The sequence below is a fragment of the Ignatzschineria sp. PL_is040 genome, from assembly GCF_055813795.1.
On record NZ_JBVPGU010000001.1, the window covers coordinates 749,461 to 807,131 of the forward strand.

A 57,671-nucleotide genomic window follows, 5' to 3' on the forward strand; every position below is an offset into this window, starting at 1 on the left:
ATTCAGTGGGTGCATTAAGGCATCAATGACTGCAACTTCAACCTTACTCTAACGACGATTAACGATTCAATTATGGCAAATCACAAAAATCATCTATTTCGGTTTACCGCTCAGCAAAATGGGAAAGAGACTCTTCATGGAGAGACGCGCCTCGATCGTTTCTATCCCTTCTCAAAAGATAATCGCCTTACGGTAATGGTTTGGAATATCTATAAACAACAAAAACTCAACTGGCTTCCTCTCTTAACAGAGTATGGCAAAGATCGAGATCTTATCTTACTGCAAGAAGCAAAAGCCTCTGAAGAGTTGATTCAATTCTCTAAAAAACACTTCTTAGTCGGTGATCAAGTGCCGGCAATTGAGATTACGAAAGATGCTTACGGCGTTATGACGCTCGCCTCAAGCTACCCACTCTATACCCGACCTTTTCGAACAACTGAACCCTTTTTACGATTGGCAAAATCAGCGCTAGTAACAGTCTACCCACTCTATGATAAGCGGCTTTTGATGGTGGTGAATGTCCACTCAGTCAACTTCAGTTTAGGAGTCAAGATCTACCGGGAGCAGATCCAATCGATTGCAGAACATGTGATGAACCATAATGGTCCTGTTATTTTTGCCGGCGATTTCAACACTTGGAGCCGAAAAAGACGCCATCTTCTCTATCTTTTTACCCGGAGAATGGGTTTAAAACCAGTGATCTTTAACGATGATTATCGCAAAGCATTCTTCAACTCTCCGCTCGACTTTGTCTTCTACCGCGGATTACGACTTGAGAAGAGCGAGGTGATTAAGACCGATGCCTCAGATCACAATCCCCTTTTAGTCGATTTTAGACTCCATTAGTGATTAATACCCCTTTCTTTACTGAAGAGAAAGACCCCAAACGCTATCAATCTAAGAATGTAAGAATCTAAGCGTATAAAGGACTCAAAATCTGAGTCGACCATAAACCCTTCCTCTTCAGCAATATCGTTCCTTAGGTTAGATCACACTTATGAGAGATGACCAATGTATCAACCTTCTCTAAACGCGCTAAAAGCGCGGGGTAATCATTAGCACGCACGCTTAAAGTCATCTCACAATTGATACCGTAATTCTCGGCCACTTTCGCTGCATTTAGATCATTGATAACGTGATTAACCTCATTTGTTGCCGGATAATCGAAGGTAAAGGTAACATCGAGCCCTATCGTTTTCGTGACAATATTGGCTCTCTGTAGCGCATTGCGCGCCCCCTCTTGATAAGCAGAGACTAATCCTCCGGTGCCTAACTTAATCCCCCCAAAATAACGAACTACGATCACTAAAACATTGGTTAACTCAAAGGAGCGAATTTGTCCAAGAATCGGTCTGCCGGCAGATCCCGAAGGTTCGCCATCATCATTTGCACGATAATGCTCATAACGCTCCCCTAAAACATAAGCGTAGCAGACATGGCGAGAGTCGTTATAACGTTTGCGATATTCATCGAGTAGTGCATCAATCTCTTCTTCAGAGGTCACCGGTAAGGCAAAAGTGATAAAACGGCTTCGCGAGATGACAAATTCATCCTCACTCATTGCGGTTATCGTCTTATATTGATCACTATTCATCTTACATTCTCCAAAAATCTCACCCTCTATTGCACCCTTATCTTTACGCTCGCAAGCTTAAGACAATCCCGAAAAATAGGGGGCAATTATAACATATCTATCATAGATCAAAGCGGACCAACATCTACCCCCATTGCGATAAGATAACCATGTTCAAAGAGAAAAGTAGAATTAGAGTCATAAAAAAGGCGAAAAAAAGGGCGAGATTAATCTCTCGCCCTCTCTTATCATTCGCTTCATCTATGCTTTTGCGATAGCCTCTTCATAATTTTTAAGCGCAATAGCAAGACGTTTACCCGCCTCTTCTGCGCTCTCTTCAGTCACCGTTGCAAATGAGAGACGCAATGTATTATCCTCCGGCGTTCCCACATAGAAAGCAGCTCCCGGCACAAAGACAACCTCTGCATCAATCGCATGCTTTAGAAGTTCAGTAGCACTCATTCCCTCCGGCAATTTAGCCCAAAGGAACATCCCACCGGTAGGGGCATCAAAAGAGATCTTGCCCTCTATATGCTTTTTTAAAGAGTCGATCAGATGCTGACAACGCTTCTGATATGCTTTAGAGATCTCTTTAATTCGCGGCTGAAGGCGACCACTTTTAAGATAGTTAGCCACAATAAGTTGCGATAAAACGGGCGTATGGAGATCCACCGATTGCTTACAGATCACAATTTTCTCTCTAATTTTGCGGCTCGTTACAATAAAGCCTAGACGGAGACCCGGTACTAAAACTTTAGAAAATGAAGAGAGATAGACAATATGCTCTTTCTCCTTCTCACTCTTTGCTAATGAGTAGATCGGCTTAGCCAGTTGATCAGTAAAACGGATCTCACCATAAGGATCATCTTCAAAGATGACAAAGTTATGCTCTACCGCTAACTTTAAGAGACGCTCTCGCTTCTCATCTGAGAGGGTTGAGCCGGTAGGATTAGCAAATGTAGGGACAATATAGAGTGCTTTAATCGGCCCCTTTTTAAGGCGTGCTTCTAACGCATCCACATTGAGTCCTTCAGGCCCCCCTTCAACATCTTCCACCGTTGCACCGGTTAACTTAAACCCTTGAATAGCTGCAAGATAGGTAGGACGCTCAACTAAAATCACATCGCCCTCATCAAGAAATGTTCGAGAGATCAGATCAAGTCCCTGTTGCGATCCGCTTGTTACAACAATCTCATCACATGCTGCATCGATCCCGCGATCTTCGATCAACTTAACAATCTCCTCTTGCAGAACGAGCTCCCCATCAGTTGTACTATATTGATAGGCGTTGACCTCTTTCGATTCGATCACTTCATTAAGAGCGGCATTAATCCCCTCCATATCGAACATATCTGCTGCCGGAATCCCCCCTGCAAGTGAGACAATATTAGGCATCTTGCTATATCGTAAAAGATCTCTCACTATTGAGCTCTGCGATCCTTGAATTCGCTTTGCAAATAAACTTTCGATTCCAGCCATAATCAGTTCCTACTCCTCAACTTTCTAATTTTCTAATCATTAATCGGATGGGGATGATTCTTCCACCCCCTCTTTCTACTACTAATGTAGCAGATCTATTATTATTACGTATAGCTATTACGTACAACTATAGGTATAGCGTTAATCGATTTTTTATTTTTAAAGAAGGTTTTTAAAGAAACGTATACCCCTTCTCCATATTTATCTCCTATCTCTTCCTGATTAAAAGATTTTGGGTAAAAATGAACTTCAAAAAAATGATATCCTTTAACGAGCGTAAGATAACGTTTCATTGATACTTTATTCACGTTTTACTAATGTTTTATTAACGCTTTATTAACGTTTTATTAAGTATCGATAGCTATCGATAGATAGTTAAAATTAAAATCATCGATTCATTCCAGCGATCATATGGGAGACCTCCTCTTATGAGTTTTCATCTCTACTACTCCAATCATCTCGATACATTGCAATATATTGCCGGCTATATCACAAAGGTCGATCCACAAGATTCCCCTTTTGACCGAGAATATTTTCTTGTACAGAACTTCGGGATGGCGCGGTGGATGCAGATTAAACTCGCCAAACAGCTAGGAATTTTAACTCAAGCTGAATTTCTCCTCCCCTCGAAGATGCTGATCAATCTCTTAGAGCGAATCTTCACCAAAGAGGAACTTGAAGCGCACCCCATAGAGCGCCTCTCAAAAGATGATCTCTTCTGGCCACTTGTGAAGATCTTGCAAGAAATTGTTGAAGATCCGGCAGTGGAGATTCATGAACAATATCAGCCCATACTGCAATATCTTGAAAAGTATCAGCAGCAATCTCCCTCCAACAAGATCCCCCCCAATATCGGCACCGATATCAGCATCGATATCAACTTTGAAAATGAGCGTGAAACTCACGAACAAAACCAATTCGACACCACATCTAAATCCCATCCGCTTAGTGATGGCATGAAACGTGCAATACTCCACCTCTCCGCTGAACTCGCTGCTATTTTTGATAAATATATTGTCTATCGTAGTCAATGGATCAATGCTTGGAGCCAAGGAGAACTTGCGCCTCCCTATTTTGATGAGTCACTTCCCCCAGCTCTTGAGAAGTGGCAAGCATCCCTCTTTGAGAGGCTCTACAATAGCTTAGGTAGACCACGTCATTTAGGGATGATGCACCCGCTGATTGAGCAGAAATTGGCAGACCCTTCTATCAAAGCTCACCTCCCTAAGCGAATCTTTATTATTGGGCTTAACTCTCTACCGCCCCTCTTCTTAGAGTTAATTGCTCAATTCTCTAAAGTGATCGATATCCATCTCTTTTTCAATAATCCCTCCCAATATTACTGGGGGGATTTGATTAAGGGAGAAGCGCCACAATTTAACTACTACAATTTTTTCACTCAACTTCAGAGCCAGATCGACCCACTCTCCCCTCATCTGCCGGTAAGTATCGATCAACTCGATGAACATTGGCAAAATAGCTATGGGCATCCGTTACTCGCTTCATTAGGAAAAGTCGGCCGCGATCATCTCCATCTTCTGCAACAATATGATGGAGCCTTAGAGCTCAATGTGACAGAGGCTTTTTCTGAACCGGAGGTGAAGCATCTTCTCTCGAAGATACAAAATGAGATCTATCATCTCCGCCCGCTGAGAGAGAGTGAGAAATTCCCTCTTACCCCAGATGATCGCTCTATCCAGCTTCATATTAACTACAGTCCAATGCGCGAGGTAGAAGCGCTCTATAACCAGATTCTCCGAGAGCTCGATCACAACCCTGATCTCTCTTTAGAAGAGATTGTAGTTATGACCCCCAATATTGAAGAGTATGCGCCCTTTATTGATGCTGTTTTTGGTAGCGCTCCTAAAGAGCGTCATCTACCCTACTCCATCTCCGATATCAGTCTTAAAGAGAGTGATACTATCTTCTCGGCACTTCTGCAGATCCTCACACTTCCTGAAAGTGCATTTAAAGCAAGCGACCTCTTAACACTACTCCAGTTGCCGGAGATTATGGAGAAATTCCAATTCTCAGAATCAGATATTGCACTCATCCAATTTTGGATTAGCGATGTCAATATTAAGCAAGCCATTGATGGCCTTCATCTAACAGAGGAGTTAGCGCTCCCTTACGATAATCAATTTGAGTGGGATATCAATACTTGGCGTTGGGGCTTACAGCGCATGCTTCTAGGCTATGGATCAACGCGCACTGCGTTTCTCTTTGAAAAAGTTAAAGAAGGGGAAAAAGGAGAAGGGGGGAGATTGGAAATTAGCGCTAGTGAGCTCAATGCCCCTCACTTTCAAAGCGCAAACCAGGCTCTACTTCCCTACCCTTATGTGGAGGGAAAAAATGCAGAAATATTAGGACGCCTCTGCCATCTCATCGATCAACTGATCGAAACAAGAGATGCTTTAATCGGAGAAAAGGGGGTTGCTGATTGGCTTCTTATCTTGCCGGAGATTTGGCAACGATTCTTTACACTCTCAACCACTAATCAAGATAAATTACACTTTACCCAAAAAATTTGGCACAACATCTTATCAGGTGCGCGTGCGCTTGATTACTCAACCCCACTTCCCCTCAATGCACTCGTTCCTCTTCTTGAACAAAAACTCCTTGAAGAGAAGCCCGAGCAGAACTTTATCCAGGGAAAGATCACCTTCTGCTCCTTTATTCCCATGCGAACAATCCCCTTTAAAATGGTCGCTATGATTGGAATGAATCAAGCTGATTTCCCTAAAACAGCCATTCACCATAGTTTTGATCTTATGCAATATCAGAGAATGCGAGGAGATCGCCAACGAAGTAGTGATGACCGCTATCTCTTCTTAGAAGCTATTCTCTCAGCTAAAGAGATTCTCTACCTCAGCTATATCGGTCGCTCAATTCAAGATAATAGCGAATGCTTCCCCTCTCTCTTGATTGATGAGTTGATGCGCTATATCGATCAGATCGCCATCACAGAGAATGGGATATCGCCGACAAAAAATATCACCTTTGAGCATCCTATGGCACCCTATAATGAGCAACTCTTCGATCCTCAATCCCCAATTCAAAGCTTTCAGAGTGAATGGTCTCTATCTCGTGATATTAAGAGTTTCTACCATGCTCCCTACTCATATCCGATGCTCTTAGAGAGTTACCAGAAATCGCAAGCATTGACACCATTGACTGAGATCTCACTCCACACGCTTATTAAGTTTTATCAAGATCCCACACAATACTTTGCCGAGCATCGTTTAACCATTCCCACCTACAACAGTAGAGCAAATAACATTGAAGATGATGAGATCTTCGCTATCCAAAATCATCTAGAACTCTATCAATTCAATCGTCGTGTCACAAATGATCTCCTACGTGAGGCGCTCTATCGTCCTCAAAATAGTGGTGCTTTGGAGACCGACTTCCTCTCTCAAATGGAACAGAATCTCTCCACTGACGATAACAGATCATCGACCTCCTTAATTCAATCTCTCTCAACTCGATCTTTAGCAGCTTTTGCCAAACAGCTCTTTAAGCGCTACCGACTAGAAGGATCTCTTCCCAAATTTGCTTATGGAGATCTACTTTGGGAGGAGAAACAGACACTTCCCCTACTACTTGCTTCCAAATTACTGAGCGTACAATATCCTTATGGACAATGGCGTAGTGAGCGCTATCAAAGAGGGATTACCCTCTATGGCCAACTTCCAGAATTAACCCCCGATGGACTTCTTATTATGTGGGATGTCGGTGAATTTAATGAACGACGCCGAATCGCAGCAGCCATTACTAATCTCTTTTTCCATGCCACAAAAGAGAGCGATCATCTCCATGAAAATCTCCTCTACTTCTCTAGAAAAGGAGATCTGATTGAAGAGCATCCGCTTCCCTACTATCCTCAAGCGGATGCCGCACAACTTCTCAATCATCTCATTGATGGCTTTCTCTATGGAATTAGCGCACCAATTCCCTACTACTATACTCAAGACTATAAGCCGGCATTCTCCCATCCATCATTTACCGAGATACTGGAAGCATTACAAGCTGATCTCCCCCATCTCTTGACCGAAGAGATCGAGAGCAATGAGCTCGCCCAAACTTTTGTAACACTTCTTCAAGATGAGCATTACATCAACTCGCTCCCCACCGCTACCAGAAACCTCTTAAATAGGGTAAAATCATCATTCACGATTCAATCATCCTTTGAGCGCCTATTTCCCGATAACGGAGCGAAAGAGATGCTCGCTTTCTTTCTTTTCTATTACCACTATCTTCGCGAGTTAGTCACCTATGAATCCTGATCAGCAGCTACTAAAAGAGACACAACATCCCACATCAAAATATGATTACGATGGGATCACCGGTGTTTGGCTTCTTATTCCTCCAAAATTTCATCTACTTATTTTAGCCGTTCTTCTCCCCCTTATTTTATGGGTCTTTCCCCATATCAATTTTAAAGGGAACTTTCGTTATATCTTTGCTGACTACCGCTACTATTTAGCTGGGGGAATCTCACTCTTTTTTATCGCCTCGGCACTCCTTAGCATTATGAAGGCAAAACAGGTCGGTGGAAAAGTACGTCCGACAAGTAATGTTGGTGCCCAAGTCATTCCTAAAAAAGTGACTCCTAAAAAGGGAAACAGTACCTCCAAAAGTGGGGAAAAGATTCGATCTAACCCTAAGTTAAGCGTTAAAAGTAGAAGATCTACGCCGGCAAAAACAACAGCGAGTCCTTCTCAAAAGAGTCAAGCCTCTCCCAAAGAGAATGTTGCTGCCGGAAGAAAACGGAGAGTGACACTTAAAAAGAGTAGTGATGAGGTTAAAAAAACCTCTAAAAGAGAAAGAACAGAGAAAGAATAGAGAAAGAGCAGAGTAAGATCGTCATTGATCACGAATCTATTGATCCATCTTATCACTGATACCTTTAACTATTGATTACCCAATATTACGATAATATTACGATAATGTTACGATGATTACGACGATAGGAGTCGACCCTATAATGCAAAAAATGATTATTATTAGCGGACTATCGGGATCAGGAAAATCGATTGCGCTACAGACCTTAGAAGATGAAGGTTTTTTCTGTATCGATAATCTTCCTATCACCTTTATCCCTCGTTTTTTAGAAGAGATTCAACAGAAGAATAATATCCGTAAACTCGCTATCGGCGTTGATGCTCGTAGTTTTCCAGAAGATCTCACCGAGGCAGAAGCTATTCTCGCTCTTATTGAGCAGAAAACAGCTGTCAGACCTCATATCCTCTTTCTAGAGACCAGTGATGAGATACTCATTAAACGTTATAGCCATACGCGCAGAAGACATCCTTTAACGACCTCCCAAATGACGTTAATTGAAGCGATTACCAATGAGCGGGAACTACTCTCTCCGCTTCGCGCGCAAGCTGATATTATCATTGATACCTCTCTTCTCAATGTCCATGAGCTCCGCGCTATTCTTACAGATCAACTCTTAGATAAGTCACAAAAAAAGCTCTCTATCTCCATTGTCTCATTTGGCTACCGAAATGGTATTCCGCTCGATGCTGATTTTGTCTTCGATGCCAGAATGTTAACCAATCCACACTGGGTACCGATACTCCGAGAATATACCGGGCTCGATCAGGAGATCGTCGATTTTTTTGCAAAAACGGATGATATCCAAGCCTTCTACCAAGATATTGAGGACTTCATCTTAAAATGGTTACCGGCATTTAAACAAGGAACTCGTTCCTATCTCACCATTGCGATTGGTTGCACCGGAGGGAAACACCGTTCAGTCTATCTAGCACAAAGGCTCTTTGAGAAATTACAAGAGGATGATCATGTCCTTGTAAAACATCGAGAAATCAATGGCTAACAACTAACTTGCAGATGACTTATATCCAATAGGAATATATCCAATAGGAATATATCCAATAGAAAATTTATCAAAAGCACCACACTCTTGACTACCTTTTCATATCATCCATTACAAGAAGGAATTGAACATGTCGCAACAAGCACAACTTATTGATGGAAAAGCATTTGCTGCTAATCTTCGTCAAACGATCGCCGAGCAGACAAAAGCAATCGAAGCACAACACAGTATTCGCCCAGGTTTAGCTGTCATTCTAGTCGGTGAAGATCCTGCAAGTCAGGTTTATGTGCGTAATAAAGAGAAGTTCGCCTTAGAGTGCGGTTTCAAATCTGAAACTTTTCGCCTTCCTGCTGAAACAACACAAGAAGAGCTCCTCACTTTGATTCGAAATCTTAACGAAGATCAGAGTATTCATGGCATTCTTGTCCAACTTCCACTACCAAAACACCTCAATGAGGAGGAGGTGCTTAACAGTATCAATCCCCTCAAAGATGTTGATGGATTCCACCCTGTAAATATAGGTCAACTCTCCATCGGCCAACCTTATCTTATTCCCTGCACCCCTTTAGGATCTCTCCTACTGTTACAAGATAAACTTGGAAAAGATCTTTCCGGCAAACATGCGGTGATTGTTGGACGCTCTAATATTGTTGGAAAGCCGATGATGCAACTTCTCCTCTCACAAAACTGTACTGTCACTATTGCGCACTCCCGCACGAAAGATGTCGCTGCGCTCTGCCGTGAAGCTGATATCGTTGTTGCAGCTGTTGGCGTTCCTAAATTGATCAAAGGCGATTGGATTAAAAAGGGAGCGACCGTCATCGATGTAGGAATCAATCGTATCGAAGAGAATGGGAAAACACGCCTCGTAGGCGATGTTGATTTTGATGAAGCGATCAAAAATGCCGCTTTTATTACCCCTGTTCCCGGCGGCGTGGGTCCTATGACAATTGCCTGTTTGTTGCGTAACACATTAACAGCAATGTGCCTACAAAATAAGATCGAAGATCCTAACAAGCTCTAATTTACAACTCCAAAACGCTATAAACTTAAGAATCGTATTAAAGATTAAAACTTAAAGATTAAAGATTAAAGATTAAAGTTTAAAGTTTAAAGTTTAAAGTTTAAAGTTTAGTGTCTAGAATTAGCGTTCACATGAGAGTTCAAATTAGAATCAGATAAATATCAAAACCTCTCCTATATCCCTCAACTCCATCTTCTTATAAAGGCGGAATATCGATATAGAGAGGTTTTTTATCGCCTCTACTATGACTTACGCGCCTATACTTCTCCACACCTACACCTCTTATAGAGATGCAGCTGATGAGAGGATAAAATCGTAATACCCTACAACTCTTTAGCTTCACTTTTTTAAGAGATAAAAAAATCCATAACAGCAGGATGAGCCACTGTTATGGAGAATGCGTTGCGATTTACTCAATCGCATCAGCTGAATGGAGAAGGCCTGTGATGACATGCCTTCCTATCCGATTTAAATCGGTATTGTTGTTATAACGATATTAAAAAAAGTGATATTCAGATTGATACTCTACTGATTAAACACGCGCATAAGGTTCTAAACCTAATGCCATACGACCATTCTTAGTTGCGATATTGATCGCCTCTTCAAGATCAGTGTAACGGCAACCTGTAATCAAGAGTTTTAACTCTTCCCACATATCGCCATCACTAAATGGCAACATGTAATCAGCGATATTATCTGTTCCAACCGCAACGGGAATACCTGCTTTTGCTAACTCATCTGCCGGCGTAATCGCATTACGCGTCGGTCCATGATCTTCACGACGTGGGCTATCGATCCAAGCAAAAGGACAAGCGATCACCATCATTTTTGCCTCTAACATCTTTTTGTAGAGCATTTGACGATACGCTTCATCATGCGCGGTAATAGAGATACTATGAATGGCGACGACACGCCCTTCCATTCCATGTTCGATCGTCTTATCGGCTACTAATTCAGTCTCTTTCTCCTCTTTTGAGTTGAATTGATCCACATGCACATGAACCATCTTTCCTTGAGATTTTGCCGTCTGTAATAAAACATCCATATGAACAGCATCCATCCCTTCACCATGATCTCGTAGATCTCGACGAGGTAAACCACCAATGATATCAACTTTTTCAGCCCCTTTATCAAACCAGTAGCGAGCCTCTTTATCAATAACACCTTTTAAAGTCTGATTGATCAGTTTAATCGTAACATCCCCTTCATAATTCTTTCTTGCACGAAGTGCTGCATTAATCGCGCGCTCTTCCACGATGGGGTCAACATCAATAAAACTTCCGACAGCAGTAACGCCCTGCTCAATCATCCGCTCAATCCCCATGGAGAATTGACGATAATAATCCTCTTCAGTCATGCTGGACTTAATACGGTCTAAGGTATCCCATTTTTCGATTAAAGTTTGTGTCTGGTAGACTTCAAACCCCTCATAATCGATAGTAAAAGCACGATCTCCATGCATATGAGCATTCACCCAACCACCATTTTCACGAATACTATTTAATAGATACGCCTTTAAGCTTCTGGTATCTGTATAAATGCGATGCTCTTTTGCCACTAATGTTGTCATGAAAATCTCCTTTCCTAAATGTTCTATAAAATTAGCAATGGCTACTCTTCTCTTCGCAAGCAGCCACAGCAATATGGTCTCGGCCGTTATGACGCTCTATCTCATCACCCGATTGAAGCTGATTCTTACTCTTCCAAGCTTCTTCACGCTTTTCTCAAGGCGAAAAAAAACCTCCATTGAAATAACGGAGGTTTTTAACAATTATTTTGAAGAATGGTTTTAAGATCGATGAAGCTGCTATTAATAAAATTGAATGAATTGCGTGGATTAAAAGGATTTAATGGAATAGAGATATGTGCGATCTGCACCATTCCAACCTCTGCCCTGTTATCCATTCGTCGCTTCATTAGCTTCATTGCCTTCCTCAAATTCATCTTCGTTCAAACAAACGAGTACATTCTAAGGGGTAAAAAAATAAAAGCAATCTTTTTTATAAACTTCTGCAACAACTTCCTAGCAACTACTTACAAAAAAACGCATTAACGCCGGATATTAGGATGATCACCCCAATTGAGCTTTTCCCTTAAAATGGAGAAGTAATGATAATTTTTAGAATGAAGGAGCGTCAAAGGATGAGAGGAGGGTTCAATCGTCAATCGCTCTCCATCAGAGAGGGATAAAAGCTCTTGCCCATCACAAGTGACATGAACATCCTCCCTCTCTCGATCACTCGTTACAACTTCAATTTCACAATCTGCTGGAATCACTAAAGGTCTATGGCTAAATGTATGGGGACAGATCGGCGATATAATAATCGCCGGCAATGTGGGATACATAATCGGTCCGCCAGTAGAGAGTGAGTAGGCAGTAGAACCTGTTGGCGTGGCGATAATCAATCCATCTGCACGATAAGTTGAGAGATAACGTTGATTAACATAAACATCGATCTCAATTAAACGTGAAAGCTCCGTTTTATGGATCACGACATCATTCATGGCATAAGATCTTAACTGTTGGTCGATCGATGCCTTTAATAAAAAACGCTCCTCATAAACAACATCACCTTCAAGAATCGTTCGAAGATGGGTGTGGAGCATCTGTTGATCAATATCAGTTAAGAACCCTAGTCGACCTAAATTGACACCTAAGATAGGAATATTGAGTTGATGCACTTTACGGGCAATTCCTAAAAAAGTTCCATCACCACCGAAAGCAATGATCAGATCACAAGTGGCAATCTCTTTAATCAATGCCGGCGGATAGCTGAGTCTATTACGATACTCAACATTATTGACCTCGATGGTTGTCCCACCACACGACTCAATCACCGCTTTTGTTCGTTGAACCGCTTTTTGAATCTCATCAGACTCTCGATTACTGAGGATTAGGGCGATTTTTTGAAATTTTCTCATATTTTGTGCTATTGTAATTTCATTTGATATTGAATTAATTATAGGGTTTATAGCATAGCATGATCGCTTATTCACTCTTAAGCTACAAATATATCTTACAAAGATATTTATATTTCTATCTAAGGTATATCTATCTAAGGCTAGAAATCCTCACTATCAAAAAAAGATAGGCACTAGTTTAATTCTATTCCAGAATTAACTCACTACCTCACTCAAAACAGTTGCGATCTACTCATACCAGAGTGGATCAGTCCTCTATTTTCAGTAAGTTAGTGAAGAATGCTTGCTTATCGATAAGACCAAAACCTATCTAAACTTCAGAGGTATTTGGATAACCGATCTTATAAAACAGATTTTTAACCCCATTTTCAACCCCACTTTTAACTTAAGAAATAGTTATATGAGTCAAAGGATTAAAGGGTGTTGCGGTCAACATCTATTTTTACTGCAATATCACTAGTATCCTTACTCAAAATCAGATAATCACGGCAATCAACAATATGCTCAACAGCTTGCCTCATTACTCCTAATCCATATGTAGAGATTTAAAAATTGAGAGATCATCATTAAAACATAGAGATCAAACATCGATACTACAAAACGACTACTTAGACAATACCGAAAAGAGCTATCGAATAACACGATCAATATGTAAAAAATAGAAGAGTTCTCACAAACAAATCTAACAAAAATAAGGAGCAAGGAAGCGCCCTCGGCAGAGGTGCTGATAAAGTTAGCAAAATGACGCGATTATCACTTTTTTAATGAAGTTAGGGATATAATTTAGGGATTAGAGATCATTACAAGATCATATCAATAAACGTATGAGCAGAAGTTCTCATCAACTACGCAATTATAATCGGAGGTAAAATGCGTAAAGCCCTTTTCTTTCTACTTATGAGCATGCTCCCCGGCATCGCTTTAGCGGGAGGCGAGCTCTCTTTTGATGGCCCAAGCCTCTCACCGCTCTGGTCTATTCCTTTTATCGGAATTATTCTCTCCATCGCTGTTCTTCCTCTCTTTGCCCCGAAACTATGGGATCATCATTATGGGAAAATTGTCTTTGGATGGACCCTCCTCTTCTTTATACCGCTGTTAGTAACATATGATATGAGTATTACAGCGAATATTTTTACACATGCATTAATTGAAGAGTATATCCCCTTTATCCTCTTGCTCCTTGTACTCTTTGCGGCATCAGGAGGCATTCATATCTCCGGCAACTTAGTGGCTAGCCCGAAATTTAACGTTTCGATCTTAGCTATCGGGACTGTTTTAGCGTCAGTGATGGGAACAACAGGGGCGGCGATGTTACTTATTCGCCCTATTCTCTCAGCGAATAGAAATCGTAAACATCGGATGCATATTCCGATCTTCTTTATCTTTCTTGTTGCGAATATCGGAGGCGGTTTAACGCCGCTTGGGGATCCACCGCTCTTTTTAGGTTTCTTAAATGGGGTTGATTTCTTCTGGACATTGCAACATATGTTCTTCCCTGTCTTAATCTTCTCACTTATTTTATTAGGACTCTTCTATCTTATTGATAGTTATTACTTCAAAAAAGAGAAGATCGCTCCTTCAGATGAGAAGACAACGGTCGTTATTGTTGGAAAGCAGAACTTTTTGATCATCTTAGGGGTTCTAGTCGGTATTATTATCTCCGGCATCTGGATTCCTGGCATCTCATGGGAGATCTTTGGGGTTGATGTACATCTAGAGAATGTTCTTCGTGACCTCTTCTTTATCTTCTTAACGATTGTCTCTCTGAAAATTACCTCAGACAAAGTTCGCAAAGATAACAACTTCAATTGGCATCCGATTATTGAAGTCGCTAAGATCTTTGCCGGTATCTTCCTAACTATTGTTCCTGTTATTACCATTTTAGAAGCAGGTAAAAATGGTGCATTTGGTTCAGTAGTAGATATTACCCATACCAGTGATGGTGAGCCGATTAATGTGATCTACTTCTGGGTAACAACTGTATTATCTGCATTTTTAGATAATGCACCGACCTATCTTGTCTTCTTCAAGATGGCAGGCGCTCAAGCACCTGAAGGTGTCGCTGCTGCTGATTTCTTAATGAATGGCATCCCGGCAACCCTACTTGCTATCTCGATGGGTACCGTATTTACAGGACCATTAACCTATATCGGTAATGCGCCTAACTTTATGGTTAAATCGATGGCAGAACAGGAAGGTATTAAAATGCCTTCATTCTTCGGATACTTCTTCATTGCAATAATTGTTTTAGTTCCGATCTATATTCTGCTCAATTTCATCTTCCTCTAATAGCGGATTAATCCCCCATTAGAAGTTGTGAGATTTATCGAAAAAGCGCTAGATTTTCTAGCGCTTTCTTGTAATATTTATAGGTCGATCTCTTAATCGTATCGTCCTCTAATCACCGTACTTATAATAATAAGGCAGGATAAAATAAATGACTCTGTTAGTACAAAAATATGGCGGCAGCTCAGTGGCAAATATTGAACGCATTCAGAATGTTGCCCGCCGTATTCAAAAACATCATAACGAAGGCCACCAAATGGTTGTTGTTCTCTCGGCGATGTCCGGAGAGACCGATCGACTTTTAGAGTTAGCGCATGCAATTACCAAACGCCCTAACCCAAGAGAGATGGATGCCCTTGTTTCAACAGGTGAGCAAGTGAGTATCTCTCTCCTCTCTATTGCACTTGAAGCGATGGGGATTAAGGCAAAATCATACAACGGTGATCAAGCTCGAATCCTAACAGACCAAGCACATACCAAAGCGCGTATTAAAAATATCGATACCTCAGCGATCGAAGCTGATCTTGCTGCTGGATATGTTGTGGTTGTTGCAGGATTCCAAGGGGTCACGGAAGATGGCTCTGTAACTACTTTAGGTCGTGGTGGCTCAGATACGACAGCCGTTGCACTTGCCGCTAGTCTAAAAGCGACCGAGTGCCAAATCTTTACCGATGTTGATGGTGTCTATACCACCGATCCACGTATTGAGCCTAAAGCGAAAAAGTTAGATAAAATCGCTTTTGAAGAGATGTTAGAGCTCTCTAGCTTAGGCTCAAAAGTATTGCAAATTCGCTCTGTTGAGCTTGCCGCTAAAAACAAAGTTCCTATTCGCGTACTCTCCTCTTTAGCTGAAGGGGGCGAGGGAACACTTATTACTACAGAAAAGGATATTGACATGGAAGCAGCCATTATCTCAGGTGTTGCAACGAGTAAGAATGAAGCAAAAATTACAGTTTTAGGGGTTCCTGATCAACCTGGAATTGCATTTAATATTCTCGAGCAGATTAGTGACGCTAATATTGAGGTCGATATGATTGTGCAAAATATCTCTCAAGATGGCACAACTGATTTCACCTTCACTATCAATGAAGTGGATTTTGATAAAGCGCTTGAAATTACAGAGAGATCTGCAAAAGAGATGGGAGCACGTAAAGTTCTTGGCGACAAAGATATCGTTAAAGTCTCTCTTGTTGGCTTAGGAATGCGCTCTCATGCCGGTGTTGCAAGTCTCATGTTTAAAACACTTGCTAATGAAAAGATCAATATCAAAATGATCTCTACCTCAGAAATTAAGGTTTCTGTAGTGATTGATAGTAAATATCATGAGTTAGCCGTCAGAGCGCTTCATGAGGCATTCAAGTTAGACGAATAATACAAATAGAGAAAGCCCCATCACTCTCACAGATCACCCTAATAATAGAGTTGATGGAGATAATTAAGTAGTACTATTGTAAGTAGTACCATTGCGATCCCTCAAGGAGATTCTTTCAAGAGTTGCCGTTTGCGGTTATACTTTAAAGAGTCTCTTTGGGGGATACTGCTTTTATCACAAGAAAACCTTAATGAGATAATCAACTGATACAGATAATTTACAGCTAATTACAGCTAACAATACAACTGATAATTGACCAATCAAAAACTTACAATCAAATTTAAGTATTGATCTTTACCATTAGCCTTTACCATTAAATCTTTACCATTGACCTTAGAGTCGATCTTTACAATTAATTTTTATCATGGGTCTTAAATTTTAAGATTCACACTATGACACTTAAGAGTTATAGCGACGCTATTTTATGAAAAAAACAAAACTGTTTGCTCTTCTTCTCTGCCTCTTCTCCCTCTCGACGCTCGCCTTTGCCGAACGAAAAATGGTGGTGAAAATAGAGGGAATTGATAATAAAAAAGCATTAACGAATGCTCAAAATGCCACGGCTATTTATGCCCTTAATGATAAGGACGCGCCCCCTGATCTTCGTATCGAATGGCTCTATCAGGAAGGAATTAATCAAATTGCAGATGCCCTGCAACCTTATGGCTACTATCGCGCAAAGATCGATGCTGATCTGCTTTATCAAAAAGATCAGGTCACTGTGACTTACCATGTCAATCTAGGTCCACAAATCCCCATCAGCTCCCTTATACTCGAAGTAACAGATCTCGACAAGATCAAAGAGAGAGATACCCCTGAAGCTGAAAAAGAGTATCAAGCTTTTGAAAAGATTATTACTGGAACCAAAATGAAGGTAGGGGCACCTCTGAACCATACGCAGTATGAATCGACTAAGAGTAAGCTCTCAGAAAAAGCATCAGCCCTTGGCTATTTTGATGCTTACTATCCTCATCATCAATTATTGGTGAATCTTATCACCTATCAAGCAGATATCGATCTTGTGATGGCTTTAGGTCCTCGCTACCATTTTGGTCATACCACATTTCATCAAGAATATTTTGCGACGGAATTTTTAGATCGTTTTCTCCATAATATGCGCTCACAAAATGATTATAGCGACCAAAAACTGGTTCAATTGCAATCGACATTTAATGAATCAGATTATTTTGAAGATGTCGTCATTGTGCCACGTACAAATTTTGAGACAAAAGAGGTTCCGCTCGATATCTATCTTCGTCCACGAAAACAACGTACGCTCTCACTCGGTGTCGGTTACTCTTCCGATATCGGTCTAAAAGCGATGGCAGGACTCAATTGGCACTATATCAATCGTTATGGACATAAACTCTTTACCAATCTTCTCTGGGCACAAAAGAGACGTGATGCAATGATCAACTATCAGATCCCAGGAAGTCATCCCGTACAAGACCGCTATAACATCTTCTTCAACTACAATTTTGAAGATACCTCCACAAAAGATTACACCACCTATCTTGTGGGAGGCTCTAAAGAGCGAGTACGAGATCAATATATGTATGGCTTCTCCCTCCATTATCAATATGACCGTTTTAGAGATATTGAAGGAGTACGCCAAAATAGTAAGCTCTTAATCCCCACCATCTATGGTGAGTGGAAAAGCTCTCCTAATCTTCCTTTTGATCAATTTGGTTTTAAAATTGAAGGTCGCGTAAGAGGAACTGTCAAAAATGTTGCCGCTGATATGAGCTTTTTACAGACAAGTGCTATTTTGCACACCTATCTACCAATCACTGATACCGATCGTTTTGTTTTAAGAGCCGGTGCCGGTTATACCAAGATTCGCGATAAGGATCTGCGTAAACTACCACCGAGCCTCCGATTCTATACCGGCGGTGATAACACTGTTCGAGGCTATAAATATGATGGTATTGGTGAGAAAGGTTATAACGGCGATATCTATGGTGGAAAAAAGATGGTCCTAGCGAGTGTCGAATATGAGCATAAAATCACGCCAAGCTTTGCAATCGTCGGCTTTGTAGATGCCGGTGATGCTTATAATGATAAGGTCAATCTAAAATATGGTGCCGGAACCGGTATTCGCTGGTATTCCCCGATTGGTGCTGTTCGACTCGATATTGCTCATGGTTTTAATAAAGAGTTTGGCGAAACCGTTAAACTTCACCTCAATATTGGCACGGATCTATAAGTGGAGAGTGATTAAATGCAAAAGCAGAGTCCCCTACCAAAATGGTATTTTGATATCTTCAACCGCTATCGGGAGAGACTTCAACAGAAAGAGGCTCTCTACTTAGCCCTCAGTGCCGGTGTTGACTCCAATACCCTACTCCATTGGCTCTATACATTTAGAGCGGAACTTCCCCCGATCTATACAATTCATGTTAATCATAATTGGCATGAGAATTACTCCCATCTTTGGGCAAATTTTGCGCGCCAACGTGCAGAATTTTATGGTTTTACCCACTACCACTATGAAGCTTACTTCAATTTAGAGACGCAATCGGGGCTCGAAGCAGCCGGTAGAGAGATGCGCTATATTAAATTTGCAGAGACAATGAAACCCAACTCCCTTCTCTGCGTTGCTCACCATCGCTCGGATCAAGCAGAAACCTTGATGCAACGACTTCTTCGAAGTTCTGGAACAAGAGGTCTTGGCGCTATGAGGGACTTTAATACCGTTCGCTTTGGCACTTATGATATCGATCTTTTTCGTCCCTTTCTCTCCATCTCTAAAAAAGAGCTCTATGAGACTGCGATAAAACTCAATCTCCCTTGGCTAGAAGATTATACCAATCATGAAACCGATGATATGGAGCGCAATATTATTCGAAATGATCTCTTCAAACGGATGGAGAGTACCTTTCCACAATATGAGGAGGCGTTCTATCAAGTCACGCAATTTATGCAAGAGGCGGATGATCTGCTCTTAGAACTTGCGATGATTGATCTTCAAAAGATTACTCAAAAAAATAGTATAAAAGGGGGATTAGAGAAGAAGAACATTTCCCAACTTCACCTTCCCTCTTTAAAAGAGTTGAGCTTAGCTCGACAAAAAAATCTGCTACAGGCTTGGCTTCGCCCCTATAATCTTATCTTCTCTCAACGTCAACTTACTGAATTTATAAGGGTCTTTCTTGAGGGAGCCCCAACCCATCAGACTCGTTTTGAGCTCGATCCCTATGTCATACTCTATTTCCAAGATTACCTCTATCTAGAAGAGAAATCAGAGATCTTATCCTCCTTTAAATCCTTTCAACTCACTCCGAGTAGCAATGCGCCGAGTCGCCATTTTTGGCAACAATTTTCAGCTGATGATCTTCTCCTCGAGAAACGAAAAGGTGGTGAACGCTTTCACCCGCTCTATCGGGATCGCAGTCAACAATTAAAAAAATTACTACAAGAGGCAAAAATCCCTGTTTGGGAGCGGGATCATTGTTGGTTGCTCAAAATAAGAGAGAGTGGGGAGATTTTATGGGTCAACCATCTGGGTTTTGCTAAATCGCTAGAGAATGAGATCAAAGAAGAGGGGTTAGCGCCGGCATTAATCGCGACAATCCCCGCTTCAGATAACTCATCATCAAAATAGAGCGATTAATCAGCGATTAACTCAGGGGGCAATAACCAGTAGTGATCTTCATTATTTGCCTCCATATAACGCTTAAACTCAGGAGATTGGTAAGCGGCAATAATCGCCTTTGCCCAATCACTATCACGATTTTTATCTAAAACAACAACTTGAAGGTAGAGATCCTCCAAAAGATCCTCTTGGAGCAATACTTTGCTAGCATCCATCTGACCAAGCCAGACTATGCTCCCCGGAATCACAGCAAAATCTGCATCATCCAAGACTCGAGGGATAAGATGGGAATCAACCTCTTTAATATTTAAATGATAAGGGTTTGCGACAATATCATTCCGAGTTGCCGCCATCAAATTAATATCTGGTGCTAAGGTGATCCATCCAGCCTTTGCTAATAGACCATAAGCTCTTGCAGCATTCGATGCATCTTGTGGGATTAAAATCGTCATCCCTTCATTAATATCGATTAATTGTTGATGACGATTTGAAAAGATCCCAGCAGGAACCGTTGGAATCTTCGCTAAAGCCACAAGGTTCGTACCACGCTGCTCATTAAAAACCTTCATATATCCGGCATGCTGTGCAACCACTACATCTACAGCATCTTCTAACATTGCAATATTAGACTCTATTAATGCCGAAAAATTGATGCGCTTAATGGTATAACCTTCTGCTTCAAGTATCGGAGCAATTGCCGCGTCAAAGAGCTCATTATAGGGTCCTGGAGATACACCCATCACAATCTCATTCTCCCGATGATCTGCGCTACAGCCAACTAACCCCAGAGTCAAAATTCCCACAAGAGCCCCTGCAAGAAAGGGTTTTCGTAATAGGACTAATATCTTTTTTAAAGCAACAATACTCTTCCCGTTCTGATTTATATTGCGTACCACCTCACAACACTCCTTCTAGAAAACTTAATTTATATGTTTTATATACTTTACAAGTAGAAGTGTAACTTAATTTAGTTATATTGCAAAATAAAATTGTAGAATAAAGTCGCTATTGAAATGACTATTGAGATCGATATTGGAAATTTGATACTTAAAGCTGTCACTTCAACTTTTACCCCTTTAAAACATCTCTTAGATAATAATTTTAAGCAATAAATAGCATTTAACTATTGACAAGCACGCTATCATATTAAATAGGCCTATCAAAAGGTCACTACAAAGAGTGCTCGATCCTTTCGATCGACTCTCAAGGAAACATTTAAAACTATTATTTGAGGATATCGACAATGAAACGTCTCTTAATAAGTGCTATAGGCGCACTTCTATTTCCACTCTCCATCTCACTGGCAGAACCCTTAAAAGTGGTGACTAGCTTCTCTATTTTGGAAAATTTCGCCCAAAATATCGGCCAAGAAAAGATTGATGTTGAAAGCATCATCAAGGCAGATCAAGATGCCCACAGCTTTGAACCAACCCCCAAAGATATTATTAAAATTCAGAATGCTGATGTGGTGATACTCAATGGTGTAGAGTTTGATAGCTGGCTCAATAAAATTTTAGAAGCTAATCGCTATGAAGGCATTATTGTCGATGCAAGTCATAATATCCCTCTCCTACCTTATCATGAGGATGAGAATCATCATGATCACGGTCATGATCACGACCACGACCACGACCACGACCACGACCACGACCACGACCACGACCACGACCACGACCACGACCACGACCACGACCACGACCATCATCATGGTGAGTTTGATCCCCATATTTGGCAAGATCCTAAAAATGTCATCATTATGACTGAAAATATTCGTAACGGCTTAACGCTTGCGCAACCTGAATCAGAAGCCTATTTTGAAAATAACTTCGAAGCCTATAAACGTGAGTTAGAAGCACTTAATAACTATGCGATTCATCTACTTAAGCCCATCGATCATAATGGTAAGTTGATGGTTCTTCACGATAGCTTTGGATACCTTGCGAAAGCCTATGATCTACACTTTGTCGCTATCTCAAACCTCAACCCTCTTGCTGAACCTTCGGCAAAGAGAATGTCTGAACTCTATCAGCTTGTTAAAAAAGAGAATATCCGTGCAATTTTTAGTGAAAATATCGCCCCTTCCCGTTTTATTAAGACCTTAGCAAAAGATCTTAACTTACAAGATGGTGGCATTCTCTACTCTGATGCTTTAACAACGACACCACCTGCAAATGATTATATCGGTCTCTTTAAACACAATATCGATCAAATCACCGCAGTGCTCGAAGATTCTGCCCCTATGAAAGAGAAAGATTCGAGCAAGGAATAGACGTTTAAATAATCGAAATATAGGGATAAATGTGCTACTATCTTAGCCATTTGATCCACTATTATTTACCAAAGCAGAGGCAACTAGAACTATGTCTGAAAATATTGTTCGCACTAACTTTATTCGTCAAATTATCGATAAAGATTTAGAGAGCGGAAAATACCAGCGTCCATCGGATATTCATACACGTTTCCCACCGGAACCAAATGGCTATCTGCATATTGGGCATGCAAAATCTATCTGCCTCAACTTTGGCATTGCGAGAGATTATGGCGGTCGCTGTAATCTCCGCTTTGATGATACTAACCCGACAAAAGAGGAGATCGAATATGTTGAAGCGATCAAAAAAGATGTCGAATGGTTAGGATTTAAGTGGGATGATCTCTTCTATGCATCGGACTACTTTGAAAAATTCTACGAAGCGGCCATACACCTTATCAAAAAAGGGTTAGCCTATGTTGATGATAGTAGCGCTGAAGAGATTCGCCAAATGCGCGGTACCTTAACAGAGCCCGGCATTAACTCCCCCTATCGAGAACGCTCTATTGAAGAGAATCTCGATCTCTTTGCGCGCATGCGTGCAGGGGAATTTGAAGATGGCGCCAAGGTCTTACGCGCTAAGATCGATATGGCATCTCCTAATATGAATCTACGAGATCCCGCACTCTACCGTATTCGTCACGAAACTCATCACCAAACAGGGGATAAGTGGTGCATCTATCCAATGTATGACTTTGCACATGCCTTAAGTGATGCCATTGAGGGTATTACCCACTCGATCTGTACATTAGAATTTGAAGATCATCGCCCACTCTATGATTGGTGCGTTGAAAATACTGATATGCCCCATACACCAAGACAGTATGAGTTTTCACGTCTTAATATCGAATATAACGTGATGTCAAAACGTCTTTTAACACAACTAGTAGCCACCGGAATTGTCGATGGCTGGAATGATCCTCGTATGCCGACTATTTCAGGTCTTCGTCGTCGTGGGTGCCCACCAGAAGCGCTCCGTCTCTTCTGCGATCGTATTGGGGTTACAAAATCAGAAAATATGATTGAACTGCAACAATTGAGTCAATCGATGCGAGATGTACTCAATGAGATGGCTGATCGTCGCATGGCAGTTCTCGATCCGTTAAAAGTGACCCTCACTAATCTCCCTCATGATGAATTATTGGAGATTGCTAATCATCCTCAAGATGAGAGTCGTGGGACACGTAACATTAACTTTAGCAATACACTCTATATTGATCGCGCTGACTTTAAAGAAGAAGCTAATAAGAAATATAAACGTCTTGTTCTCGACGGTTATGTTCGTCTCCGTGGTGCCTATATCATCAAAGCAACCGAAGTAATTAAGGATGAGAATGGGAAGATTGTAGAAGTTATTGCTGAAATTGTTCCAGGATCACTCGGAAAGAATGTCGAAGGCGTTAAAGCCCGTGGTGTTATTCAATGGGTCTCTGCTAAGGATGCCATCGATATTACCATTCATAACTATGATGTTCTCTTTACAGAGAAAAATCCTCAAGGAATGCCGGGAGATATGCTTGACTATCTCAACAAAGACTCCCTGACCGTCGTCTATGGTAAAGGGGAGCCGGCATTAGCAGATGCGCCGATAGAGCAAGCCTATCAATTTGAACGTATTGGTTACTATGCTCGCGATTCTAAAGCAGAAGGATTAGTCTTCAATCGGGTTGTCGAACTGAAAGATAGCTTTGGAGAATAAGTTTGAGTGAGATAATCAAATATAGCCCCTCACTCCTTGAGGGGTTTTTCATCACTATTGCCCTCGGTCTGCTCTCCTTTATTATCGCCGTAATATTGGGATTTGGTTCCGCTTTACTTGCGCTTAGCAAGCATCGCTTATTGCGGTCGATTTCAAAGATCTATACCACAATGATTCGTGGCATTCCGGATATTGTGCTTATCTTCTTAATCTTTTTTGGATTACAGGAGTTGATGAACCAATTAACAGAGCTTCTTAATCTTAGCCCGATCTTTCTCGATCCTTTTGTATCGGGGATTATTACTATTGGCTTGATCTTTGGGGCATTTATTTCAGAGACATTTCGAGGTGCCTTAATGTCTGTTCCGAAAGGGCAATTTGAATCATCTATTGCGCTTGGAATGTCAAAACCCCACTTCTATCGCCGAATCATCTTTCCTCAAGCGATGCGTTTTGCCTTGCCGGGGTTAAGCAATAACTGGTTAGTGATGTTAAAGACAACTGCGCTTGTCTCTCTTATCGGATTACATGATCTTGTCTTTATCGCAAACAACGCAGGTAAAGCAACACGTCTCTCCTTCGATTTCTATCTTGTTACAGCGTTAGGTTTTTTACTCTTAACATCGGCATCCATTCTGATTATCAAATATCTAGAGCGCCACTATAGTACAGGATTTAATAACGAGGTATCACTATGATGGATGCATTAGATGCTATTCTTCCGGAATTGCCCGACCTACTACCCGCCGTTTGGCTAACGATTAAGCTGACTGTTATTGCCTCTCTTTTAGGGCTACTCTTTGCCGTTCCTCTCTCTATTTTAGCGCTCTCTAAAAATCGTTTTATTACGCTTCCGATTGAGCTCTTTAGCTACTTTTTTAGAGGAACCCCTCTGCTTGTTCAGATCTACCTTATCTACTTTGGATTAGGCCAATTTGAAGCAGTACGCAATAGTGGCTGGCTTTGGGATCATGTCTTAACCGATGCTTATAAATGTGCATTAATTGCCTTTACACTCAATACATGTGCTTACACTATAGAGATCTTCAAAGGTGCATTAAAACAGACGCCTAAAGGCGAAATCGAAGCCGGCATCGCATTTGGCATGAGTAAGTTTACCCTCTTTCGCCGAATTATCTTCCCTTCTGGGTTTAGACGCGCACTGCCTGCTTATAGTAATGAAGTGATCTTTATGCTCCATGGAACGGCACAAGCATCGGTCTTAACACTGATCGATATCTTAGGCTGGGCGCGCCGCGTCTATAGCATCACCTATTCCCCCTTCATTCCATTTCTTATTGCGGCAATCGTCTACCTGTTGCTTACCTTTGTTCTGGTTGCAATTTTTAGATATTGTGAAAAACGTTGGTTATCACATCTAAAACCAACCTTCTAGTAGTTTGGACAATTAGCAAAAAATTATTGGTTATAATTGCAAATATAGAGGTCGAATAAACTCCAATAAGAATCGATAAATCCCCTAAGAACCTATTATCTAACTAACAGGAGACTTAGGGGATATTTTATTGTCAGGAGACTCAATAAAATCGATCTGTACCTATAATGAAATATCATAATTCTATCTTAATTGTGACAGGGCACATAGAACCACAAATAATGAAATTTATCGGGGTCTTAATTTGGATTTTATATTTTATCCTATCTGCCGTTTTTTCGATAAATTCCCACGTGATGCCAAGCTTCATTATCTTAGGGATTGCGGCCCTTTAATTTGATACTTTAAACTTCTATAAGTTACTTTAAAAAAAATAAGATTTAATCCCCTTTCCTCACCTAAGTGATTAGAATAAAAAAGAAAAAGTATGTAAATATTTAAAATTTCAAATATTACTATCCTAACCTATTGATAATAGAAATTTCGTTTAGGGGAATAGATTCAACTATCGTTTTTATATTTAAAATGAGGTTTTCTTTTAAAAGTATTTGTAATTATTTCACATAAAAATCAAATTATAAAAACACAAGCTGAGTGTTAATATAAAATTAGTATGCTGTTAGACTTATTGATAATATTACCACTTGTAAAGAATTGTTTTAAATATCAAAGAACCACTATACCTAATATTTTACGCATACTTCTAAAGGAAAATAAAATTGGATCACTTATTAGAATCTTTTGGACAAAGACTAAAGTCTGAGCGCGTCAAACTGTCGATGACTCAATCAGAATTAGCTAAAGAACTTAATATATCGCAAATGTCTATTAGTCTTTATGAGGCGAATAAATCTATCCCTAATTTAAAGTTTTTATACTCTCTTTACCCCTTAGGTTTCAATGTTGAATACCTAATGTTTGGGGAAAATGGGCTTAATCAAGATAGAAACTTTAATTTACGCTCTCATTATAAAAAAATCGCTACTGCTTTAGATTTTTTAGAACAAAGACTAGACACCAATATTTCAACGGAAACAAAAATAGAGCTAATAGACTTTCTTTTAAATTAAAAATAATTAGACTTATAATAAATTACTCTATGGGATAACAAGGTAGCTAGTTGCAACTAAAAATAATAATAAAAACTCTTTATCATATTAAAATAATTAATGCATTCTATTAAAACTAACCTAAAGGGTTTTTTAAAAGTACTAGCTCATCCTCAGTTAAGGGCTCACTATTTTGTAATTTTGCCAAGACCTTTTTAAGTGGGCTCTCACCTCTTGTTAATTGCCTGAGAAGATCTTTTAACTCACTCTCTTGCAACTTTTCTGAGATTAAAAGCTCTTGTGTAGCCAGATTTCGGAGCCAATCACTCCATGGCTCATCTTGAAAATGTAAAATGAGCTGCGCCGCACTCTCAAGATGCGGGTAATCTTGAATGGCCGTGATAATTTCATAAAGATGGTTCTGCTCTAAATCATCGCTTTCAAGTAGAAAATGCATTCCTTGAAGAGTTCGTCCTAATGCCGGGTTAGTTAAAAGCAGAATAACAATTCGCTCAATTAGAGAGAGTCCTGCACTAAAATCAACATGTCGGCGCTGGGGCGTACGTCTCCCCTCTCTAACGTAACGATTCAATATTCCCGCCGAAAGATTCGCTCTTCGACCAAGTTCTGCTCGCAAAAAATCCCGAAGCGGGATATCGCGCATACTATTAATTTTTTCACCAACATTCTCTAAAAATTGGGAGCGCCCTTCAAAAGAGCCCATATTGACCTCTCGCTCTGCAGCATCAAAGAGGAATTTAGAGAGAGGTTCAGCTTCTTTAATCAACTGTAAAAAGGCTTCTGTCCCACTTTTTTGGACATAACTATCGGGATCTTCATTATCTGGTAGAAAGAGAAATGAGATCTCTTTACCTGCAGCAATCACCGGCAAGGCTTCATTCATCGCTTTATGTGCAGCAGCAATACCAGCTCGATCGCCATCAAAACAGAAGACTAAACGAGATGTATAGCGCAAGAGAAGCTCGATCTGCCGTGATGCAATTGCGGTTCCTAATGTTGCAACAGCATTCCCAATCCCATAATGAGAGAGCATAATGACATCCATATAACCTTCAACAACTATAATCTCCTCATAATCACGCTGATACTTGCGCAACTCATAAAGACCATACACCTCCTCTCCTTTATGAAAAATAGGAGTTTCGGGTGAGTTGAGATATTTAGGCTCTCCCTGATCTAAAATTCGCCCACCAAAACCGATCGTCTCACCCCGCCGATTGCGAATAGGAAACATGATTCGATCTCGAAAACGATCATAGCGTCGCTGATTTTCTGACTCACTCAAGAGTCCTGCTTCTAAAAGAAGCGACTCCGAAATCCCCTCTCGCATAAGGGCTGTCATTAAATTATTCCAACCGACCGGCGCAAATCCTATTGCAAACTTTTTTGCATCTTCACCTGTTAAACCTCTTTTTTGAAGGTATTGGATCGCTCTTTCTGCACCATCCCCCTCTTTAAGAGCTTGTTGATAGAAGGATTGGGCTAGCTCCATAATCTCAAGCAGCCCTCTCTCTCGTTTAATTACCTCTTTGGGTCTTGTGTTACGCTTCTCATAAGGAACTTCTAAACCCTCAATCTGCGCAAGAACTTCAACTGCTTCAACAAACTCTAATCGCTCATATTCCATCAAGAAATCTAAAACACTACCACTCGCATTACAACCAAAACAGTAGTAGAACTGCTTGGGCTCACTCACTGTGAATGAAGGGGTCTTTTCATCATGAAAAGGGCAGCAAGCCTTATAATTACTACCTGCTCGCTTCAATGGAACGCGTTGATTAATCACACTGACAATATCTGCCCTTGCAACTAATTGATCGATAAAATCTCGAGGAATAAACCCTTTACCACGACTCATACTTATCATTCCCTCTGAAGCAACTAGAAATCCAATATTCTAATAGATCCAATAAACTTATAAATCCTGTATAAACCCTGTATAAATGCTGCATCCTTACGGATCTAATGCGGATCTAATCGGATCTAAATGATCATTAACAAAAAGCAATCTACTCCAATAATACAGTAGATTGCTCTCAATAAAATAGATAGGATCAAAAGATTAGCTTAAACGACTCTTCACTAAAGCGCTTACAGCACCCATATCCGCTTTTCCAAGAAGTTCTGGGCGAATAGCATTCATCAATTTTCCCATACCGCTCATATCATTCACTTCCAATTTTGCCATTGCCGCATCGATAATGGCCACAATCTCTGCATCAGAGAGCTGCTCTGGTAAATAAGGCATAATGTGTACTAACTGCGCTTCCTCTTTCTCTACTAAATCGGTACGATCTGCTTTTTTAAATTGATCGATCGATTCTCGACGCTGATTAACCATTCGATTAAGAATCGTTAAATAATCTGCTTCAGAGAGACCCTCACCACGTTTTTGCAATTCTGCTTCCTGAATCTCTGCTAAAATGGCTCGTAGAGTTGTTACTTTCTCCCGATCTTTTGCACGCATTGCATCTTTAACATCATTTTGAATTGTTGCTTTCATCTTTTCCTCTCTTTTACAAAGTAAGAAGGGAGACTCGCGCCTCCCTCCATCTCAACTATTAAAACGCTAAATACTATTCACTAAACATTGAAGCGATGAGCTCTAGATCGATCTCCTGGCCATTCACGCTCCACACACCACCATTATAGCGAATATCAGAACTAATTCCTTGTGGTGAAAATTCAATGACCGGCATGCCACTATTAATAACCATTGCAAGCACCATAAACTCTTTATAGAACTCATTCATTTGACGTTTTGCCGCTTCCTGATTGTCAGCTTCTCCCTGACTCAACAAAACATTGCTTCCTAGATTGATAAAGTAGCTCTTATCAATCATTACATTTACCACTAAATCATCAATATATTGGTTAACAAATTCAAAGAATGTCAATCCTGAGAAAGCTTCTGAAAATGCATCAGGATCTTCTAAATTGAGCGTTGAAACTTTCTCAATAAAGGCCGCATTTGGCATAATGGAGAGATCCATCTTTGCATGATCTTCATCTAAATCACCGGCAATAGAGATATTTAGCCGGCTTCCTGGAACGACAAAGTCACTCATCTTAAATGAGCTATTGACTAAAATTTCATTAAGAGTATCTGCTTCATCTAGTCGTAATACTTCCAACTTCTCAAAAAGATCATCACTTAACTCTGTTAACTGCAACTTGAGATTAAAATCACCAAAAGGTAATGCTGCCGGCTCATAGGCAGGAACTTTCACCTCAATTTTATCGATACCAAAGTGACCATGAATATAGGGCTTTTCATCGATCAACTCAGCACCAGCCGCATAGGTTAATCGATCCATTAGGATCTCACTGAAGGGCTGATCTTCATCACTCTCTTTTACAAATATTTTATTGAGCTCAAAAAGAAACTTCTGTACCTTTTCGCCATTATTCTCAACCCAATAACCATTACTTCCATCGATGGTAACTAAAGCTTCATCTCGGCCTTCTGGCTTTATAACAATTTGTCCGGACTTGTAATCAATATTGACACTATCGCGTTTTTCAAAATTTTGGCTAAAACCATAAATACCCTCAAGATTGATCTCATTTACAGTCGCGACTTCAACTACGCCCTCATCATTGAACAGGATCAACTTAGGATAACGATAATTAAACTTATATTGACCATTCTCTTGATCAATCTGCCCCTGTTGCTCTACATTTTCCGCTTTTAAGAAGAGAATGGAATCTGCATCTTCCTCCTCTTGATAAAGAGCAATATTTGCTTTAGAGAGAATTGTTGCAACTCCCTGCCCTTCAGCATAATTTGTAAAGACAACTTCCCCTCTCTCCTGACTTTTAAGAACTTGATTAGGAGTACCACCAAAATCCATAAGGAGGTCTGCAGTAAAATCTGCAACATTTTCGCTCTTTGTTGTCGCTTCAATCTCAATACCATAATCTGATAACTGAGAGATAACCCCAGGACCGACCAATGCTCTATTGATAGCTTCATAGTTCTCTTCAAAGAGATCGAGGGGAGCACTATAACCAACACCTCCTGCTGCGAGCGCTAATGAGAGTGTATAGCCAATTATCTGCTTCTTCATAATAAATCCTTTTCTATCGGAATTGGGGAGCGGTTATTAACAATATCGATTCAGATATCCAAGATCATACCGTCATTAACCTAATACTATTCATTTAAACATCGACTTCAACATCGATCGCAATATTAAACCTCAACATCAAACTTCAATATCAAATTTAATATCAAATTTCAATATCGCTTTTAAAGCCTGCTGTTATATTCATTTTGTTGATTTTAACTTATTTTATTTCAATCTTTTTTAATATACTAAAAAAGTGTGATGAATCTATGAAAAATAGCAAAAAATTATGCATTTAGCTGTCGATAAGCATCCAATACAACCTGAAAGTCAGCCCCTTCCCGATGCATATTCTCACTTAAATAGCGACGCCAAAGCCGGCTTCTTGGAACTTCATGGAATAATCCCAACATATGTTTAACAATATGATTCAACCGCCCGCCACTATTGATATGTTTCGTAATATAGGGCTCCATCTCCATTATAATCTCATAACGACTTTTAATCGGCGCATCAATCTCAAAAATTTGTTGATCAACATGCGCCATCTGGTAAGGATTATGATAGATTGAGCGTCCGACCATAACACTATCAACACTCTCTAAAAGAAGTTCTGTTTGTGCTAAATCTTGGACACCACCATTTAGCGCAATCTCAAGATGCGGATAATTCCGCTTAATTTCAAAGACTCGCTCATAATTTAATGGAGGAATCTCACGATTCTCTTTAGGTGAAAGACCTGATAGCCATGCTTTACGTGCATGCAAAATAAAGTGATGACAACCCTTGTCGCTCACCTTATCAATAAAATTTGCTAGAAATTGATAACTCTCTTCATGATCAATCCCAATACGTGTTTTAATCGTTACCGGTAATGAGGTCGATTCAGCCATTGCACTATAACACTCGGCAACAAGATCAGGCTCTGCCATCAAACAAGCGCCAAAGCTCCCTTTTTGAACACGATCAGAGGGACAACCACAATTGAGATTGATCTCACTATAACCATATGCTTCACCGATCTTAGCCGCTTTTGCTAAATCTTCTGGATCCGATCCGCCTAACTGCAGAGCTACAGGTCCCGCCTCTTCAAAATAGAGATGCCGATCGCGATCACCATAGAGAATTGCTCCCGTTGTTACCATCTCACTATAGAGTAGCGCCTCTTTACTCATCACTCGATAAAAGTAACGACAATGTCGATCGGTCCAATCTAACATAGGGGCTACAGAAAACTTGATACTCTTCATGCTCTTATCTCTAAAATGTAGAATATTTTGCAATATATCTATCACAAATAACTATTGCAGGTAGCTATTGAAAATAACTGTTACAAATGACTATTACAAATGACTGCTGCAGAAAATGCTTCTCTTTATATTTATATTCAACCTTAACGGAAGAAATTAATAGAAGATTAATAGAAGAAATAAAAATCCCCGAGTATCACTCAAATAATAGCTCGGGGGGTTATATCTCTTATCCTGTATAAGAGCTCTAGAATCAATCAGATACTCTTAACAGATAATCTAGATAGATCGATCAGATCTAATCCGCATCTAAGAAACTCTTAAGTCCTTCTGAACGATTAGGATGACGCAATTTACGTAATGCTTTTGCTTCAATCTGACGAATACGCTCACGCGTTACATCAAACTGTTTACCCACCTCTTCAAGCGTATGATCGGTATTCATATCGATACCGAAACGCATTCTAAGAACTTTTGCCTCACGTGCAGTTAAGGTATCTAATACCTCACGGGTTGCTTCATTTAAGCCCTCATCTGTTGCGGACTCAATAGGAGATACTGCATAAACATCCTCAATGAAATCTCCAAGGCTTGAATCTTCATCATCACCAACAGGCGTCTCCATAGAGACAGGCTCACGTGCGATCTTAAGAACTCTACGAACGCGCTCTTCCGTCTCACCCATCGCTTCTGCGATCTCTTCAGGCGTTGCTTCACGACCTAACTCTTGAAGTAGCTGACGAGAGATACGATTGAGCTTATTGATCGTCTCAATCATATGAACTGGAATACGAATAGTTCTCGCTTGGTCTGCAATTGAACGAGTAATAGCCTGTCTAATCCACCAAGTTGCATAGGTAGAGAATTTATAACCACGACGATATTCAAACTTATCGACCGCCTTCATCAAGCCGATATTTCCCTCTTGAATTAAGTCAAGGAATTGCAATCCACGATTGGTATATTTTTTAGCAATAGAGATCACAAGGCGTAAGTTAGCTTCAATCATCTCTCTCTTCGCACGACGAGCTTGCGCTTCTCCAATGGAGATTTGACGATTGATCTCTTTAATCTCATAAATTGTAAGATCTGTCTCTTGCTCGATCTTCGCTAATCGATCTTGATACTCATAGATATATTTATCATACTCTACAAGTGCTTCTACATATTTCGCCTTACGCTTAAAGATATCATCCTTAAAGATCGCTTTATTAGCTTCATTTCTTGGGAAGATCTTTAAAAACTCAGTTCTCGGCATCTTTGCTTTACTGATACAGATCTGCATAATCTTACGTTCTAATGGACGAATACGATCGATCGTCGCACGTAAGCGGTCATACATCTCTGTTTGAAATTTAGGTGCTAACTGAAATTCGAGGAATTTTTCACGTAAAGATGCTTTTACCTCTTTAATACGATCCGATTTACTCGTTGCTCCCTCTTTCTCTTTAATTGCATTTAGCTCATCTACAATCGCTTGAAGTTCTGCAATTTTTGTCGCTAAAACTTCAGGATCGGGCCCCGTCGCTGTATCTTCAACTTCAACCTCTTCATCCTCTTTCTCCTCATCTTCAAGGAAGAAACTAGGATCGATGAAACCTACAACTAAATCGGTGATGCGCCCCTCTTCCTTGATCGCCTCGTGATAGGAGTCGATCAGGTGATAAGTTGCCGGCACATAGAGTGCTAAAGAATTAAGAGAAGATTGAATTCCCTCTTCAATACGGATCGCAATCTGCTTCTCTTCTTCACGCGTTAATAGATCGACCGTTCCCATTTCGCGCATATACATGCGAACAGGATCTGTTGTACGTCCGATCTCTTCATCATCAATATTTGCTAATACTTCCGCTGCTTCTTCAACCGCGTCGTCACTATCAACACTTTCACTTAACATTAAAGTGTCTTCATCTGGCGCCTCTTCATGCACAGAGATCCCCATATCTTCGATCATCGCAATAATGCTTTCGATCTGCTCAGGGTCTACCATTCCTTTTGGAAGATGGTCGTTAACCTCAGCATAGGTAAGATATCCTTGCTCTTTACCAAAAGCGATAAGCTTTTTAATTTGCTCTTTTTTTAGCTGATCCTGCTTTTTTTGATCTGACTGATTGCTCATAACTTAGAATGACACCCTCAATTAATAAGTACACGGACAAACGCGCTACCGCTGGCTTTATATTTTTAAGCGGATCATTATAACATGATTCCTTCGCTTCTGATACTTAGAATGTTTTGCGAAAACGCATTTTTAACTCTCCAAAGAGAGAGCTTACTGTGAATGAATGGGGATTCATTTTACGATTTCAAGTCTCAATATTACCCACAGCGTTAGACAAGACTCTTAGATACAGCTTATACAACTTAAATTGAGTATAACTAAGAACGATTGATAGGTTTAAGCGATGAGATATCTACAATAAGATTTAAGAAAGATTATTCAAAGAGCAGATCCTCCATCTCCACCTCTTGTTCTTTTAAAATAGATCGCATTTTCTCTAAAGTTTTCATCTGAAGATAACGTACTTGATCTCGCGTTAAGGAGAGCTTTTCTCCTGTCTCATCGAGTGTTTTTTGTCGCCGTCCATTGAGACCAAAACGATAGCTAATCACCGCCTTCTCCTTCTCTTCCAAGGATTCTAGTAAGGTTTCCAAAATAGAAAACTTCTCTAATTTCATCAGGTGATCAGGGATATCAACATTCTCTTGATCTGGAATAATATGATGAAAGTCCTGTCCATCACCCTCTTGTGTAATCAAAGCATCAAGCGAAAAAATTGCTTCATTATCTGCTAAGAGATTCATCACCTCAAAGATCGTTAAATTACTCTCTTTTGCAAGCTCCTTGATGGTAGGCTCTCTTTTATATTTCTGAGCTAACTCCTTTGCAATCCTGACCAATCTTGCTATCGCTTTATTAATATGCACAGGAACGCGAACCGTTCGACTCTGATTCATAATTGCACTACTAATATAGTGTCTTATCCACCAGACAGCGTAAGTGGAAAAGCGGTAATTACGATCTGCCTCATACTTCTCAATAGCATGATTAAGCCCTAAATTCCCCTCTGATATAAGGTCAAGAAGATCAATTCCTTGTCGTTGCTGCCGGCGAGCAATCATCACCACAAGACGAAGATTACTCTGCATCAAAATATTGCGAGCTTCTCTATCCCCTTTTTGCGCTAAAAGACCATATTTTTTCTCTTCCTCAGCCGTCAATAAAGGATAGCGTCCTACTTCGACATAATAACGATAAAGAAGATCATCTGTTCCGCGAAATTGATCATCACTTTTTTGTAAAATGCGTTCAAACTCATCGATTCCCTCTAACTCAACCTCATCAGCGCCATCATCCTCCTCTACCTTGAGTTCTACTGAGTCCTCTAAAGTAGCCTCCTCTAATAGATGATGGTGAGTTTCTCGACTGGTTTTCATAAATCTCTACCTCTAGTAATCCCACAACTTGAAACTATCACTATAATTTAATAGCTCGAAGTCTAGCTTTGAACCCTTGTCCCAGATATAGCACCTTAAATTGAGGTTTATCTCTGGTAGGTTACGATCTAAAAACAGATTTCTCTTACTTATCTCTTACTTGTTAATTGATTAAGAAGATATATAAATAAAGAGGAAATCCAGAATCAAAAAATTAAAATTTAACAGCTAAAAAACAATTAACATAACGCTTCAATTAAAATGACATCCACTAAAATTTCTCAAAAAATTCAACAAAATCTCAAGAATAAGCATTGATAATTGGAAAGCTAAAAGTTAAGTCAACAATCTCAACATCATGACAACATCCTTTCAAAAAAGCCTAAAAATAAGCAAAAATTTACTCTATATCCACACTATACCTATTAAATAAGTATTAATAACACCCATAACACAATAGCAACTTTATCCTAAAGTTATTTATAACAATGTAATTGTTTGTATAGGGTTGGTAAAAACTCATTAGTCCAATAAAAATCAATGAAAACCAATTAAAATTAATTAGAATCATAAAATAATAAATATAAAAATAATCAAAAAAGGCTTGCAATACTCTTTACAAGAAAATATAAAATTCAGGCTAAAAAATAACCCCAATAAAAAAGCCCTTTTACTATATGTAAAAGAGCTTTATATCGACATCAGCAACTACTATGAAAATCTAGCGCTTATTGAGATAGTTTTTTGATAAAAGAAGCAAAACTATTTTTTATTTTGCCCCTATCTCTTCTCAATTTTATTATTAAGACTTAAAGACTTAAAACCACTTTAAAATCAAAATGTTGAGGACCATATCTGCCTATCTACTACTTTAATGACTCTTGAATAATGGCAATTGCCTTATCAAGGAGTTCTCTCGACGTTCCGAAGTTTAAGCGAACATAATTACCAGCCGCACCAAAGGTTTTACCATCATTTAAGGCAACACCCGCCTCTAAGAGTCGTCTATAAGCCTCATCTTTATGAGCAGTATCACTAAAATCGAGCCAGAGCAAGAATGTTGCTTCAGGAACAACTAAGCGCAATCCTTCTATTTTAGAGAGCTCTGCAACAGCATGATCTCTATTGGCAATCAGATATGTTTTGAGCTGCGATAACCACTCATCCCCATAATCGAAAGCAAGTTCCGCCCCTTTAATTGCATAAACATTCATTCTCGGTACTAACCCGATCATCGCTTTATGGTACTCATCACGTAACGCATCATTTTCAATAATTGCAAAACCACCACTTAGACCGGGAAGGTTGAAGGTTTTACTTGCAGAAATTAGAGTAATTGTACGATTTTTGGCATCTTCTGAAAGAGTTGCATATGGTGTATGCTCTCCCTCCCACACAAGCTCAGCATGAATCTCATCAGAAAGGACTAAAAGATCATGCTTAATAACAAACTGTTCAATCTCTAATAGCTCCTCCTTCGTAAAGACACGCCCTGATGGGTTTTGTGGGTTACAGAGCATTAAGATCTCAGTCTCCGGCGTCACCATCTCTTCCATCAATGCAAAATCGATCTCATAGCGAATAATATTTCCCTCTACAATCTCTTTTAGAGGAACACCGATCCCTTTTGTTCCGACATTCTGCTCAATTGCAATAAAAGGAGGGTATGCCGGCGTATGGTAGAGGTAGTGTGCATTAGGATTGCGACGATAAACCATATTTGCGGCAATATTAAAACCCGTCACTAAACTTGGTAACATCACAATGCTCTCTTTGGAGATAGTCCATCCGTAAAGGCGCTGCAAACGATAGACAATAGCCTCTAATAGGCGCTCAGGTCTCACTTTTCCATAACCGTAGACCCCTTTTTGTGACATTGCGACAAGCCCATCGATAATCTCATCTGCGGCTCTAAAATCCATATCAGCAATCCACATCGGTAGGATCTCTTTTGAGTAAGCTGTCCATTTATCGGAATTGTTGTTGCGACGATTGATGATCTGATCAAAATCATAGACCTTCTTATATTCGCTCATAACTTGTCCTCTCCTTCTACTATCTATTGATAATTCAATAACTCAATGATTCAATGATTAATTACTTATTTAGTGTACATCCTAATACCGCGTGGTTAGCGCCTTTTAATCTCTCTTTAATACCCTTTCTTTAACGCCCTTTCTATAATGTCTCTATTTTAACGATTTCAGTAATGCTTTAAGCAACTCATAAAAACGGGCTACACTTGGAATATTGACCCGTTCATCTGGTGAGTGCGCTCCCTTAATTGTAGGACCAAAGCTCACCATCTGTAATTGTGGATACTTTTCCCCTAATAATCCCGTTTCCAATCCAGCATGAATCACTGAGACTTCCATCGACTCGCCTGTCTGTTCACGATAGACCTCTAGTAATTTGAGATATGGAAGCGATTCTAAATTGGGTTGCCATGCAGGATAATCATTTCCCTCTTCCATAAATGCATCAACCATGATCGCTAATGCCTTTACCCGTGAACGAACTTGGTCGACACCATGATGAGTGATTGACCGCGCTAATAACTCAGCCATTAAACCATTCTCTTCATTAATGGTGACAACTCCTAAGTTACAGCTTGTCTCAACAATGGGCAATTCCGTTGAGCGTCGAATAACACCACTCGGGAGCAGTAGCAGTAGATTTAAAAGCATTTGTGAATTTTCGGCATCGAGTGTCGCTTGAGAGTCAACTGCTGTCAGACGAATCGCAACGCCCTCATCAATACCTTTAAAACGCTCTTTAAAGATCTCCTCTCTCTCCTTAAGATGCGCCTCAAAGTCAGCCTTATGCGCTTCATGAATAGCGACAACTGCTCGCGCTGAACGAGGAATCGCATTGCGTAATGTCCCACCTTCAAAAAGAGCTAAACGAAGTGCTGATTGATGCGCATAATCAACGAGAAGTTCTGCTAAAAGTTGATTAGCATTCCCTAATTCTTGATCAATATCGATCCCCGAGTGACCACCACGCAGCCCCTCAATAACCACTTCATAAAAGAGGCCACGCGCTTCTTGATCAAAATGGAGCGGCTTTGTCAGAACAATATCAACGCCACCGGCACAACCAACAATACAGACACCTTCCTCTTCACTATCCAGATTTAATAGATACTCCCCTTGAAGCCAATGGGGCTGAAGATGGCGAACGCCTCCCATTCCCTGCTCCTCATCTACCGTTAAAAGCACCTCTAACGGCCCATGATCTGCGCTCTCATCTTCTAAAATAGCAACCGCTGCCGCAACACCAATACCATTATCGGCCCCTAAAGTTGTATCCGTCGCATAGAGCCAATCACCTTTCACCTGTAGTTGTAACGGATCCTCATCAAAATTATGATCGCTCGACTCCCGTTTTTGACAAACCATATCGATATGGCCCTGCAGTATGATTTTCGGCGCATCTTCATATCCAGGTGTTGCCGGCTTTTCAATCACAATATTACCGATCTCATCTTCACGATAAGCAAACCCCTTCTGCTCCGCATAATCTCTATAAAAAGTGCGAATCTTCTCCTCTTTTTTAGAGGGACGAGGAATTGCACTCATCTCCATGAAGTGTTGCCATAATAATTTAGGTGCTTGCTCTTTTAACATTCTCTGCCTCAATCTTTTACGTAATAGGTTAGTAATCTATAATTTGCAATCTGTAATTAGTAATATGTGAGCTATCATCAATAATCTTCGATCATCAGTAATGTTCTATCGATTACTAATAAATAAACATGATAAATAAACATGTATGGTGATCATTAACTGTTTTTAACACGCTTATTGATCTTATGCTCATTTTTATCAGCACATTATACCCCAATCCATGAAGGCAAATTCTCTTTGAATCTTAAGTTCACCTTTAATAGAGACCCTTAGTGGCAATTCTTTAGTCCCGATTCCCAAAGGTAGATCTCCTAAATAGCTGATAGATAGGATCCTCAATCTCTTCATCTAGTTACTTTGGGTAATTACTAATAGTGATAATTAATCGTATTATTTCTAATAGGTCTATTTCTAATTAGTCTTAATTAGTCTTATTATCTAATTATTTCATCTATCGCCTCTTTCTTAACAGATTATTCACCCATAGAGAGAACCTCATAGAAAAAGAGTTTGTCGGAGAATCCGATCTTTAATCACCTATTCAATGTTCTTAAGGAATACTATGTTAAAATTCAAAAAAACAGCACTCACCCTAATCTTGGCAACTACTGGCGTCTTCGCTAGCGCAGAGAATATCACGCTCTTTGCTGCAGCATCATTACAAAATGCAATCGATGAGATCAAAGTCGCCTACCAAAAAGAAGATAAAAAGGATGAGATTGAAGCACTCTATGACTCCTCTTCTAACTTAGCACGCCAAATTGAGCAAGGCGCACCGGCAGATATCTTCATCTCCGCTAATCAGAGCTGGATGAATTATCTTGAGGAGAAAGATCTTCTCGATAATTCAACACGCACCAATATTGTAAAAAATGAGTTGGCGCTCATTACATTTAATGAAAATCCTATTGAGTATAAAGTTGACTTCTCATCCAATGAGTTTTGGAAAGATGCGCTGGCAAAAACTCGTATCGCACTAGGCGATCCTGACCATGTTCCGGCAGGTCTCTATGCAAAAGAGTCTTTTGAGAAATTAGGTGTTTGGAAAACAGTTGAGCCAAGAGTTGCAGCAGCACAAAACGTTCGTGCAGCTCTTCTTCTTGTTGAGGTTAAAGAGGCTGACTTAGGGGTTGTCTACTCCTCTGATGCAAGTATTAGCCAAAAGGTTAAAACTGTCACAACTTTCCCTGAGGATCTTCATGAGCCTATTGAGTACCCTATCGCAATCATAAAAGATAAGGCAAATCCTGCGGTAGAAGGTTTCTATCACTATCTTTTAAGTGATGATGCGGCAACAATCTTCAAAAAGTATGGCTTTGCCGTACCTACGAAAAAGTAAGGGATCGATACGAGAGTGATCTCAAAAGATGGTGAGACACTTGTAGAGATAATCAATATTAATGTTCTCCTAAGCCCTGCTCTACAATAGTAGCAGGGTTAATCAAACAATAAGATGGGATGAACAGTAAAAAATACCATGCATTTAGGGTCTCTCTTTAAAATCATCTCTGATTGCTGGTAGAGCCTACATATTCACATAGGTCCCCCTTAACCTATGTGAATATGTTTTTTTATATCTCTATATCTATCTATATATCTATGATCTCCCATTCTCTATAATCTCTTGCACCCCTATCGTATCTCGACAATGAGATTTAACAAGATTTCTATCATCCATTTCCATCTTAAGTTAACTCAACTAGAGGACTCTATTGATGTTTTTATCAGAGTATGAATGGTCAATCATTCTATTAAGTCTTAAAATTGGCGGTGTCGCTATTGCAGCAAGCCTTCCGATCGGCATTTTATGCGCTTGGATACTTGCCCGAAAAAACTTCAAAGGGAAAACGATCCTCGATAGCTTTATCAATCTCCCACTCGTTCTTCCCCCTGTGGTGATCGGTTATCTTCTTCTGATTACCATGGGTAAAAATGGTTATGTTGGAAAATGGATCGATCAAGTTTTTGGTATCTCCTTTAGTTTTAACTGGAAAGGTGCGGCACTTGCTTCTGCCGTAGTCTCTTTCCCCCTCTTAGTTCGTGCAATACGGATCAGTTTTGAATCTATTGACCGCAATTTAGAATTTGCAGCTCGTAGCCTTGGTGCATCACGACTTAAGATGTTCTTTACCGTAACACTCCCCCTCTCAATGCCGGGAATTATTGCCGGCGTTGTCCTCGCATTTGCTCGTTCACTCGGAGAATTTGGCGCAACGATCACCTTCGTTTCTAATATTCCGGGAGAGACAAGAACATTACCACTAGCGATGTACACCCTTATCCAAACACCGAACCAAGAAGCTGAGACAATGCGGCTCTGTATTATCGCCATTGCGATCTCCTTTGTTGCGCTTATTCTCTCTGAAGCACTTCAGCGAGCCCATAAAAAGCGCTTAGGTTTGGCATAAATTCTTGGCATTCATTCAATTGGACCTGTAAACAAGAGTCACCATCTTATGATTAAAATAGATATTACCCATCGATTCCAAGACTTTACTTTTCAAGCTGATTTGACACTTCCCCCTAAAGGAATCACCTCCATCTTCGGGCCATCAGGATCTGGAAAAACCACCCTTCTTAACTTTATCTCCGGCAAGATGACACCTCAAGAAGGCGTTATTGAGATCAACGATAAAACTATATTAGATACCAATAAGAAGATCTCCCTCCCGATTCATAAACGGGGTATCGGTTATGTATTTCAAGATCCAACACTCTTTCCCCACTACTCTGTTGAAAAAAATCTTCACTATGGGATGAAAGCGCAAGATGATCTACTCTTTGAAGATATTGTGACCCTTCTTGGAATTAAACCTCTTCTCAAAAAACGAATCGCTTATCTCTCAGGGGGAGAAAAACAACGAATCTCTATCGGTCGTGCTCTTCTGAGTTCCCCTAATATCTTGTTAATGGATGAGCCTCTCTCAGCACTTGACCAAGCCAGAAAAGAGGAGATTTTAAGTTACCTTATTGAGATCCCCGATCGTTTCAACATTCCGATTCTCTATGTGACCCACAATGTGAAAGAAGCACTCTTTCTCTCCCATTCGTTCATTGCTGTAGATAAAGGGATTATGCGCTTAAAACCGATTGCAGAGATCGAAAGCTTTTATGAAAAAGAGAAGTCATAAGGAAGAACGCCTCACAAATTACTCACCACAAAGATGTTCGTCATAAAGAGCTCATCATAAAGCGTTTATAGTGTAGTATTTATTATAAAAAACTTATAATGAGAATTCGTAATAAAGACTCGTAATAAAGACTCGTAATGAAATTTCGTAGTGAAGCGACGATCCTATAAGATCTTAGTCTTGGCTGATAAAATCACTAAAGAGACGGCAATCAAAACCTTCAAGCAGAAATAACGTACTCAACTGCTTCACATTGCGATCGCTGATACAATCGACTACACTAAATCGAACTGCCAGATTAAGTTGCACCTAATAGAAACATTCCACAAAACTTTTTAATAATTTTTTAATGAAGTTTTAATGAAGTTTTAATGAAGTTTTTCGTGGATTTTTTAATAGAGATTTGAACAGGGATTTTAATAAACCCTTTAAGTTAAAGGCGTTATAGTGATCAGGTTTTATAATGAGATGATCATAATGGGGTGATCTTATAATCAGCGCGGAAATTAGAGTAATATTGGCATTAATATTAGCATTAAACAATAATGATAATAAACAACTGACTAGGGTGAAATTTAGATAAGGATCTATTTATGATGGCATCGTTAGCTCGATTAATAACTCGATCAACATTACAAGCGACTCTCTTAACTCTCATCACGCTCCTATCACTCTTCTCTACTACAGAAGCAAAAGGGAAAGTGAAGGAGACTCCTGCCGATCGAATTGCAAATGCATATCTTTTCTACTGCCAACAAGAGGAGATCGCCAACGATGATTATTGCCAATGTGTCGCTAATGTCTATCGGGATAACCTTCCCACCATTTCTCTTGATAAACGAGAAGAGAAGTTTTTAATTGTGGCACTCAGTGGCAAACTCTCCTATGCCAATATTGAAGAGTCCGATTTCCCTTTTATTGAGAATTTGATGGAAAAAATTGATGATCCTCGATTTGAAGAGGGGTTTGCTCACTGCGCTGCTTATAACGAAGAGCTCTTTATCGAAGAGGTTGAAGAGATCAACGAAAATGATTCGCCTATGAGTGCAGATCAAATTCGCGCCATTGAAGAGATTGAAGCGATCGAGATGGAAGAGATGGATGATGAAGAGATCTATCAGTAGGAATCAATGAATGAGGACCTATAATCTATAATTAGAGGTCTATGAGTAGAGAGTAGTGAATCTACCAAGGATTATCGATAGCACAAATCACTATAAGAGAAATGACCATAAGAGAGAAACAACTATAAGAAAGAGTACTTAGGGGCTGATTACTTTCGCCCCTTTTCTATCTGTTCAACCGATTCCCTCTTACCTTCTGAATCACGCTTCCCCTCTTTACCTTCAGCTTCACCGCTTGAGTGAGCATCTGACTCCTTAACCCATGCATCCCAATCATCCCATGATCTCCAGCGATCTTCCTCCTCACGCTCTCCCTGCCCACCTACAAAGTCGGTATCATCAAAAGAGTCTTTCGATGGAAGAGGCGTGGGATTTTCTGCCTCATAACGGCGCAGGCGTCGCATATCAAGATAGGGAAGGATAAAGAGCCAGAAGATCATAAAGAGAACCCCAAGGCTCCAATGAATCCAAAAACAGATCACCAGTAGTACTAAATTACCTAAACCGGAGAAGATCATTCTCGAATAGCTCATCTTCTGAAAGTCACGATTGAGAATCTTACGCCCACTCCCCTTTTTTGAAGAGAGATGCTTCTCATCTACGACGCTATTACGGCTCACATTTTTATTATCTCTACTCGTTCGATTATCCCTTCTCATTGATCTCCCCCCTTAATCTCATCTTTTTAAACTCACGTAATTGTAACCATAAGAGCAATCCAGCCAAGAATGCTGAAAGAAAGTCAGCAGTTGGAATAGCTGCCCAAACACCATCAATTTCAGGAAAGCCCCAATGAGGAACTAAACTTGGCAAGATAAAGAGCGCTGGAATCAGAAAGATAATCTGCCGACTTAAACTTAAGAAGATCGAGTGCCCGACCATCCCAATACTCTGAAAGAAGATTGTCACTACCATCTGAAAGCCGACTAGCGGAAAGAGTATGGTCACAATTCGAATTGAGCTCATTGTCACTAATGCCAACTCTTCAGAAGGATTAAAGGGTTTTACCACCAATGCCGGGAAAAAGACCCCAATAATAGCGGCGATCAAACCGATACAGATACCAACCTTAATGGTATAAAGAAGCGCTTCCCTTAAACGATCAAATGCACCCGCACCATAACTATACCCCACAATAGGCTGCATTCCCTGCGTTAACCCTAAAAGTACTAACACCACTAACATTAAGGTGATATTAGCAATCGTATAAGCCGCAACACCGATCGATCCCCCATAAACCTTTACCTGACGAATCATGATAAAGATAATAGCTGCTGAGACCACATTCATAATAAAGGGAGACATCCCGATACTTAGCACCGCTTTCGTAATAGACCAGTTGTAACGAATCTTTGCAAATCGAAACCGTAATAGTGTTGAGCGACTCATAAAGTGCGTCATCACAAAAATAGTTCCCACCACCATCGAGAGCACAATGGAGATAGCGGCACCTTTAATCCCCCACTCTAAAACATAGATAAAAAGTGGCGCTAAAATAAGATTGATCAATAGCGTTAGCAACATAGTATACATCGCTTTTCGCGGATGCCCTGAGGCGCGCATCATATTGTTAAAGCTAAAACAGAGATTAGAGAAGATTGCGCCGGGAAGAAAGTAGCGTAAAAAATCATGAGTATATTGATAGGTAAACTCATCAGCCCCTAAGAGATAGACTAACTGGTCGAGAAATAGAAACATGCCGTAAGAGACCGTTAAAGTAATCGTTAAAGTGAGAAGAAGAGAGGTCCCGACAACAGACTCTGCCCGATCATAATCCTCATTACCGAGATAGATCGAAATTCGGCTTCCCGCACCCGCTCCCACTAACATCCCAAAGGCGGCAATCATGGTCATAACCGGAAGTGCAATTCCCATCGCACTCAATGCATGATCATCGAGATACTCGGCATTTCCAACAAAGTATCGGGTGATAATATTGTAGAGTGCTGCCACACTACTGCCGATAATTGCAGGGAGTGAGTATTTCCACAACAATTTTTTAATGGGAGCTTCTCTTAACTCCTGTAACTGATCTGTTTTCGCCATATAATCCTTATTTTTCTATCGCAGTTTCTATCTCTGTTTCTACTTCTATTTCTATATCTGTATCTACTGATATATCTACTGATCTATTATTGGTGCATCTATTGATAATTCATTGCCTTGCGATCACACCTATTTTAATAGAGAAACTCTCTACGACAATCTTAAAATCGCTTGAGACAGTCTATCATGAATTGCGCTATAACGATCGACTCTCCCCATTAATGCTGCTTTAAGCGCAGCACTACTGGCAAAGAGATGTACAGATGATCGCGCCCTTGTAACCCCCGTATAGAAGAGTTCTTTTGTTAAAAAGCGCGAAGGATCATCGCCTAAAAAGAGCATCACTTTCTGAAACTCACTCCCCTGCGATTTATGAATTGTCATCGCAAATGCAGATTCAAATTTCGGCAGTGCATGAATTGAGAAGACCCGTGCGGAATCGACCCCTTCAAAATAAGCCCGTAGATTTCCTTCCTCATTCTCTAAAATTAATCCTATATCACCGTTAAAAAGTTGATGATCGATACTATTATGGGTAACCATAATCGGTAATCCATGAAAAAACTCTCGAGAATAAAGTTTTGGAAAAAGGGTCTTTCGTATCAACTCATTCAAAGCGACCGCCCCATACTCGCCCGTTCTTCTTGCACTTAAGACGCCAAGTTGATTAAAGAGTTTAAAAGCCTCTTCCGCAAACTCGATTCCTCTTCCTTTAGGCAAAAGGGTTAAATAATCGCTATAAGCCGCTTTAAAATAGAATTCCAACTCAGTAGGAATAGCGGGTAGTTGGCTCCAAAAAAGTGATCCTTCTCCCTCTTGCAGATCAAGTGGAGATGATACCTTTTTAAAGAGAGAGTCAACCCGTTGATATCGGGCCTCTGCCCCACTATCCCCCTCATGATTAATTTCCCGTGCTAATGCACCTAATGCCGAATCATCACGGAAACGATAGCTCTTCTTCAGAAAACTTAGATAATTAAAAGCAGCACAATGGGGCAAGACCGGCACATCAGTCAAAGGTTCCTCAATTAAATGTTGAAGCTGCTCATAATGATCGGGCGAATAATTCTCCTTCGCACAGAGCTCATGCATAATGGCCCCCGCTTCTACCGATGCAAGTTGATCTTTATCTCCTAAAAAGATTACTCGCCCCTTCTCCGGCAATGCCTCAATCAATTGTACTAACATCTGCTGATCAATCATAGATGCTTCATCCACCACAAGAAGATCGAAACTCAAAGGGTTAAAACGATCAAAATGGGGCTTTCGCGTGAGCGGATCGATTCGAAGAAGACGATGAATAGTCTGCCCACTATAAGGAATGAGCGCTAATCGTTCTCGAATCAAGCGCTCCTCTTCCTCTGGCAATGTGGAGATTTCTGCTTGTAGAGCACGAATCTGCCCTAAAATCGATTCCGAAAGACGCGCCGCAGCTTTCCCTGTAGGTGCCGTTAAGAGAATGGTAAAAGGCTGCTTACACCCTTGAGACTCACGCTGCATAAAGTGGAGATCCACCAAGATCTGCGCAATCTTAAAAACAGTGGTGGTCTTTCCTGTTCCGGGGCCCCCTGAAATGACAGAGAGTCGATTTAAGAGAACATTCGCGGCAGAAAATTTTTGCCAATTGAGACAAGTCTCACTCTCTCCCTTCGCTTGATGACTCTTCTCAGCCATAAAATAGTAATTAAGGCGCTCCTTTAAAAAAGAGACCTCTCTATCACTTAAAGCGATTGAACGATCCTGAGCAAAGAAGTCGATAATAACGCTCTCCTGCTCATAGTTACGATCGAGATAGAGGATATCTCCCACCCGTACAAGCGGAAGATCGATCGACTCTAATACTGTTTGCCAAAATTGTGCTAGCGCCACCTGCTCTTCCGATATTGTCAGCGCTTTTCGTAGCCTCTTCGTACCTAACAGCAGAGAGACAAATCCAGAGATAATCGCCATTCTCGCAGGATCTTCTACCTCCTGAAACCACTGTTTAGGATTGTAAAGATGGGTAACGGGAAGTGCAGTATGACCATAACCATAAGCACGACTCAATAACAGTAGTAAAAAGGTGTAACCAAGCCAATGTCGAGGAAAGCTTATCGGGCTGTTTTGCCCTATAAAATCAGCAAAATAGAGGTCGATATGATTTAAATAGTGCCGCTCAACTAACTTTTGTAGTAGGGATTTCATAGATCGCGCTAAAGTACGACGCTCCTCCTCGGTCATGCTACCGCTTTCCAACAACTGCTCTAGTTGCTCTTCTAAAGCCTCACTCTCTGGAAAGAGCTGTTGAAAATAGGATAATGCCGGCATTCTATCTACCACGACATCTTCCCGCGCGCGCTCTTCTTGCACTCTCTCTTCTTGTGCTCTCTCTTTTTGACTCAATCTATCGCTCATCATTTTTAGATCTCCTCTGCCTCTTCTAACCCTAACCGAGCTATTAACGCCTCAACTAAAGCATAATCCGGCTTAACATAATAGATTCCACTTCTGCCTCCTGGCACCATTCCCCGAAGATAGAGATAGTAAACCCCACCAAAATCACGGGCATAGTCAAAATCTGCACGCTGATTTTGAAGAAACTTTACAGCTGCCACGGTATAGAGAAGATATTGAAGATCATAATAGGCATGATCGATTGAGTGCTGCATCGTAGATTGATCGTAATTCTCCGGCAATGGTCCAAGATAATTACTCTTATAATCGGCGACATAAAACTTCCCATCCACTTCAAAGAAGAGATCGATAAACCCTCGAAGAAATCCACTTAAGGTCTCAAAGTCTAATGCACTCTTTAACGCTCTTGTCGGCTGCTGATCAAGAAGTTGATTAAGCGATTGCGCATCGATCCGCTGAGTAATAGGAAAGATAAACTCTAGCTCTCGTACCTGTTGATTCCCTTCTAAGATCTCCCTTAAATTTTGAGAGAGCGCTAGATCCGCATGAAAGATAGAATCAAGCCAGAGTTGTAGCTCTTCAACTAAATGTGGGAGATCAGATACTGGCACAAGATGTGCAAAATTCTCCTCAATCAGTCGGGTGAGAAGCTCGCGATCTTCTAATTGAGTAGGTTGATAACGCTCTAAGAGATCATGAATAAAATTACCGGTGATCGCTCCTTTTGGAAAGTAGGAGAATCGCTCTAACGATAATGGCGGCTCTTCTCCCTTATGATCACTCTCAATATCTGCCTGTTCAAACTCAACCTCATCATCTAACAGCTGTGGAATGGGTGTGCTACTCTTTGCATTATAGGAGAGATTGGAAAAACTCGTAAAACGCCATAAAGGTGCTAATCGACGCTTAAATTGTGCCGGCACAGGTGTAGATTGCGCTTCGGTGATCAAATTAACACGAATCATTTGTGGATCATTCAGCTCCTCTTCTGAAAAGATCTGATGTGAAATTCCCGCTTCAAAAAAGGGCGCTAAATCCTCCTCTTTAGTCCCGATCCCCATCAGATAAGAGAGCGCATTATCTTGATACGCCTTTTTATCTAATGCTCGGGTAAAGCCCACATAGGTATGAAACTTTGCTCGTGTTAAAGCGACATAGAGTAACCGAATATCTTCCGCTAAATTCTCCTTTAGAAAGTAACGCTCAATCTCCGGAGTACACTCTTCAGGATAGATATAACGACGCTCTTTTGTCGCATCGATATAGATCCCCTCCTTTTCACCACGCCCTTTAAAGAGTGCAAAAGGAAGAAAGACAATCGGGAACTCTAACCCCTTCGATTTATGAATCGTCATAATTTGTAGGGTCTTAAAATCGCTCTCAAGCCGGATCTTCTCCTGCTGCCGACCTTCGACATTAAAAATTTTGTCATGTAACCAGAGTAGCAATGCTTCCCCATTACTAAAGGATTCCCGTTGCAATATCTCTGCCAAATGAAATAGATCGCTCGCTTGCCGCTCGCCATCCTCTAGCATTAAGAGTTTCGCCAGACGATTCTCCCGCACCATAAAGGTTCGGATCATCGCTAAAACCCCCTGCTTCTCCCAAATCTCCCGTAATTGGTAACGTTCTGTCAGAAGCTTCTCAAAAGCATCGGGATCACTCATCAGTGCTTCATACTCCTCTACAGAAAAACCATAGAGCACGGAACCGACCGATTGCATCACCTTTTTACGATCATGCATAAAGAGCAAGGTATAGAGAAAGAGGTAGAGATCAAGGGCGATACTATTGCCGGCATCAAAAATTGAGCTCTTCTCTGACAAATAGACTGCATTCACCCCTACTCTGCGCAGCGCTTTACGGAGTATATCCGCCTCACTGCCAGAGCGAACTAGAATAGTGATATCTTCTGGTGATATCGCGCGCGAGCCCTCTTCACTCGCTAACTGCCCCTCTTTTAAGAGCCTTGCAATCTCCTCAGCTGTTGCCGCTGCCATCTGATCTTTAAAATCACCATTATTCACACGACTAGCAGCCTTCTTCTCTTCATGCTCAACCTCAGTCGGTGCCGATCGATACTCTAAAAAGGTCATTCCAGCATCTGGTCGATGAGGTAGGATCAATTTGGAAGATGCTGCCGATGATGGCGTCTTAATCTCAATAAAGGGAATATCTTTCTCAATAAAGGGTGGATTGATCGCAGCTCTTAGACCAAAGAGTCGATTAACAGCGGCGACCTGCAGCTCTCCTGAACGGTAGTTGGTATTGAGCGTATAGATCTTTTCAATATGCTCTTTAATACCTAAATAGGAGTGGATATCTGCCCCACGGAAACGGTAGATCGATTGCTTTGGGTCTCCTATCATCACAAAAGGAATCTCAGGATAATCAAAAAAGAGGCGACGAAAGATCGCTAATTGTTGATGATCCGTATCTTGGAACTCATCGATTAAAACGGCTCGATAGCGAAGATGTAGAGCTTCTAAGAAACCTTCTGTTGCTGTTAAACTCTTCTGGTCAAGTTGCGAGAGTAGATCCTCAAAGCCTAAGATATGAGCCTCTTGCTTCATCTGTTGTAAGATTGCTGATACCTTACTGCCGGCGTAATGATAGCAGATAGTAGAGATCGCATGCAGAGACTCCAGATCCATAAAGAGCTGATAGAGTTTTTCCGGCATACGTCGGAGATCTCCCCCCTTCATCAAGCGGCTCTCCATATGCGCTAACGAAAACTTATCCTGATCTTGGAAGGGGAGAATCGAATCACTCTCAACCCAACGCATTAAAGCATCATGATACTTCTTAATCAGATCGGTACGATAAGATTGTTTCTTAAGACCGACTAAATTTACAAGATCAATAAAATCATCATGAGAGAAATCGCTACGAATCACCGCCTTCATCGCCTCAACCTCTGATCGAACCCTATCGAGCAGTTGCTGAAGATGATCGATCTCTTCCCACTTCTCTCCTTGCCAAAGATCGGTCTGTATCAGAGAGGGATCACGCAATAATGGTAAAATTTTATCTAAAAGATTGAGTCCTTTCCGCTGAAAAAAACGATGGTCGCGTATCTCATGAGCTAGCGGAATACCAAAGATGGCTTGTACCGTTTTAGCCGCTTCGAAAGAGAGCGGGTAACACTCTTCACGCCAAAAATGGTAGATTGCCTCTCGATAATAAGGGGAGAGATCCTCTTCTAATTCAAAGTTGAAAGGCTGCCCTAAATCGAGCGCATTCTCCTTTAAGAGACGTTGGCAAAACGCATGGATCGTATAAATTGCTGCCTGATCGATCGCACCTTCCGCTTCAATAAGAAGATTAAGGGCGGATTGATAACGTTCTGCCTGAGGAGTATCCGTTACTACCTCATCATCAAAGAGAGAGCCTTGCTCCCGATAGAGCCCCTCACTTCCCGCTTCATACCCGTCATACGTGTCATACGTGTCATCTGCATATGAGTATGAGTATGATGGGGTATTTCTCTTTTCTAAATAGGCCTCAACCAACGCTAAAAGCGCTGAATCAGCGATATCCCCACCCACCATATGTTGTAAAAAAGCATGCTTTAACTCAATAATACGGCTATAAATTCGCTCTTTAAGCTCTGCTGTTGCCGCATTGGTAAAGGTGACGATTAAAATTTCAGGGAGCTTTTTCGCATCTTTATCATCATTGAGTCCTAAGAGCAGACGCAGGACTAAAAGCGTGATGGTATAGGTCTTTCCTGTACCGGCTGAGGCTTCTATCATCATATTGCCGGTAATAGGAACCGTTTGAGGATCTAAAATAGGATAAGGAGAAGTAGATGGATCATGCATAGCAATTAGACTCTTGCCTCACGTTAAACTGAAGGTTATATAGGTTATACAGTATAGAAAATCTCTATAAAGAGGGCGATTACCCATTCTCTCCATAGTATCATGAAGTTAATATCTCGCCCCAGATCGAAATGAGTTGATTCACTTGAATTGAATCCGATTCAAGTGAGTCCGATTCAATTGAGCCCGATTTAATTAAGTGCATTTCAATTGAGTGCGCTTCAACCTTAGGGAAGGAGATGAATATTAATCAAAAGGATATTGACTTCGAAGCAGACAGAGCGTTGCGCCCCTTCCTCCCATTCTTTGTGGTGGATTGGCAAAGGCGAGAATATCTAGCTGTAATCGTAGCCAACGATCGATCAATCCTCGAATGATCGGATCCCCCTTTGAGCCATAGCCTTGACCATGAATAATCTTGATACAGAAGAGATTCTGCTTCAGTGCAGCGTAGAGAAAATATTGCAATTCATCACGCGCCTCTGAAGCAGTTAAACCATGAAGATCGATCACTGCATCAGGCCCAATTTTTCCCTGAAGCAGTTGTCGCAATAACTTTGGTGAAACCCCATCACGCCGAAATCGCATCTCCGCTGTTGGATCACTATCGATCCAAGTGGGATCATCACTCATCAGATCGACTCTATCGGGATCTTCTCGCAATGCTTTACGAATCTTCACCTTCAATTGTGGTCTTGGTAATTTCAAGACATTCTCTTGATTTTTAATCTTGACAACATGACCGACGCTACCACGAAAAAGGGCTCTATCTTCCTCACTGATCATCATCGCTTTCCCTATCTTTTTTCCTCTTAATCTATCATCTATCAAAATTATTAAGCAGGTTTTCTTGCTAACATCGTTGCAAACTGTAATTTTAGACGATTGCCATTAGCATCACGACGATGAAGCTCGCCAACCTCTTCGTTGTAGTGGAGTAACTCCCAACCATTGTAATAATTGCGAAGCTCTCCCTCTTTAAAGGTAAAAGGAAAGCCATCAAAGGGATAAGCCTCCGTCGACATCGCTGAAACAATTAAATTATAACCGCCAGGTGCGGTATGTTGTTGCATCTGTGCAATAAGATTCGGAATCGCCTCTTTTTGTAAAAACATCATCACAACTGTCGAGATCATCAGGTCATACTCTCCTTCAATCTCAACCGTATTGAGATCTCGCGCCTCAACCTGAATATTGTTGATCCCTTCCTGCTCAATGATATCGCGAATCGTCTGTAACATTCTAGGATTAAGATCGTAAGCGGTAACATCAAATCCCGCTTCTGCTAAGTAGAGAGAATTACGACCTTGCCCACACCCTAAGTCGAGAAGTCGACCCGGCGATAACTGATACTCTTCGATCAACGCCACAACATCCGTATGGGGTAACGTTAAGCCATATTTTTGATGGTAATAATCGATAGGATGTTTGCTGTTATTCATAATCTCTCCCTCTATGCGCTGATCTCAGCTCTGATCTGACCTCTGATTCCAATACCACTCCAATCTCATTTCCACCCCATTCCAATCTTACCCCAACCCTATAGGAGAGATTAAGTAGAATTGATAAGAGCGAATAGAGATTAATCGATCGAATCATCAATCATAAAAATGGGGCAGAATCACTCTGCCCTCACCTATAACTTTAGCATTCACTTTAACATTCTCTTTAGCATTAATTATTAATGCTAATTAATGTTAATTCTCACGTTAACTCTCACGTTGCATAACGCTTATCTACTCTCTATATGATACCTGAACAAGCACAAAAGAGCGGAAAGAAACTTAAAAAAGATTACTCATAACGGATCCAGGTCCCGGTCTTCCCGTTGAATCCCTCTTTTGCCCGCTCTAAGGAGGTAATCAATGCACGCTTATCTCTATTTTGCTCAACAAAACTCATCGCCGCACGAATCTTAGGCAACATGGAACCTGGCGCAAACTCCCCTGATTCTATATAAGCAGCAGCTTCAGCATAATTCATCTCTGAGATCTCTTCTTGATTCTCCTTACCAAAATTAATTGCAACCTTCTCAACTGCCGTTAAAATCACTAAAAGATCAGCATTAATCTGATCTGCTAACTTTGCAGAAGCAAAATCTTTATCAATCACAGCTAATTTACCAACGGTTACCCCATCCTCAATCGCTACAGGAATACCGCCTCCGCCCACCGTAATAACTAGTTCCCCGGCATTGATAAGATTTTCAATAGTTTTAATTTGCACAATTTTTTGGGGCAGTGGCGAAGCGACCACAATACGATAACCTCTTCCGGCATCTTCCATTACAGGGTAACCCGCTGCTGCTAATTTATCTGCCTCCTCTTTGCTATAGAAGGAGCCGATAGGCTTCCGCGGATTAGCAAAAGCAGGATCATCACTATCAACTAATACTTCTGTCACAATGGTGACAACCTCTTTCTCGATCTGCCGACGCTGTAACTCATCACGCAAAAATCGTTGAAGATGATAACCGATATAGCCCTGACTCATAGCGCCACATTCTGTAATAGGAACCCCCTCTTTCCCAAGATTCTGCTCTGCAACATCCATTGCGAGCTTAATCATCCCTACCTGTGGTCCATTGCCATGCGCTAACACAACATCATGTCCTTCGGCAATAAGATCCACAATCGGCACCACGGTCGATTTTAAGATTCTCTCTTGCTCACTGACACTATTACCAAGCGCATTGCCCCCTAAAGCTACTACAATTTTCATCAAAACCTCCTTATTAATAACCCTACTAATTTATCCTATTGCCTCTTGAACGCCAATTTAAATATTAGATAGCCTACAACTGTAAAATGATCTAAAATAGTGCGCCTCTCAAATGGGGATATTAATAGGATAAAAATATTAATTAGTATGATTATTTAAATGATTATAATTGCTAAATTGTGGCCAATAAAAAAATCACTAAAAATCATTAAAAATCAACATAAGTTAAGCCCTATTTAATTAACAACTCAATTAGACTTAATTAGACTCAATTAATAATTAAAAATAGCAGCAAATGAATAGCCATAAATAAGGCAATAGGCATTACAATAAGCAAAACTAAATAAAACTAAATAGAGTTAAAAAAACAGAGCTAAAATATGAAAATTAAGTTTCTTCAAGAGTTTAAAGAATTCGCAATGCGCGGAAATGTGATCGATCTTGCCGTTGGGGTGATCATTGGTGCAGCATTTAATAAGATCGTCTCCTCCCTTGTTTCCGATATTATTATGCCCCCTTTAGGACTTCTTCTTGGTGGAATCGACTTTAAAGACTTCGCCTTAACACTCAAAGATGCGGTAGGCGATGAGCCGGCTGTAATTCTTAATTATGGTATGTTTATCCAAAATATCTTCGACTTTATTATCGTCGCCTTCTCAATCTTCTTAGCGATTCGCGTTATGAACAAATTACGTGCAAAACAGGATGAAGCTGTAGCCGAAGCAGTAGAAGAAGCTATAGAAGATCCAAAACCAACGCAAGAGGAGATTCTCCTTGCTGAGATTCGTGATCTTCTTAAAGAAGGTCAGAAAAAGGCTTAAGTTGTCGATCAATTTTGCCCTTTTCAGCAAAAATGCATCACTGCATAACTAAAATAGTCGTTAGCCTATAGAGAGTAGACGATTGTGAGTAGATGATTGTGAGTAGACGATAGAGAGTAGAAATCATCCTTCTACTCTCTTTTTTTATTCCTCTCTTTTTATCCCTCTCTTTTTCTCTCCCTCTTTTGATCTCACTCTTGATATGTTATCTCTATTAATTAATGACTGATAACTGATAACTGATAAAAATAATAGCAAGGGGGGCAATCATGACACATCTACTCTATCTAACAGAAAATGATCGAGGCCTAGAACGCTGGCGCACGGAGATCGCTAAAATCGATCCCAATATTACAATTCATAGCTTAAATGATCATTATGATCCAGAATCGATCGAAGTTGTACTAGCGTGGAAACCGCCTGCTGGCATCTTTCCAACACTAACACAATTAAAGTTAATTCAGTCGCTCGGCATGGGGGTTGACCACCTCTTTAAAACAGCAGATCGCCCGACACAGATGCCGATCGCCCGTATTATCGATCCCGATATGGCCAATCAGATGAGTGAATACTCTCTCTATGGAGCATTAACCGCTTTTCGTAACTTTCATCGCTATCGAGCCTCCAAAACTATTCGCGAATGGAATCCCGAACCTCGAAATTTTCACGATGAATTCACAATTGGCATCTTAGGCTATGGTGAACTTGGTAAAACAACGGCCGCACGACTACAACAGAATGGCTTTCCGAATATTCGTATCTGGTCTCGCACGCCCAAAGAGATTCCTTCATTAAAGAGTTATGCCGGCACTGAAGAGCTTCTCGATTTTGCGAAAAATCTAGATCTTCTCATCTGTCTATTGCCGCTCACATCAGAAACAGAATCAATCCTCAATCGCACCCTCTTCGATCAACTCAATCCTGGTGCTTATCTAATTAATGCCGCACGAGGAGAACATCTTAATAGCACAGATCTGATCGAGGCAATTGAATCAAAACAGATCGCCGGAGCATTGCTTGATGTCTTTGCAAAAGAACCGCTCCCGAAAACAGATCCCCTCTGGACAATTCCCGAAATCGAGATTACGCCCCATGTTGCGGCATCGACCAATCCTCGAACAGCAGCGGCGCAAGTTGTGGAGAATATTCGTCGGATAGAAGCTGGCAAAATAGCCCTCAACTTGATCGATCTCGACCGAACTTACTAATGATCAAGGCCGATTAAGGCCAATTATTGCTTACCAAACATTGATCATCAGCGATCGATCTCTTATTATGGATCACCCTATTTTATCTTCGTATCGTCCATTGAGGTTATCTAACAATGCTTGCACTCAACAAATTTATGTTTTATGCCGGAATGATTATTAGTATTATCGGTACTGTTGTCGGCTTACCCATGCTAATTCTTGGACAGAAAACAATTGGTATCTACCTTGTTACCATCTTTGTTCCTGTCGGATTTTTAATGTGGTTTTCAGGCTTTGTGGCTTATACATTTTTACGCCCAAATTCCCTTAGAGAGAAAGATGATCGTGCGCATGATGCGGCTCAACGCTATCAACGCCAAGTACCCGACTAGATCTATAGATATTAGAAATAGAAAGAGCGAGATAAACCTATCTCGCTCTCAATCATCGCTCTCAATTATTTATCAATGTTCAAACTAAAAATAAAAACGCCAAGTACAGCGTTTTTTTTATAACTGATGCCGCTGACGATATGCTTCTGCTAAGGTCACTCCGGCGGCAACAGAGACATTGAGACTCTCGATCTCCCCTTCCATCGGAATTTTGACAATAAAATCACAACTCTTCTCGGTTAAACGGCGCATACCGGAACCTTCTGAACCCATTACAATAGCATGTGGTCCTCTAAAATCAGCCGAAAAAATAGTACTTTCACCACCACCGGCTAATCCTGATATCCAGATTCCTCTCGCTTTTAATTTCTCTAAAACACGCGCAAGATTGGTCACCTCAATAAAAGGGACTCGCTCTGAGCTACCACTTGAAACCTTACGCACCACCGGCGTTAATGAGCATGCATTATCTTTAGGAACAATCAATGCATCAACGCCAAAGGCTTCTGCACTACGTAGACAAGCCCCCACATTATGCGGATCTTGAACCTCATCCAGAATCAAGAGAAATGGAGGATGATCGAGCTGATCTAGAAGCTGATAGAGGAAGTTTTCACTCTCAGGAGGACGCACAGCGATCTTAGCAATCACGCCTTGATGACGGCTCTCACGCACTAACTCCTCTAACTGAATAGATGTTAGATGCTCAGGCCTAATTTTAAGCCCCTCCAATAATGCGATCATTCCTTGCATTCTCTTATCTTTACGCGATGGATCGATCGCCACCTTAATTACTCGATCTTCTCTGATTGCGGCTTCCACTGCATGAAAGCCATAAATCCACTCTTCAGCCATTTCTTTACACTTATCCTGTTTGAATAAAATAGTTCCCAATTATCGCATGTTTTCTATCCCACTGCATTGCTCTTTAATGATTGATTGAGGCAAATAAAAAACCTCCTGAGAAGATTCGCCCCGAGGCCTCTACTCTCTATCACTCCTCTATCGTCTATTTACTTTAAGAAAAGAGTTCTTCAACACTTCATAATAAGTATCAATTATTGTAAAATGA

Annotated in this window: 43 protein-coding genes; 21 read left to right on the top strand and 22 right to left on the bottom strand. The window is 40.6% G+C overall.

Annotated elements, in window-relative coordinates; translation table 11 throughout:
* Positions 1-57: 57 nt before the first annotated feature.
* Complete coding sequence (locus AC0SAP_RS03170; protein WP_473383001.1) at positions 58-846, top strand: endonuclease/exonuclease/phosphatase family protein; 789 nt, start codon at positions 58-60, stop codon at positions 844-846.
* A 133-nt stretch (positions 847-979) separates the two neighbouring features.
* On the opposite strand, the gene AC0SAP_RS03175 is transcribed toward AC0SAP_RS03170, so the two are convergent.
* Together AC0SAP_RS03175 and AC0SAP_RS03180 are read right to left on the bottom strand one after the other, a co-directional pair.
* On the bottom strand, positions 980-1,594 hold the full coding sequence (locus tag AC0SAP_RS03175; RefSeq protein WP_473382896.1) for an IMPACT family protein: 615 nt from the start codon (positions 1,592-1,594) through the stop codon (positions 980-982).
* 240 nt (positions 1,595-1,834) lie between these two features.
* Positions 1,835-3,052, bottom strand: coding sequence for an aminotransferase-like domain-containing protein (locus AC0SAP_RS03180; protein ID WP_473382897.1), 1,218 nt, complete (start codon positions 3,050-3,052; stop codon positions 1,835-1,837).
* A 428-nt stretch (positions 3,053-3,480) separates the two neighbouring features.
* On the opposite strand from AC0SAP_RS03180, the gene recC reads away from it, so the two are divergent.
* The 4 genes from recC (at position 3,481) to folD (ending at position 9,921) form a co-directional block, all read left to right on the top strand.
* The gene (gene recC / locus AC0SAP_RS03185) at positions 3,481-7,338 is read left to right on the top strand and encodes an exodeoxyribonuclease V subunit gamma (protein WP_473382898.1); all 3,858 of its coding nucleotides are present in this window, start codon (positions 3,481-3,483) and stop codon (positions 7,336-7,338) included.
* Complete coding sequence (locus AC0SAP_RS03190) at positions 7,328-7,897, top strand: hypothetical protein (protein ID WP_473382900.1); 570 nt, start codon at positions 7,328-7,330, stop codon at positions 7,895-7,897. The genes recC and AC0SAP_RS03190 overlap by 11 nt, the downstream gene beginning before the upstream one ends.
* A 142-nt stretch (positions 7,898-8,039) precedes the next feature.
* The gene (gene rapZ, locus AC0SAP_RS03195; protein WP_286480590.1) at positions 8,040-8,897 is read left to right on the top strand and encodes an RNase adapter RapZ; all 858 of its coding nucleotides are present in this window, start codon (positions 8,040-8,042) and stop codon (positions 8,895-8,897) included.
* Between the two features lie 130 nt (positions 8,898-9,027).
* Complete coding sequence (folD, locus tag AC0SAP_RS03200; RefSeq protein WP_473382901.1) at positions 9,028-9,921, top strand: bifunctional methylenetetrahydrofolate dehydrogenase/methenyltetrahydrofolate cyclohydrolase FolD; 894 nt, start codon at positions 9,028-9,030, stop codon at positions 9,919-9,921.
* Positions 9,922-10,453: 532 nt separating this feature from the next.
* Here the strand turns inward: folD and AC0SAP_RS03205 are convergent.
* From AC0SAP_RS03205 to AC0SAP_RS03215, 3 genes are all read right to left on the bottom strand, one after another.
* Entirely contained in the window at positions 10,454-11,491 is a 1,038-nt protein-coding gene (locus AC0SAP_RS03205; RefSeq protein ID WP_286480600.1) for an amidohydrolase family protein, read from the bottom strand.
* A 194-nt stretch (positions 11,492-11,685) separates the two neighbouring features.
* Complete coding sequence (locus AC0SAP_RS03210; RefSeq protein WP_473382904.1) at positions 11,686-11,847, bottom strand: hypothetical protein; 162 nt, start codon at positions 11,845-11,847, stop codon at positions 11,686-11,688.
* Between the two features lie 123 nt (positions 11,848-11,970).
* The gene (locus AC0SAP_RS03215; RefSeq protein WP_286480609.1) at positions 11,971-12,843 is read right to left on the bottom strand and encodes an NAD(+)/NADH kinase; all 873 of its coding nucleotides are present in this window, start codon (positions 12,841-12,843) and stop codon (positions 11,971-11,973) included.
* A gap of 870 nt (positions 12,844-13,713) precedes the next feature.
* Between AC0SAP_RS03215 and AC0SAP_RS03220 the strand changes: the two genes are divergently transcribed.
* The 4 genes from AC0SAP_RS03220 to tilS all read left to right on the top strand — a co-directional run bounded on the left by AC0SAP_RS03220 (position 13,714) and on the right by tilS (position 20,105).
* The gene (locus tag AC0SAP_RS03220; protein ID WP_473382905.1) at positions 13,714-15,132 is read left to right on the top strand and encodes a sodium:proton antiporter; all 1,419 of its coding nucleotides are present in this window, start codon (positions 13,714-13,716) and stop codon (positions 15,130-15,132) included.
* Positions 15,133-15,280: 148 nt separating this feature from the next.
* The gene (locus AC0SAP_RS03225) at positions 15,281-16,501 is read left to right on the top strand and encodes an aspartate kinase (protein ID WP_109235834.1); all 1,221 of its coding nucleotides are present in this window, start codon (positions 15,281-15,283) and stop codon (positions 16,499-16,501) included.
* A gap of 424 nt (positions 16,502-16,925) precedes the next feature.
* On the top strand, positions 16,926-18,707 hold the full coding sequence (locus tag AC0SAP_RS03230; RefSeq protein WP_286480622.1) for an autotransporter assembly complex protein TamA: 1,782 nt from the start codon (positions 16,926-16,928) through the stop codon (positions 18,705-18,707).
* A gap of 15 nt (positions 18,708-18,722) precedes the next feature.
* On the top strand, positions 18,723-20,105 hold the full coding sequence (tilS, locus tag AC0SAP_RS03235) for a tRNA lysidine(34) synthetase TilS (RefSeq protein WP_473382907.1): 1,383 nt from the start codon (positions 18,723-18,725) through the stop codon (positions 20,103-20,105).
* Positions 20,106-20,110: 5 nt separating this feature from the next.
* Here tilS and AC0SAP_RS03240 read toward each other — a convergent pair whose 3' ends face one another.
* Positions 20,111-20,992, bottom strand: coding sequence for a MetQ/NlpA family ABC transporter substrate-binding protein (locus AC0SAP_RS03240; protein ID WP_473382908.1), 882 nt, complete (start codon positions 20,990-20,992; stop codon positions 20,111-20,113).
* Positions 20,993-21,339: 347 nt separating this feature from the next.
* Between AC0SAP_RS03240 and AC0SAP_RS03245 the strand changes: the two genes are divergently transcribed.
* The 5 genes from AC0SAP_RS03245 (at position 21,340) to AC0SAP_RS03265 (ending at position 26,569) form a co-directional block, all read left to right on the top strand.
* The gene (locus AC0SAP_RS03245) at positions 21,340-22,365 is read left to right on the top strand and encodes a metal ABC transporter substrate-binding protein (protein ID WP_473382909.1); all 1,026 of its coding nucleotides are present in this window, start codon (positions 21,340-21,342) and stop codon (positions 22,363-22,365) included.
* Between the two features lie 91 nt (positions 22,366-22,456).
* Positions 22,457-24,103 carry a glutamine--tRNA ligase/YqeY domain fusion protein gene (locus AC0SAP_RS03250; RefSeq protein WP_473382911.1) on the top strand — a complete coding sequence of 549 codons (1,647 nt, stop codon included), beginning with the start codon at positions 22,457-22,459 and terminating at the stop codon, positions 24,101-24,103.
* A 2-nt stretch (positions 24,104-24,105) separates the two neighbouring features.
* Positions 24,106-24,801, top strand: a complete 696-nt coding sequence (locus AC0SAP_RS03255) for an ABC transporter permease (protein ID WP_286480648.1) — start codon at positions 24,106-24,108, stop codon at positions 24,799-24,801.
* Complete coding sequence (locus AC0SAP_RS03260) at positions 24,798-25,499, top strand: ABC transporter permease (RefSeq protein ID WP_473382912.1); 702 nt, start codon at positions 24,798-24,800, stop codon at positions 25,497-25,499. The genes AC0SAP_RS03255 and AC0SAP_RS03260 overlap by 4 nt, the downstream gene beginning before the upstream one ends.
* A gap of 719 nt (positions 25,500-26,218) precedes the next feature.
* Entirely contained in the window at positions 26,219-26,569 is a 351-nt protein-coding gene (locus tag AC0SAP_RS03265) for a helix-turn-helix domain-containing protein (protein WP_286480656.1), read from the top strand.
* A gap of 115 nt (positions 26,570-26,684) precedes the next feature.
* On the opposite strand, the gene dnaG is transcribed toward AC0SAP_RS03265, so the two are convergent.
* The 8 genes from dnaG to AC0SAP_RS03305 all read right to left on the bottom strand — a co-directional run bounded on the left by dnaG (position 26,685) and on the right by AC0SAP_RS03305 (position 38,956).
* Positions 26,685-28,427, bottom strand: coding sequence for a DNA primase (gene dnaG / locus AC0SAP_RS03270; RefSeq protein ID WP_473382914.1), 1,743 nt, complete (start codon positions 28,425-28,427; stop codon positions 26,685-26,687).
* Between the two features lie 204 nt (positions 28,428-28,631).
* Entirely contained in the window at positions 28,632-29,072 is a 441-nt protein-coding gene (locus tag AC0SAP_RS03275) for a GatB/YqeY domain-containing protein (protein WP_286480667.1), read from the bottom strand.
* Positions 29,073-29,145: 73 nt separating this feature from the next.
* Positions 29,146-30,639, bottom strand: coding sequence for a hypothetical protein (locus AC0SAP_RS03280; protein WP_473382916.1), 1,494 nt, complete (start codon positions 30,637-30,639; stop codon positions 29,146-29,148).
* 287 nt (positions 30,640-30,926) lie between these two features.
* On the bottom strand, positions 30,927-31,889 hold the full coding sequence (gene dusA, locus AC0SAP_RS03285; protein WP_473382917.1) for a tRNA dihydrouridine(20/20a) synthase DusA: 963 nt from the start codon (positions 31,887-31,889) through the stop codon (positions 30,927-30,929).
* Between the two features lie 298 nt (positions 31,890-32,187).
* Positions 32,188-34,008: an RNA polymerase sigma factor RpoD gene (gene rpoD, locus AC0SAP_RS03290; protein WP_473382918.1), complete on the bottom strand. Its 1,821-nt coding sequence runs from the start codon at positions 34,006-34,008 to the stop codon at positions 32,188-32,190.
* Positions 34,009-34,325: 317 nt separating this feature from the next.
* On the bottom strand, positions 34,326-35,327 hold the full coding sequence (locus AC0SAP_RS03295) for a sigma-70 family RNA polymerase sigma factor (protein WP_473382919.1): 1,002 nt from the start codon (positions 35,325-35,327) through the stop codon (positions 34,326-34,328).
* An 866-nt stretch (positions 35,328-36,193) separates the two neighbouring features.
* Positions 36,194-37,363, bottom strand: a complete 1,170-nt coding sequence (locus tag AC0SAP_RS03300) for a MalY/PatB family protein (protein ID WP_286480698.1) — start codon at positions 37,361-37,363, stop codon at positions 36,194-36,196.
* Positions 37,364-37,516: 153 nt separating this feature from the next.
* The gene (locus tag AC0SAP_RS03305; RefSeq protein ID WP_473382921.1) at positions 37,517-38,956 is read right to left on the bottom strand and encodes an aminoacyl-histidine dipeptidase; all 1,440 of its coding nucleotides are present in this window, start codon (positions 38,954-38,956) and stop codon (positions 37,517-37,519) included.
* A gap of 562 nt (positions 38,957-39,518) precedes the next feature.
* Here AC0SAP_RS03305 and modA point away from each other — a divergent pair.
* The 4 genes from modA (at position 39,519) to AC0SAP_RS03325 (ending at position 43,211) form a co-directional block, all read left to right on the top strand.
* The gene (modA, locus tag AC0SAP_RS03310) at positions 39,519-40,295 is read left to right on the top strand and encodes a molybdate ABC transporter substrate-binding protein (protein ID WP_233146763.1); all 777 of its coding nucleotides are present in this window, start codon (positions 39,519-39,521) and stop codon (positions 40,293-40,295) included.
* 376 nt (positions 40,296-40,671) lie between these two features.
* Positions 40,672-41,364 (top strand): molybdate ABC transporter permease subunit, encoded by a 693-nt coding sequence (gene modB / locus AC0SAP_RS03315; protein ID WP_094566949.1) that lies wholly within the window; start codon positions 40,672-40,674, stop codon positions 41,362-41,364.
* A 48-nt stretch (positions 41,365-41,412) separates the two neighbouring features.
* A complete protein-coding gene (locus tag AC0SAP_RS03320; protein WP_473382922.1) occupies positions 41,413-42,087 on the top strand; it encodes a molybdenum ABC transporter ATP-binding protein in 675 nt (224 codons plus the stop codon).
* 593 nt (positions 42,088-42,680) lie between these two features.
* A complete protein-coding gene (locus AC0SAP_RS03325) occupies positions 42,681-43,211 on the top strand; it encodes a hypothetical protein (RefSeq protein ID WP_473382923.1) in 531 nt (176 codons plus the stop codon).
* Positions 43,212-43,360: 149 nt separating this feature from the next.
* On the opposite strand, the gene AC0SAP_RS03330 is transcribed toward AC0SAP_RS03325, so the two are convergent.
* The 7 genes from AC0SAP_RS03330 to arcC form a co-directional block, all read right to left on the bottom strand.
* Positions 43,361-43,870, bottom strand: coding sequence for a hypothetical protein (locus AC0SAP_RS03330; protein ID WP_473382925.1), 510 nt, complete (start codon positions 43,868-43,870; stop codon positions 43,361-43,363).
* Positions 43,857-45,257 carry an MATE family efflux transporter gene (locus tag AC0SAP_RS03335; protein ID WP_473382926.1) on the bottom strand — a complete coding sequence of 467 codons (1,401 nt, stop codon included), beginning with the start codon at positions 45,255-45,257 and terminating at the stop codon, positions 43,857-43,859. Before AC0SAP_RS03335 ends, AC0SAP_RS03330 begins: the two co-directional genes overlap by 14 nt.
* 150 nt (positions 45,258-45,407) lie before the next feature.
* Complete coding sequence (gene recD / locus AC0SAP_RS03340) at positions 45,408-47,654, bottom strand: exodeoxyribonuclease V subunit alpha (RefSeq protein ID WP_473382927.1); 2,247 nt, start codon at positions 47,652-47,654, stop codon at positions 45,408-45,410.
* 2 nt (positions 47,655-47,656) lie between these two features.
* Positions 47,657-51,475 (bottom strand): exodeoxyribonuclease V subunit beta, encoded by a 3,819-nt coding sequence (gene recB / locus AC0SAP_RS03345; protein ID WP_473382929.1) that lies wholly within the window; start codon positions 51,473-51,475, stop codon positions 47,657-47,659.
* 246 nt (positions 51,476-51,721) lie between these two features.
* Positions 51,722-52,264 (bottom strand): Smr/MutS family protein, encoded by a 543-nt coding sequence (locus tag AC0SAP_RS03350; protein ID WP_473382930.1) that lies wholly within the window; start codon positions 52,262-52,264, stop codon positions 51,722-51,724.
* Positions 52,265-52,311: 47 nt separating this feature from the next.
* Entirely contained in the window at positions 52,312-52,917 is a 606-nt protein-coding gene (gene tehB / locus AC0SAP_RS03355; RefSeq protein ID WP_473382932.1) for a tellurite resistance methyltransferase TehB, read from the bottom strand.
* A gap of 352 nt (positions 52,918-53,269) precedes the next feature.
* A complete protein-coding gene (arcC, locus tag AC0SAP_RS03360; RefSeq protein ID WP_094566940.1) occupies positions 53,270-54,196 on the bottom strand; it encodes a carbamate kinase in 927 nt (308 codons plus the stop codon).
* Positions 54,197-54,582: 386 nt separating this feature from the next.
* Between arcC and mscL the strand changes: the two genes are divergently transcribed.
* From mscL to AC0SAP_RS03375, 3 genes are all read left to right on the top strand, one after another.
* The gene (gene mscL / locus AC0SAP_RS03365) at positions 54,583-55,017 is read left to right on the top strand and encodes a large-conductance mechanosensitive channel protein MscL (RefSeq protein WP_094567354.1); all 435 of its coding nucleotides are present in this window, start codon (positions 54,583-54,585) and stop codon (positions 55,015-55,017) included.
* Between the two features lie 269 nt (positions 55,018-55,286).
* Positions 55,287-56,225 carry a 2-hydroxyacid dehydrogenase gene (locus AC0SAP_RS03370; protein WP_473382933.1) on the top strand — a complete coding sequence of 313 codons (939 nt, stop codon included), beginning with the start codon at positions 55,287-55,289 and terminating at the stop codon, positions 56,223-56,225.
* Between the two features lie 116 nt (positions 56,226-56,341).
* Complete coding sequence (locus tag AC0SAP_RS03375) at positions 56,342-56,599, top strand: hypothetical protein (RefSeq protein ID WP_473382935.1); 258 nt, start codon at positions 56,342-56,344, stop codon at positions 56,597-56,599.
* A 117-nt stretch (positions 56,600-56,716) separates the two neighbouring features.
* Here the strand turns inward: AC0SAP_RS03375 and rlmB are convergent, their stop codons facing one another.
* Positions 56,717-57,454, bottom strand: a complete 738-nt coding sequence (rlmB, locus tag AC0SAP_RS03380; protein WP_473382936.1) for a 23S rRNA (guanosine(2251)-2'-O)-methyltransferase RlmB — start codon at positions 57,452-57,454, stop codon at positions 56,717-56,719.
* Positions 57,455-57,671 lie beyond the last annotated feature (217 nt).

Bases quoted from the DNA above. Each gene is read 5' to 3' on its own strand.
- AC0SAP_RS03175 (WP_473382896.1), bottom strand. From the start codon at position 1,594: ATGAATAGTGATCAATATAAGACGATAACCGCAATGAGTGAGGATGAA.
- AC0SAP_RS03180 (WP_473382897.1), bottom strand. From the start codon at position 3,052: ATGGCTGGAATCGAAAGTTTATTTGCAAAGCGAATTCAAGGATCGCAG.
- recC (WP_473382898.1), top strand. From the start codon at position 3,481: ATGAGTTTTCATCTCTACTACTCCAATCATCTCGATACATTGCAATAT.
- AC0SAP_RS03190 (WP_473382900.1), top strand. From the start codon at position 7,328: ATGAATCCTGATCAGCAGCTACTAAAAGAGACACAACATCCCACATCA.
- rapZ (WP_286480590.1), top strand. From the start codon at position 8,040: ATGCAAAAAATGATTATTATTAGCGGACTATCGGGATCAGGAAAATCG.
- folD (WP_473382901.1), top strand. From the start codon at position 9,028: ATGTCGCAACAAGCACAACTTATTGATGGAAAAGCATTTGCTGCTAAT.
- AC0SAP_RS03205 (WP_286480600.1), bottom strand. From the start codon at position 11,491: ATGACAACATTAGTGGCAAAAGAGCATCGCATTTATACAGATACCAGA.
- AC0SAP_RS03210 (WP_473382904.1), bottom strand. From the start codon at position 11,847: ATGAAGCTAATGAAGCGACGAATGGATAACAGGGCAGAGGTTGGAATG.
- AC0SAP_RS03215 (WP_286480609.1), bottom strand. From the start codon at position 12,843: ATGAGAAAATTTCAAAAAATCGCCCTAATCCTCAGTAATCGAGAGTCT.
- AC0SAP_RS03220 (WP_473382905.1), top strand. From the start codon at position 13,714: ATGCGTAAAGCCCTTTTCTTTCTACTTATGAGCATGCTCCCCGGCATC.
- AC0SAP_RS03225 (WP_109235834.1), top strand. From the start codon at position 15,281: ATGACTCTGTTAGTACAAAAATATGGCGGCAGCTCAGTGGCAAATATT.
- AC0SAP_RS03230 (WP_286480622.1), top strand. From the start codon at position 16,926: ATGAAAAAAACAAAACTGTTTGCTCTTCTTCTCTGCCTCTTCTCCCTC.
- tilS (WP_473382907.1), top strand. From the start codon at position 18,723: ATGCAAAAGCAGAGTCCCCTACCAAAATGGTATTTTGATATCTTCAAC.
- AC0SAP_RS03245 (WP_473382909.1), top strand. From the start codon at position 21,340: ATGAAACGTCTCTTAATAAGTGCTATAGGCGCACTTCTATTTCCACTC.
- AC0SAP_RS03250 (WP_473382911.1), top strand. From the start codon at position 22,457: ATGTCTGAAAATATTGTTCGCACTAACTTTATTCGTCAAATTATCGAT.
- AC0SAP_RS03260 (WP_473382912.1), top strand. From the start codon at position 24,798: ATGATGGATGCATTAGATGCTATTCTTCCGGAATTGCCCGACCTACTA.
- dnaG (WP_473382914.1), bottom strand. From the start codon at position 28,427: ATGAGTCGTGGTAAAGGGTTTATTCCTCGAGATTTTATCGATCAATTA.
- AC0SAP_RS03275 (WP_286480667.1), bottom strand. From the start codon at position 29,072: ATGAAAGCAACAATTCAAAATGATGTTAAAGATGCAATGCGTGCAAAA.
- AC0SAP_RS03280 (WP_473382916.1), bottom strand. From the start codon at position 30,639: ATGAAGAAGCAGATAATTGGCTATACACTCTCATTAGCGCTCGCAGCA.
- dusA (WP_473382917.1), bottom strand. From the start codon at position 31,889: ATGAAGAGTATCAAGTTTTCTGTAGCCCCTATGTTAGATTGGACCGAT.
- rpoD (WP_473382918.1), bottom strand. From the start codon at position 34,008: ATGAGCAATCAGTCAGATCAAAAAAAGCAGGATCAGCTAAAAAAAGAG.
- AC0SAP_RS03295 (WP_473382919.1), bottom strand. From the start codon at position 35,327: ATGAAAACCAGTCGAGAAACTCACCATCATCTATTAGAGGAGGCTACT.
- AC0SAP_RS03300 (WP_286480698.1), bottom strand. From the start codon at position 37,363: ATGAGCGAATATAAGAAGGTCTATGATTTTGATCAGATCATCAATCGT.
- AC0SAP_RS03305 (WP_473382921.1), bottom strand. From the start codon at position 38,956: ATGTTAAAAGAGCAAGCACCTAAATTATTATGGCAACACTTCATGGAG.
- modA (WP_233146763.1), top strand. From the start codon at position 39,519: ATGTTAAAATTCAAAAAAACAGCACTCACCCTAATCTTGGCAACTACT.
- modB (WP_094566949.1), top strand. From the start codon at position 40,672: ATGTTTTTATCAGAGTATGAATGGTCAATCATTCTATTAAGTCTTAAA.
- AC0SAP_RS03320 (WP_473382922.1), top strand. From the start codon at position 41,413: ATGATTAAAATAGATATTACCCATCGATTCCAAGACTTTACTTTTCAA.
- AC0SAP_RS03325 (WP_473382923.1), top strand. From the start codon at position 42,681: ATGATGGCATCGTTAGCTCGATTAATAACTCGATCAACATTACAAGCG.
- AC0SAP_RS03330 (WP_473382925.1), bottom strand. From the start codon at position 43,870: ATGAGAAGGGATAATCGAACGAGTAGAGATAATAAAAATGTGAGCCGT.
- AC0SAP_RS03335 (WP_473382926.1), bottom strand. From the start codon at position 45,257: ATGGCGAAAACAGATCAGTTACAGGAGTTAAGAGAAGCTCCCATTAAA.
- recD (WP_473382927.1), bottom strand. From the start codon at position 47,654: ATGATGAGCGATAGATTGAGTCAAAAAGAGAGAGCACAAGAAGAGAGA.
- recB (WP_473382929.1), bottom strand. From the start codon at position 51,475: ATGCATGATCCATCTACTTCTCCTTATCCTATTTTAGATCCTCAAACG.
- AC0SAP_RS03350 (WP_473382930.1), bottom strand. From the start codon at position 52,264: ATGATGATCAGTGAGGAAGATAGAGCCCTTTTTCGTGGTAGCGTCGGT.
- tehB (WP_473382932.1), bottom strand. From the start codon at position 52,917: ATGAATAACAGCAAACATCCTATCGATTATTACCATCAAAAATATGGC.
- arcC (WP_094566940.1), bottom strand. From the start codon at position 54,196: ATGAAAATTGTAGTAGCTTTAGGGGGCAATGCGCTTGGTAATAGTGTC.
- AC0SAP_RS03370 (WP_473382933.1), top strand. From the start codon at position 55,287: ATGACACATCTACTCTATCTAACAGAAAATGATCGAGGCCTAGAACGC.
- AC0SAP_RS03375 (WP_473382935.1), top strand. From the start codon at position 56,342: ATGCTTGCACTCAACAAATTTATGTTTTATGCCGGAATGATTATTAGT.
- rlmB (WP_473382936.1), bottom strand. From the start codon at position 57,454: ATGGCTGAAGAGTGGATTTATGGCTTTCATGCAGTGGAAGCCGCAATC.